This is a genomic window from Paenibacillus wynnii (assembly GCF_000757885.1).
GTDB lineage: Bacteria > Bacillota > Bacilli > Paenibacillales > Paenibacillaceae > Paenibacillus_AQ > Paenibacillus_AQ wynnii.
Genome location: NZ_JQCR01000003.1, coordinates 2,420,877 through 2,478,547, shown reverse-complemented (window position 1 = coordinate 2,478,547; position 57,671 = coordinate 2,420,877). Strand labels below are relative to the sequence as shown.

The following is a 57,671-nucleotide window of genomic DNA, read 5'->3' as shown; positions in this document are numbered from 1 at the left end:
TTCTTCCGCTTGGTACGCACCATATGTAGCGGTTGCTGCTGAGAAGGGAATCATTACTGGACGCAGTGCTTCCCAGTTTGATCCGAATGCAACGATCACTCGTGCTGAAATGGCGACAATGATCTCACGCGCTTTGAAATCTATTAATCCTTCCCTTACATCTGATGCAACAGCAATCAGCAAATTCTCGGACGCTGCTAAGATCAGTGCTTCCCTGAAGGGCGGCGTGGCATTCGCAGCTAGTAATAACCTAGTGATCGGCAACGCTGGTAAATTTGAGCCTAACAAAACAGCTACTCGTGCTGAAGCCGCAGTAATCATCTATCGCACTATGAATTTCAAATAATTATTTATTGAATAGCAGTAAGGTTTAAGTGTGAGCCTCCTCTCATGAAGGTGAGAGGGGGCGCTTTTTTGGGACTAGGATTGAAATATTACAGAATAGCTTGGAGGGAATTTCACTTGTCATCACAAGAATTGGATCTTCGTGACTACTTCCGGATCGTTCAGAAGAGGCTGTGGCTTATTGTCAGCATTGTAGTTGTAATGTGCGCTATTGCCGGGGTATACAGCCTGTATATCAAGAAGCCGGTGTACGAAGCTTCCACAAAAATTATCGTTAACCAGACTCCGACACAGTCAACGGTGGCGCAGCTTGATTTGAATCAAATTAATACTAACATTCAACTAATTAACACCTACAAGGAAATTATTAAGACACCTGCAATACTGGATGTCGTTACGAAGGAATATCCGCAATTCAATGTAACTACCGAAGAACTTATGAAGAAGGTAAATGTCAGCTCCGTAAATAATACGCAGGTGATGACACTTGTCGTTAGAGATAATTCCTATTCACGAGCTGCTGAGATAGTGAACGCCATATCACTGGTGTTCAAGCAGGAGATTCCATCCCTGTTCAATGTGCAGAACGTATCCATACTGAATGAAGCGAAGGTTAATCCACCAATCGCTCCAGGCCCGGTAGAACCCAATGTAGTCCTTAACATGGCTATCGCTTTCATCGTATCCTTGATGATTGGTTTAGGGATTTCCTTCCTGCTGGAATATATGGATGATACCTTGAAGACAGAAGCGGATATTGAGCAATATCTCGGCCTGCCTACATTAGCAATGATTACTAGAGTTGGACAAGATGAATTCACCAAGGGAGCAGGAGCAGAGACACAGGCTCTGCCATCCAGAAGAGCGGGGGAGCTAGAGAATGTCACAGCAGCTAAGTAAACAACGCCAACTGATTACACTGACAAACCCGCGTTCTCCGGTATCAGAAGCCTTCCGCGCACTGCGTACCAATATTGATTTCTCTTCTGTAGATGAGAGAATTCAAGTCATTATGGTGACCTCATCCGGACCTGAGGAAGGGAAATCGACGGTTTCAGGGAATTTAGCTGCCTCTTATGCTCTGAGTGACAAGAAAGTCTTATTGATAGATGCCGACTTACGTAAACCAACAGCACATAAGACATTCACGCTCAGCAACCGTTACGGATTATCGTCTTTGCTGTCTCAGCAAGTTGATATTGAAGATGCTATACAAGATTCTAACGTTCCGAATCTTTCCATAATGACATCAGGGCCTATACCCCCTAATCCGGCAGAAATGATGGCTTCTAATCGAATGACTGCTGTCATTCAGGAGCTGCGTCAAAGGTATGATGTGATTATTATCGATACCCCGCCGCTATTGGCGGTTACAGATGCTCAGATTGTGGCTTCCAAGAGTGACGGTGTCATTATGGTAGTCAGCTACGGCAAGGTTAAGCGGGATATAGCTATTAAGGCAAAAGCTAACCTGGATCGTGTGGGAGCAAGAATGCTTGGTGTGGTTTTGAATAACGTTAAACGTAAGGCCAGTGAAGGGTACTACTATTATTATTATGGCAATTAAGTTCAATGCTTTTTGGCAAAATTGTTATTTTTGGAGGCACCAAAATGACAGCGAAATCTAGAGTGGTCTTATTATTCATCGTTGATCTTTTGATCATATGGTTGAGTTTTGTTAGCTCCTATCTGTTCCGTTTCTTAAATCATATACCTCCAGATTATTTCATTCAAATGATCCAGATGGGTGTCATTTCAACCCTTTCCTTCGGGGGAAGTCTTATTTATTTTGGACTTTATCGGCGGGTGTGGCAGTATGCGAGTATTGGGGAAATTATATCTGTGGTTAAGGCTATTGCGGTGGGAGCAGTACTCTCTTACAGCATAGCCTACCTTTGTCTTCCGGTACGTGTGCCCTTTGGTGTAGAAGTGCGTGCGATGGAGACCATCCTACTATTGGTGGGGGGCGTTCGTTTCTTATGGAGAGTATTACGCACCGAGCGTATCAATTATGAGGATACCAGAACACATACGCTTATTGTTGGAGCAGGGGACTGCGGAACGCTTATTGCCAAGGAAATGATGGGACCTTCTTTTGCACACACCCAACTGATCGGATTTATTGACGACAGCCCAAACAAGTATCATATGTCAATTTTGGGGATTCCCGTGCTGGGTAACCGTTATGGGATCCCGAGCGTGGTTAAGGATAAAGATATTCATGAGATCATTATTGCGATACCTTCCGTCTCCAGAACTGAAATATCCGAGATAGTTAAGCTTTCCAAGACAACAGGGGCCAAGCTGAAGATTATCCCGCCACTGAACGATCTTATAGCAGGCAAAATATCCGTCAAGAAGCTTAGAGATGTAAGTGTAGAGGATTTATTGGGACGTGAACCTGTTGTCGCTGACCTGAACAGTATTCTTGATTACGTCCACCATAAGACAGTACTGGTTACAGGGGCTGGCGGATCTATTGGTTCTGAGCTGTGTCGCCAGATTGCTCCCTTTATGCCGGATAAGCTCCTGCTGCTAGGGCATGGTGAGAATAGTATTTACACGATTGAAATGGAGCTGCGAAAGAGCTTCCCGGATCTAAATATAGTTACAGTTATAGCGGATGTACAAGATCGTACACGTATGATGGACGTATTTCGCTGCAACAAGCCGAATGTGGTCTTTCATGCGGCAGCACACAAACACGTTCCCTTGATGGAGCGAAATCCTGCTGAAGCGATTAAAAATAATGTATTCGGTACCCGCAATGTGGCAGACTGTGCGGATAAGTTCGGGTCTGAAAGATTTGTAATGATCTCTTCAGATAAGGCGGTTAATCCAACCAGTGTGATGGGGGCAACGAAGCGGATTGCGGAGATGTATGTACAATCTCTTAACGATTTAAGTCAAACCAAGTTCTCAGCCGTTCGTTTTGGTAACGTCCTTGGTAGTCGGGGAAGTGTAATCCCGGCGTTCAAGCAACAGATCGCTGCCGGTGGTCCTGTTACCGTTACCCATCCAGAGATGATTCGGTATTTCATGACTATACCTGAGGCGGTACAACTTGTTATTCAGTCTGGTTCATTTGCGAATGGCGGCGAAGTTTTCGTACTGGACATGGGTGAACCGGTAAAGATTCTAACTCTAGCTGAGGATTTAATTACTTTATCCGGCTATGAGCCTTATAAGGACATTGATATTAAGTTCTCCGGTATTCGCGAGGGTGAGAAGCTGTACGAAGAGCTGCTGACCGATGAGGAAAACTTAGGCTCTACACATCATGGCAGGATTTTCATCGGAAGACCCAATGTGATCAGCCAGAACCAGCTGGAGCTTGAATTTAAACGTTTGGAACGTGTGCTTACCGAGGACGGAGAAGCAATACGCGAAGTCATTAATCAGATTGTACCCATGCAGCCCGTCGCTCAAGCAGCAATTAGCTAAATAATTTATACGGGGTGATACATCATGTTCAATAAAAGATGGAAAAGAGTATTGCTGTGGGTTCTATCAGCCATTATTGTACTGGGAGTCGGCGGCTTATTCGCCGCTAACTATGCTGTAGATAAATTGATGAATTCCATGGTTGGAAGTTTCGATGTAGAGTCTGAGAATACTGTGGATAACCAAGTAGAAGGAATAGAGCCTATAGTGCCTACTTCCACTACTGCCCCAACGGCTTCCACAGAAGATGGAAATAATGTTCAGGCTGATTCTAGTCAGGACAAGCCAGAGACTACCGCAACTGCAACGCCAACAACAACTTCTGCCACTGGCGAATCTTCAAATAACGGATATACCGCACAGGTATCTACAGATAAAGCGAAAGAAATTCAAAAAAATGTAACGGTAAAAGAGAAGGCAGATGTTGTCTCTATCGTGTTAAGCCAATTAAGCGTCTCAGATATCAATCACTTGAAAGAACTAGCCAGCGGAGGTTTATCCGTTGACGAGAAGCGAGAAGCACGCTCTATTATTCTGGGTAAAGTTTCAGAGCAACAGTATAACGAGCTGGCGCAAATTGCTAAGAAGTACGGAGTTAGCCAAGGAAAAACACGCGATCAGGTATTAGCAGAAGAAAGCGGGAGTGAATAATTGTGAGAAAAGTGAGATTTCCAGCAGCATTATTAAGTCTATTCTTGTTGATCAGTATGGCGCCCTTAACAGTATCGGCTCCGGCTAATGTGTCCGCATCTAATATAAGTAATAACACTAATAATACAATCAAAGTTCAAAGTATGAATGTGAAGTTGACGTTTGACGGAGTAATTATGGAGCCCCCAGTAGGGCAGTACGTGTTCATTTACAACAATACAACCTACGTTCCATTGCGTTTCGTTTCCTATGCCTTGCAGAAAAGTGTTAGCTGGGATGCCAAGAACCTAAAGGTTACCGTAGCTGAGCCAAGCAGTGCAGAGCTTGTAGTCATTAAGGAATATTTAATGAATGCAACGAACAATAATAGCACTTCTACGGCAACGAAGAACATTATCCTAAATAGTGTGAAAGCGAGCTATGGATTTAACGGTGCGGCTAAGAGTGTACCCGCAGGTCAATCCAGTTATCTCTTGAACGGTTCGTTATATATACCTCTTCGGTTCCTATCGGAGTCTGTAGGAAATGAAATCAGTTGGAATCAGAAATCTATGACGATTACCGCAGAGTCAGCTTCTTATAAAGCTCAGACTGCTGTTGGTGGCAAAGATAACACCACAAATAACAGTAATGGCAAGGACTCTGGTGGAGCAACAGCAACACCTGCCCCGACCACAGGAGCAACTGGCGGTGGTTCTGCAGGAGCTGGAGCAGGAGCCGGTGGAGGAACAGCAAAGGTTTCATATGAATCCATCACCAGTGAGACGGAAGCCAAGCTGAATGCACTTGAATCAGAGAGCAGATCCACCTTGATGGCTACTGCAATTGAGTATTTATCGGCTAAGGACGCTGATAGCAAAGCAAGTATCAAAGCCAGAGGTGTTCAGCAGTTAGCCTCGTTTACTTCCAGCTTCAATAGCATATTGTCCGACTGCGAAGCTAAACTCCAAGCGGGTGGATACGATACTGGAATTATTAGCCAATATAGAGCTGCGTTCGAAGCTAGTCTTCAACAAGGTAAGGCCCAAGTAACGGAATAGCGGCCAGATAACAATCCAAAGCGAGGTTATCCTAATGAGATTAAGAGAATTATTAACAGTGGTAGAAGCCAATATCACGCTTGAAATATCAGGATTAAGTGAAGAGTACGTAACGAAGAAGGACATTCCAGAATTTCGTATGAACTCGGAAGTCAACGGACTTAAGGCCATTGAGAATGGACTCATGATCAAGCTGGCGGAGCCCAAGAAAGTACCTACCTTAGAGGAATTAGGGTATTCCTTTGAGGTTGGGGTGTAACAGTAGTAGTTAATTGTAAAGCAGATATCAATCATCTCTTCTCAAGGGGAGAACAGATGATTGATTCCCTATAGAAAAATAGTACATAAAGGATCAGGTGAGTTTATGGGATCTTACAATTTTGTGAAACAAGCTATTGATTTTACCCTAGCTTTAATCGGGCTACTATTGTTATGGCCTTTTTTCTTAATCATTTCACTATCGGTTAAAATTGACTCCAAAGGGCCAATTTTATTTAAACAAAAGCGGTTAGGAAAGAACAAAACTGAATTTTATATTCTTAAATTTCGAACCATGCGAACCGATACACCTAGTGACATGCCGACTCATCTATTAAAAGATCCGAATCTTTTTATAACAAAAGTAGGTAAATTCCTTAGAAAAACAAGCTTAGATGAGTTGCCGCAGATCATTAATATCTTAAAAGGTGAAATGAGTATCGTTGGCCCCCGCCCGGCCCTGTGGAATCAATATGATCTGATAGCTGAACGAGATAAATACAAGGCTAACGATATTAAGCCTGGATTAACTGGATGGGCTCAAATTAATGGCCGAGATGAACTGAATATAGAAGATAAAGCTAAGTTTGATGGAGAGTATGTTGAAAATATGGGAATAATAATTGATCTTAAATGTTTTTTTGCGACTATTATCAGTGTGATTAAACTGAGTGGAGTTGTAGAGGGAAGTATAGGATATTCAAAGGGACAAGTCTTTGCCATCCAGGATACAGAGGACAGTTTAAGATGAAAGAAATCTTAATTACCGCAAAGAATAGTTATATTGGCAATGCCTTCTCAATTAGCACTTTTAATCGATATTCTTGCGAATTCATTTCGTGTAGAGATAATAATTGGAAAGAAAAGTCCTTTTCTGGCTACGATGTTGTTTTTCATGTTGCTGGAATTGCACATATTAAAGAATCTAAAGCAAATTCTGAGTTATACACAAAAGTTAATCGTGACCTTACCATCGCTCTTGCTCAAAAAGCTAAGGCAGAGGGAGTTAAACAATTTATTTTTCTTAGTTCTATGAGTGTTTATGGAGTTGAGAGTGGTGTTATTAATATGGAATCGGTACCTAATCCTAAAGGGTATTATGGTATTTCAAAGCTTCAGGCAGAAGAGCACATTAAGGAACTTTCAAACGAGAACTTTAGGATTGCAATTGTAAGGCCGCCAATGGTTTACGGAAAGAACTGTAAAGGCAATTATCCCAGGTTAGTTAAGTTGGCTCTAAGATTACCATTTTTCCCAGTATTAAATAATCAGAGAAGTATGATATACATTGATAATCTCTCAGAATTTATAAGTTTGTTAATTGATAATTGTGATGATGGGGTATTCCTTCCTCAAAATGAAGAGTATGTAAGTACAAGTGATATGGTAAAGCTCATAGCTGAATACCATGGGAAAAAAGTTAAAATGACAAAACTATTCAATCCTCTGTTGAGGCTATTTTTTAAAAGAGTTAAATTTATAAATAAAATGTTTGGAAACCTAACCTATGAGAAAAGCTTTTCTAATTATTGTGTGAAGAGCTTTAAAGATTCAATAAGATTAACGGAAGAGGGAAGTTAATCGTGGAAATTTTAATCAGCATTGTTATGCCCGCTTATAATTGTGAAAAATATGTAGTTGAGGCAATAAACTCAGTGTTGTTTCAAACTCACCAGAACTTTGAGTTAATAGTTATTGACGATGGATCTAAGGATAATACTGTTAACCTAATAGAAGAAATGACGAAGATGGATAGTAGAATAAAATTTTATATTAATAAAAATAACCAAGGTGTCGCCGCAACCAGAAGTAGAGGGGTTTCCCTAGCTACAGGAGACTGGATAGCTTATTTAGATAGTGATGATTGTTGGGTAAAAGAAAAACTGGAAAAACAAATTAATTGTTTAAACAAAACAAAGGGGAACTTTCTGTTTACTGGTTCTTCATTTATGAATGAAAACAGTGAACTTTACAAAGGTATTCTTGAAGTTCCGGAAAAAGTTTCTTATAAAGAATTACTAAAACAAAATATTATATCCTGCTCATCAGTATTAATTAAAAAAAAATATATTGAAGAATATAAAATGGAGAAGGATGAAACACATGAAGACTTCGGCTCATGGCTTCGCATTTTAAAAGTAGAACGATACGCTTAAGGAGTTAACGAGCCTCTATTAATTTATAGAATATCTGACAATTCAAAATCTAGTAATAAGATTAAGTCTTTAGGAATGGCATTTAAAACTTATCGTTTTGTTGGCTTGAATTCTATAAAGTCAACATATTATATGTGCTGGTACATAATTCGAGGTATTCGTAAATATAGAAATATAAAGTAAATAAATAAAACCATACAATATAAATAGAGGTTTTAAAGTATTGGGACACAAAAGGGGATCGGTATTGATAATGCTAAAAGTCTTACATGTTGTTTCAACTTTAAGTCGTAGTAGCGGTGTAATGAGTTTCATAATGAGCTACTATAGAAATATTAATAGAAGTAGTATACAATTTGACTTTTTATATTGGGTAGATAGCAACGGAACTTATGCTGAAGAGATAGAAGAATTAGGTGGTAGAGTATATTTTGTTAAAAAGCCTGGTTTCTCAAAAAATTCATTTTTTAGCATATTATCTTTTTTCAAAGATAACTCTGACAAATATAAAATTCTTCATCTTCATGAAGTTTATCTAAATTCTTTGTTTTCAATTCTAGGGCGTAAATATGGTGTTAGACACATCATCTCACATAGTCACACAACTAAATATTCAGATAAGAAAATTAATGCAATTAGAAATAGAATTTTATGCCTACCACTTAAGAAAAATGTCGATGCTTATTTTGCATGCTCTCAAGCAGCTGGTAATTTCTTATATGGGAAAAGATTAATGAAGCAAGGAAAAATTAAGATAATTAATAATGCAGTTGACTCTAAAAAGTTTGAGTTTAATGAAAAAATCAGAACAAAAGTACGCAATAATTTGAAGTTAGATAAAGAGCTAGTTATAGGGCATGTAGGACGCTTTAATAAACAAAAAAATCATGAATTTTTGATTGAAATTTTTTCGGAAGTATTCAAAAAGAATAAGAACAGTATTCTCTTACTTATAGGCATGGGGCCATTGGAGGAAGAGATTAAAGAGAAGGTTAAGCTTTATTCTCTAAGTGATCAGGTTTTGTTTTTGGGGCAAAGAGAAGATGTAAGGGATCTTTTACATGCAATGGATGTCTTTGTCCTACCTTCAATTTTTGAAGGATTGGGGATAGTTTTAATCGAGGCGCAAATGACTGGTTTGCAGTGTTACACTTCAGATATTGTCCCCATTGAAGCGAAAGTAACGGAAAATATAAGCTACTTAAGTTTAAAGTCAGCCGCTTCCGTGTGGGCAGAAAGAATATTGGAAACCAAGAATGATTCAGTAAGAACAAATGAGACGAATAAAATCAGAAATGCTGGGTTTGATATTAGAATTGAAGCGAAAAAATTAGAAAGTTATTACTTAAAGATGAAAAATCTGTAATTACACTCATTATTATCTAAGGAGGAGAGCATGAAAAGGATATTAGTCGTAACCCATTGGTATTACCCTAGAAATGTGCCTAGAGCATTTAGGGCTAAAGAATTAGTACATGAATTAAGAAAAAATGGTTATTTGGTTGATGTCCTTATAGGCGATTATAAGCAGTTTATAAGTAATGAAGAATATAGCGATAAACTGTTGGAGAATAGAGAAGTTAGTAATAATAAAGTTGCGAAATTTTCTAATAATCGCATTCTATCCATGGTTAAAAATATGATTAATTATTTAGTAGGCGATAGGTTCATATTAACCACAGGAACCTACTTATATAACAAAATTGATGTTAAGAAGTACGGTGCAGTAATTTCTATTGGTCTTCCTTTTTATGTTAACTTAATAACCGCTCTCAAGATCAGGAATACTAAATATCATGAATGTGTTACCATCTCTGACTGGAGTGACCCTTTTTATGAAAATAATGATACAAAAGTAGCTTTTTATTTTAAAAATTTACAAAAGATCACTTGTTCAACTTTTGATTACATTACAATTCCTACTGAAGCTGCAACTGCCTATTTTAAAGAATATGCTGCTGATAGTAAAATCAAAGTAATTCCTCAAGGGTTTGATTTTAGTAAAACTAGTATATTAAACTACCAGAAAAATGCGAGGGTGACATTTGCATACGCAGGAATATTTTATAAAGAAATACGCAATCCTGAGAAATTACTAGAAGCTTTATCAAAATTAGATAGAGACTTTGTTTTTGTTTTATATACAATTACGCATGGATCAATTTATACAGATATATTACTAAAGTATAAGGAAATATTAGGAAATCGTTTACAAATACATGGTTTAATCCCTAGAGAGGAATGTATTTCTAAGCTTAGTACAATGGATTTCTTAATTAATATTGAGAATAGTACTTCAAATCAAATACCATCAAAATTGATTGATTATGCTCTGACTAAAAGACCTATCTTATCGTTTAAACAGGATGAAATATCCTTAGAAAAAATAATTTCTTTTATTGATGGGGATTTTACTGGATCATTATATATACCATTAGAAAAATTCGATATTAAAAATGTTGGTAAGCAATTTATTGAATTGGTTGAGGGAAAAGAGGTTTGACCTGTGGGACTTGTGAACAAAAAAAGTAAAAAAACGAAGTATTTTACTTTAAATATGGGTTTGTTTAGGCTCTCCCTAGATTCTCTATATGTTACGGTGTTAAATAATTACCACGAGCAAAGTTATTTACTATCTAGTGGTGTGTTTAATATGGAATTAAATGCAGTGAAATATGTTATCTCGTGGATTATTTACCTAATTGCGGTTATTTTTATTGATAAGAAAATACTAAAAACTAGAGACAGAGGATCTGAAATTATTATATTAGGGTTATTTATTATGAGCTTTGTACCGTCAATTTCATTGTTTGGCCTTGCTAACCTAGACTACGAGTATTTATATAACTTTGTAGTTTTTTGGTCGATGCTTTTGGTGTCATCATATTTGCTTTGTAATATCAAAAAAAGTAAATCATCTACTAATAATCGTTTAGCATTAAATAATAGCTCGAAATACTACATATGGCTAGCAATTATTTATATTTTTTGCTTAGGGGTATTTATAATATCTTGGAGATTTAACGGTTTTAAATTAAATATAACACTAGACTCTATAAAGATTTATGAATTAAGAAGTCAAGCAAAAACTTATAACCTAGGGACAATTGTTGAATATTTCAGAAATAATGCAATGTATATTATTATACCGTTTGCAGGGGTTTATTGTTGGCAAAAGAAAAATTGGATCTTTCTTTTATTTCTAATATACATTCAACTTCACCTATATAGTATAGATAACCAAAAAGCAGCACTATTTATTTTGCCTGCATCTATTTTAGCATATATCTTTTACAGAAAATTCATGGTTGAAATAATACCTTTAATGTTGATTTTAGTAAATATCCTTATCTATATTGAATCAATTATAGGGAAATCGACATTTTTAGTAAGTACTGCTCTTGAGCGGATTTATTATTTACCTGCAATATTGAGTAATTGTTATTTTGAATATTTTAAAGATATGCCTTCCGTAGTACCTTTTGTTAGTGTCTTTGAGAAGATTGGGTTTGTTTCTGACTATCCCTACACATTTGGTGTCCCATACATTTTAGGAGGGCTATATTTTCATAATCCTGCGGTTAGTGCTAATACGGGATTGTTTGGTAGTGCATATTCTTATGGACCACTTGGTATTATTTTTATTCCAGTTACATATGCATTTTTGTTTTATTTGTTGGATAAAGTCACATCAGGATTGGAAATTAAAACTTATATATCTATTTTAATAGTTTTAATTTATGCAATAACTGGTGCTACAATATTTGTTGTTTTAAGTGTATATGGGTATATTATGGCTCTTATTTTACTATCTTTAGTTAACAAAAATAATAAATTCCAAATTCTTTCATCAAGCAAAAGTATTGATTACTTAAAACAATACAATGATTAAGACACACTGCCTTTATAAATTTAATACAGATCATTATGTAAATTATTAAATTTATTAGTAGTGTATATCAAGAAAAGGGTTCGGAGAAAAGTGGGGCGGTCAGAATGAATCGGAGTTTAATAGGGCAGGTACATAAAAAAGTTCCGAAAGATTTTCTTCAAGTGTTTATCTTTGATATATTATCCAAAGTTTTTATGATAGTAATTACAATTATACTAATAAGAATAATGTCACCTTCACAATATGCAGATATAGTAAAATTCACTGCTTTATCCAGCTTTATTTATGGGGTATTCGGCGAAGGGATATCACTTTCATTTATACGTTACTCTACAGAGCAATACTCAAGAACCGGTAAAAGTACAGTTGGACTACATGCAGTGTCCTCTTTACTGATATTTATACTTTCATTTTTAGTTATAACATTGGTTCCTGTTTTGACGGGGATTTATAATACAACTGCTATCGTTGTAATTTATGCATCGTTCTATGGATTTATTTTATCATTAATAAATATGAATCAAGCCTTTTTTCAGTCTCGGGAAATGTATGTTAAATCAGGAATTACAAATAATTTAAGAAATGTTTTCATACTAATATCATTATTATATTTAATGATTATTTTTAAAGAAGTCAAAGCAACTCAAGTATTTCTTGTATATGTTATTTGTGGTTCAATTGCTTTTGTTTTTGGAATTATCCGTATATATAAAGGGACTTTACTGAAAGAAATTTTGTCTAACCGAAGTATTCTAAAATTGATGCTTCAAGATAGTTTTGGAATTGTGATTTATCTAGTAATTTTAAATGTAATTAATCAGATAGATATTGTTATGATTTCAAATATGATGACGGAAAAGGATGTAGCAATGTATGGTATTGCTTTTAAATATTATTCATTGTTACTGACTCTATTACCTTCTATTAAAGCTGTCTTAAGAGTAAGAACTTCAAAGAAGGAATATATAGATGATATTGAGCAACGAAAGAAATTTACATTGATATGGTTGAAAAGAACTTGGAAATTTGTTATTCCATTTTCTGTGTTTGTTATTTTAGCTAGTGATATATTTATGCCAATTATGAACGGAGAGCAGTATGATGAGGCTATAAATACATTTAAAATTTTATGTGTTGGAGTAGGTATTAGCTATATGTTTGCATCAAATACAAGCATAATGATGGCTGCTAAAAAATATAAGACACTTTGTTTACTTGCTATAACATCATTAGGTGTGAATGTTTTGGTCAATTGGATGTTGATTCCTGTCTGGGGTATTAATGGTGCTGCGGTTGCAACAATTCTTACACATATGATAATAAATGTATCGGCTACATTTTTTATCTTTCTGGATAAAGGAGAATCAGTGAAATGATTTCTTACATTAAAATACTGAGGACATTTTTTTTTCGTTCCAATACTATTGTTAAGCGAATTGTCTTAAAAAGGGTATTGGGTAAAACTAATTTAAACGATATGCTTTTTAGTTATGAAATAAAAAGTTATAAAAAAAAAATGCCATTACTAAGAATTGAAAGCTTAATTGATTATAAGATCATATTTAATGAGTCTATCGATTCAAATTTAATGAATTTTACATGTAATAAGTATCTATCGCATCATTTTAATATACTAGGAAGTGGATGGATATCATCAGACTATAAAGCTCAGGTACTTGGAATTGAGGGCGTTAAATATTTAGCTGATCCTGTAAGACCATTTGTTGATATTGTTAAGGCGAGAGTTGACAAGAATTACTCTCCAATTGATTGGCATAGGGATTTAAAATCAGGCTATTTATTTGATGCTGAAAAATCAGCCTCGAAAGTTTCGTCAAATTTGCCTGAAGGCGTAGACCTAAAAATGCCTTGGGAGTTAGCAAGAATGTATCATCTTCCTCAAATGGCCCTCATGGGAATTTCAATGCACGAAAAAAGAGAGACTTTAATAAAAGAATTTAAATTCCAAATTATTGATTTTTGTGAGAGTAATCCCATAGGACAAGGTGTTAACTGGAATTGCACTATGGAAGTAGCGATACGTGTGGTGAATATATTAATAGCCTATGATTTGTTTTTACAAATAGATAATTATAACGTTTTGGACGAAGAATTTAAAATATACATTTCTTCTGAGATAATGAAACATGGAAGATTTATAATACGTAATTTAGAATTAAACTTTGTGACAAATAAAAATGGAAACCATTATTTATCGAATCTTTGTGGGCTATTATTTGTAGCTAGTTATTATAAGAATAAAGAAACAAAAAAATGGTTTAAATTCGCATCTGTAGAGTTTTTAAGTGAGTTTGATAAACAATTCTTAGAAGATGGCGGAAACTATGAATGTTCAACGGTCTATCATCGTTTAAGTGCTGAAATATCAGCTTATTCGATGGCGTTACTAATCAGAAACGGTGTTGAAATTGAGCAGAGGTTCTTGAAGAAGCTTAATTCAGCTGCACATTTTGCTGCCCTCACTAAAAAGCATGATGGTAATATAATTCAAATAGGCGACAATGATAGCGGGCGGTTAATTAAGTTAGATCTCATAGGTGAGTTTTTATCAGTTAAGGATTACGAGGAAAAATACTATAATTTATCAGGTTATAGTGACCTTTATAAAGATAATCAAGTTTTTGATGAAAATGAGTTAAGTGTCAACTCGCTATTAGCAATAGTATATGCAATTACAAAATATAATTATTTAAAAACATTCTATAAAGAATTTCCATTAGATTACAAGATTATGATTGCGTTATTAAACAATAAAACATTAATTTCTGATGAAGCATTTGAATTTACCAAACAACAACCTATTATATCTATTGATGATTTTAATTTATCAACATTGATTAATAAGCAAATTACTAAAATTATATTTCCAGTTGAAAATTTAAATTTGAAGAATTCAACACTGAATTATTCTCCTGATTTTGGATTGGCAGTTTTTGAGCTAGATAATTTCAAGCTTTTTGTTCGGTCCGTGGCAGATCTTGGAATTATGCATAACGCTCATCTTCACAATGACTTCTTACATTTTGAAGTGAGTTATGGATTAGAAAATTACTTTAGTGATCAAGGAAGCTACATATATACCCCTTTGATTAATAGAAGGAATCAATTCAGAAGTGTAAAAGCACACAATATTCCATACCATGGAATAGAAACCAATAATTTAAAAGATTGTTTTAGTGTGAAAGTTAATATAACCGGTAAAATTGTAGAACTTACTAACTGTTCAATAGGAATGATACTATATTTCGCTGATATAGTTCATTACCGAAGAATTGAACTAAATCAAAATGTTATTACAATATTGGATAAAAGTAATAAGCCCTTTTTATACGATTGTAAAGAAGCAGAATATTCATCTTCAGGATATGGAGCCTTATTATCTAAAAGAATTAAAAATACAAAACTTCTCATTGAAAAGAAAATAAATTATCAATGAAAATACTGCCTTTTTTATTTAATTTGGAAAGTCGAGGAACATCAGCATGATATTTCGAAAAAGAGAAAATGCTGAATTGTTAAGAATTATTTTTATGGATACTAATCATACAAATATAATTTATAAACTTCTAATAGTAATAGTGAGAATGCAAGCTAGATACTGCTGTTTTATTAGATATTAAATAAGGAGAATGATTATGTTGAAAAATAAGAAAGTTAATATTATTGGATTAGGGTATATCGGCCTTCCAACGGCACTAATGTTTGCAGCACATGGGGTCGAAGTAGTTGGAACAGATTATAATGAAAAATTGGTGAATACTTTAAAATTAGGTGAAAATGCTTTTGAAGAAGATGGTCTTGAAGAACTGTTTAGACAAGCCTTGTCTAAGGGAATTACATTTTCAACTAAATATGTAACTGCAGATGTATATATTGTAGCGGTACCTACTCCTTATGATAAATCCAGTAAGAAAATTGATGCGAGTTATGTTTTGTCAGCAGTGAAAAGTATTATGGATGTAAGTCCGAAAGGAGCAATAATAGTAATTGAATCAACAGTTTCACCTGGTACGATAAACAAATCCGTTCGTCCTGTTATAGAAGCCAATGGATTTTCGATCGGAAAAGATATTAATTTGGTTCATGCACCAGAAAGAATTATTCCTGGTAATATGATCTACGAGTTGAAACATAACTCACGTACTATTGGGTCAGATGATAATGAAGTAGGAAGATTAATAAAAGATTTGTATAAAGTATTTTGTCAAGGTGATATTGAATTAACCGATATTAGAACTGCTGAAATGACGAAAGTTATTGAAAATACATTTAGAGATATAAATATTGCATTTGCAAATGAATTGACAAAAATTTGTCATTCTGACGAAATGGATGTTTACGAAATAATAAGAATCGCAAATATGCATCCTCGTGTAAATATACTCCAGCCCGGCCCCGGTGTTGGTGGGCATTGTATCTCTGTAGATCCATGGTTCTTGGTAGGAGATTACCCTGGACTTGCTAATATCATATTAGCTGCAAGAAAAATAAATGACTCAATGCCAGAGTATGTGTTAGGTAGAGTTCATGAAATAATGAAAGATAAAGAAATGAAAGACTTATCTAGAGTGGGCTTATATGGATTAACCTATAAAGATAACGTGGATGATGTGCGTGAAAGTCCTACTTTGCAGTTATTAGAAGCAATGGAAAAGCACTTAGCTCCTGCTCTGAAAACGTATGATCCTTATGTCAAGAGAGATATTGTACAAAATCAATATCATGACTTAGATATTTTTTTAGCTGATGTTGATTTTGTTGTAATCATGGTATCTCACAATGAAATTAAAGAAGTTATGGAAAAGTTAAGAGGAAAGGTTATATTAGACACCAAAAATATATGTGATATAGAAGGCGCTTATAAGTTATAATCTCAAATATTATTAATATTTTTATAGGTGAAAAAAATTTCAAGAAATCCAAGTAGCAGGAATATTGTATGAATGAATAAATTAACTTACTGCAATCTCTTTAATTTGTCTATACATAGGTTGCCTTTAATTATAATCTCGATTTCACTCTTAACTTTTATTCTCAATGCAGGAAACTTCCTTTTTCTAACCAATGCCCCCAAGCAAGCAGATATAATAGTCTTACTAAGTGGAGACTCTGGTCGAGTGGATCTTGCAGCTGATTTATTCAAAGCTGCTTATTCTCCCTATGTAATGTTATCCAACGCCGAGGAATCAATTAGCGCTTCCGGGGACATGCTTCAAACCGCCCTTGCCATGGGCGTTCCGCAAGATGCCATCCTAACCGAGAATGCAGCGCTAAGTACTTATGATAATGCCAAGTACACCTTGCCTATAATGAAGGAACACGGTTTCACTTCGGCTATCGTTGTTTCTTCGGATTATCACATGCGGCGGGTAAAGTTTATATTTGATCATGTTTATAAGAAGTCCGGTATCAAGCTGACTTACGTTGCTTCGCATTCGAATTACAACGCCAAACATTGGTGGAGCGATTCATATAGCCGAGAGACCACCTTCAGCGAATATACCAAAATGATCGGCAATGCCTTGGGTTATGATGGACCTGAAGCTAAGAATGCCCTTGATCAAATCAAGGGCTGGTTCTTTTAAATACCCGGCGATAACTCGCCGGGTATTTCTATATCCACCACAAACGCACAATATATTTCCAAATATGATCTATAAGACCTATAATAACAATCCATATTCAGGTATAATTATTTCCTGATATGGATTTTTTGCTCTGTCTATCATTTTATTGAGTAAAAGGTCCTGGGAGAATAGATACATATGGGGGGCGAAGGTTTTGGGTGGAAAGAAGTTTAATATAGTGGCAGTATGGTTCATGTTATTGTCCTTAGTGCTCGCAGGAACGGCCAATGCAGCAACGGTTGTGAAACAGACGACAGTGGTCTTCGTGGATGTGAAGGAAACCTACTGGGCTAATGAAGCTATTGAGAGCATGAGTAGTCAGGGGATCATCTCGGGGAATCCGGACGGAACGTTTAAGCCGGAGGCGCCGATTACCCGTGAACAATTAGCCAAGTTAATTACACTTACTTTTGGTCTGGATGTAGATAGTGCAGCTACGCAGACTTTTTCGGATGTGAATTCGTCATCATGGGCTTATGTATATGTAGAAGCCTCTAAGGATTATCTTACGGGGTACTTTCCTATAAAAGGCAAGCCGTTCTTCGATCCTCAAGCGAATGCTACGAGGGAGGATGTTGCGGTTGCTTTGGTTCGTGCGATGGCACTGGACACTGACAATGTAAATGCGGACTCCATTCTGGGCAATAAATTCTACGACTATGATGAGGTCTCTCCCCAGTTAGCCAATGAGGTGGCTGTGGCGGTTGACAATAAGCTGATTATGGGGTTTCCGGATGGAACCTTTAAGCCAACAAGCCCTATTAATAGAGCATCGGTTGCTACGCTGTTATATCGGGTTCTGAAATCATCCTATACCAGCGCTACCAAGGATGTTCTGTTGGATGTGCAAATGCCGGAGAAGGTTTCCAGCAGTACTCTCCGAATCTCCGGTAAAGCTACATCAGGTGCGAAGGTGTATATCAATAATAAAGAAGTTGAGAACCTCAACGGTTCATTCGCAGAAGCTTACAGCTTGAGCGAGGGAGAACGTGTCTATGAATTCGTGTTCAAGGTTGTGTTGCCGAACGGACGCTCGAAGACTGTTACCAAGAATGTAACTTATCAGACCACAGGTCCTAAGTTGACGGTAACGGCTCCTGATTCAGCCAGCCAACTCAACGTGAAGATCAGCGGTAAAGTTACGGATGACAGTGACACTAACCCAAGTGTTACGATCAATAATAAAGAGGTCTATATCTCCTATAACGGAACCTGGAGTGCAGACCTAACCCTGAAAGAAGGGGTTAATACGATTGTGGTAACTGCGGTTAATAAATACGATAAGCAAGTAGTTGTAGAGAAGCAAATTATAGTCACTTTAGGCGGACCGGAGTTGACTCTGGATCTGGTCCCGGAAACGAGCAGCTCGTCCACCGTTACCCTCACAGGTAAAGCAACGGATAAGAATGACAGCTATCCTAAGATCTATATCAACGATCAGCTTGTTGGCAGTTATGGCAGCTTCAGCAAGACGGTTACCCTGAATGAAGGGGAGAATGTCTTCCGATTTAAGGCTACGAACAGCTTGGGTAAAAGCTCTACAGTAATTACGAAGACGATCACTTTCACCGTTGGAGGACCCGTAATTACTCTGGATATGATTCCCGAAACAAGCAACAGCACAACGATTACACTAAGTGGTAAGGCAACTGATAAGAATGACAGCTATCCTAAGATTTATCTTAACGATCAGCTTGTAGGCAGTTATGGAACCTTTAGCAAGACTGTGACTTTAAAGGAAGGGGAGAACGTATTCACCTTTAAAGCTACCAACAATTTGGGCAAAAGCTCTTCTGTAATTACAAAGACGGTTACCTTCACCGTCGGCGTGCCCGTGCTTACACTTGATAATATTCCCGAGACGAGCAGTAGTTCCACGATTACGATAAGCGGTCAGGCTAGTGATACGAATGACAGCTATCCAAAGATTTATATGAATGATCAACTAGTAGGCAGTTATGGAACCTTCAGCAAAACGGTGACTTTAAAGGAAGGGGAGAACGTATTCACCTTTAAAGCTACGAACAATTTGGGTAAAAGTTCAGCGCTAATAACGAAGACAGTTGTATTCACTGTCGGCGGGCCTGAACTGACTTTAGACTCCATTCCCGAAACGAGCAGCAGCTCCAGAATCACATTAAGCGGTCAAGCTACAGATAGTAATGACAGCAATCCAAAAATTTATATGAATGACCTACTTGTGGGCAGCTACGGTACTTTTAATAAAGAGGTAACCCTAGTAGAAGGGGAGAATATCTTTACATTCAAAGCTCTGAACCGATTAGGCAAAAGCTCTGAGGTCATTACTAAAAAAATCGTCTTTGTGATTGGATCACCTAAATTAGATCTCGATTATATCCCTGAGACAACGAGCAGCAAGCAACTAACATTCACTGGTAGTGCAAGTGATTCCAATGACAGCAATCCAAAGATCTACTTGAATGACAAGCTGGTAGGCAGTTACGGAAGCTTTAACCAATCGGTTACTTTAGTGGAAGGCGATAACTTCTTTGTCTTTAAAGTGACGAACAAATTCGGCAAAGTGACAACTGTGGAGAAAAAGGTAGTATATACCCCGTAATAAGAGAACGCCAAAACTTCTCACAAGATATACCTTACTAACAAAGTTCAAACTTACGAATCCTAAACCATGGAACCCCCATGGTTTTTTTATTTATAATAATTATTATCTGAATTTCATAAAGCGTTCAAAAAATTTGTAAAATGTCCGATTTGCCTGTGATATACTTAACACATTGATTACGTAGGATATGAAAGCGAAAATGATTAGGATGGTGAACTTGCGATGCATATCGTCGTCGTTGGCCTGAATTACCGTACGGCGCCCGTGGCGGTTAGAGAATTGTTCGCTTTTGCGGAGAAGGACTTGCCGGCAGCTCTCCATCAGTTGATGCAGACGAAGAGTGTTCTGGAAGGGGTCATCGTTGCGACCTGCAACCGTACGGAAATTTATGTGGTCGTGGATCGTCTTCATATGTGCGGTTACTTCATACGCAATTTTATGGAGCAATGGTTTGGGGTTAAGAGTGAGCAATTTATGCAGCATATGTATATATATGAAGATGAGCAGGCGATCGCCCATTTATTCCGTGTGACCTGCGGTCTGGATTCCATGGTGATTGGCGAGACGCAGATCCTGGGACAGGTTCGCAGCTCTTTTTTGACCGCACAGGGTGAAGGGGTTACGGGTACTTGGTTCAACCGACTGTTCAAGCAGGCGGTAACGCTCGGTAAGCGTGCGCACAGTGAGACATCCATCGGCGAGAGCGCAGTTTCAGTCAGCTATGCGGCTGTGGAGCTGGGCAAGCGTATATTCGGTATGTTCACGGGTAAAAGAGTGCTGATTCTCGGCGCCGGCAAAATGAGCGAGCTGACGGTTAAGCATCTCTACAGCAGCGGTGCGGCAGAAGTCATTGTGGCTAACCGCACATTGTCCCGTGCAGTAGAATTGGCAGAGAAATTCTCGGGTAAGCCGAGTACGATTGAAGACGCATTGAAGCATCTGGATGAAGTCGATATCGTGATCAGTTCAACGGGAGCTGATGGATATATCCTCTCAGCCCAGAAGGTGGCAGATGGAATGAAACGCCGTCCGAACCGTCCTCTTTTCATGATTGATATTGCAGTTCCGCGTGACATTGATCCTGCAGCAGCTAATTTGCCGGGTGTATTCCTGTATGATATTGATGACTTAGAGGGTATTGTCGAGAGCAATCTGGAGATGCGCCGGAGTGAGGCCGCCAAGATTGAGATTATGATCAATGAAGAAATGGCTGAATTTTATCAATGGCTGAAGACGCTTGGGGTGAGACCTGTCATTCGTGCGCTTCAGGATAAATCGAACACGATTCATGAAGAAACCATGGAGAGTCTGTTCAATAAGCTGCCTGAACTGGACGAGCACCAGCGTAAGGTTATTCGCCGCTTAACCAAAAGCATTGTCAATCAGATGATGCATGATCCGATTAATGTCATCAAGGAGATGTCCGGAGGCAAAAAAGGCAACGAGGCTTTGGATTACTTTTCCAAAATATTCGCACTCCAGGAGCAGTTGGACGCTGGACCGGATGAAAAAACTACCACTTCTGCCTCTAAAAGCTTACAGGCAGGTGACAAAGGGTCAGCCGGCGGCGACTCTATGATGCCAAAAACAACGCTTGCTCCGGCAAGCTTGTTCGGCGGGTGACATTATGGTTTTACTTAACGGAATATACGATGCCGCTTTGATGCTGTATGCCCTGAGCCTGCTGTTTTATTTCTCGGATTGCCTCCGTCGGAGTCCGAGCGGGAAGCGGTTAGGTACGGGGCTTCTTGCCGTTGTGGCTGTGCTTCAGGGTGTTGGCCTCGGTATTCGCTTCGCTCAGGAGGCGGGACTGCCTATTTTTACACCGTATGATTTCCTGTTCTGGTTCTCCTTCAGCATCGTGTTGATCTCTCTTGTTGTGGCGTATAGACGTAAGGGAGAGTTTACGGTTCTTTTGCTGAGTGTAGCGGGTTTTAGTGCTTTTTTGCTGAATCGAGTGTGGCTGACTGCGGTGGATCACAGCTTACAGAGTTGGAGTGCGGTTCACGGCTGGCTGGCGATGCATATTATTCTGGCTAACCTCAGCTTTGCGGCATTAACACTGGGTACGGTATTCGCGATTCTGTATCTCTTCCTCCATAACCGGCTGAAGGGAAAGCAGTGGAATGACCGGCTTCGCCGTCTGCCAAGTCTGGAGACTTTGAACAAATACTCTTATATATCTATATTGGTGGGTACGCCGCTGCTGATGGGGTCGCTAATCGTAGCCGGGATTTCTATTGTTATCGAAGGGCGACTGCCTTTGTTGCAGGATTTAAAAGTATTATCCACGCTTATCGGGCTTGGGATTTACATATGCTATCTTATACTGAAAATTTCGAGTCGGCGGAGCGGAGTGATCATGGCACGTTTTGCGTTAGGCGGTTATGGATTTATTATTCTCAATTTCTTATTGAACTCTTGGTCTGAATTACACCGTTGGAATGGGGAGTGACCCAGATGACCGTTTACTTGCCCATTATGCTGGATTGTCACGGACAACGTTGTGTGGTTATCGGCGGCGGAAGGATTGCTGAGCGTAAAGTGCTGGGATTGCTTGAAGCCGGTGCCTCGGTTACTGTAGTGAGTCCTTCTATTACGGATGGTCTTGCAAAGCTCGCTGAGGAAAGTGCATTGACCTGGTCAAAGCGGGTATATGCTCCCGGAGATATCCGAGGAGCCTTTCTGGTATATGCGGCAAGTAATGATGTTGAGGTGAACAGGAAAGTGGCTGAGGAAGCGCACGCTTACGGCATTCCTGTGAATGTGGCGAGCGAAGCCGAACGGGGGAGCTTTATTACGCCCGGTGTTGTTCGACGTGGGCGGTTAACGGTGGCGGTTTCTACTTCCGGTGCAGGCCCCGGAGCGGCTGCCGAGATCAGAGGATTATTAGAAGAAACCCTCGGTGAGGAATATGGGCCATATTTGGAATTTTTACATCATATGCGTACGGAAATCAAGCAACGGGAGGAATCTCATGAGGTCCGCAGCAGGCTTCTTAGGAAACTTGGCACGTTGGATGTGTTGAATAAGATTAGACAGGGTACCTTTATAGAGTGGAGTCCGGAGGCTGTTGAAGCCTGGATTGCACATCATCGGGAGGAATAGAGATGCGAACGATTATTGTGGGCAGCAGACAAAGCGCGCTGGCATTAACCCAAACCGGGCAGGTCATTGCAGATCTGGAAAAGCTAAGCCGGGAACATGGATTTCCCTTTACATTTGAGGTGCGGAAAATCATTACTAAAGGGGACCGCATCCTCGATGTCACCTTATCCAAAGTCGGCGGAAAAGGGCTGTTCGTCAAGGAGATCGAGCAGGCGATGCTGGATAAGGAAATCGACATGGCGGTGCACAGTATGAAGGATATGCCCTCCGAGCTGCCCGAAGGCCTTATGAATGGTGCGGTACCCAGACGGGCAGATCCACGGGACTGTATCATTTCAGTGGGAGGCGTTAGTCTGGCGGAGCTGCCGCAGGGTGCGCGCGTAGGCACAAGCAGTCTGCGCCGCTCCAGTCAGCTTGCCGCGTTACGGCCTGATCTGGTGATTGAATCGATTCGCGGAAATATTGATTCCCGTCTGCGCAGGCTGGAGAGCGGCGAGTATGACGCCATCCTGCTCGCAGCCGCAGGGCTTGCGCGTATGGGCTGGGAAGACCGTGTAAGTGAGTATTTGGCAACGGAGATTTGCCTGCCCGCCGTAGGTCAAGGTGCGCTGGGAATTGAGTGCCGTGAGGACGACAGCGAGCTTCGGAGCCTGTTGGCTCTCTATAATGATGAGAATACTTCAATAACGGTCAAGGCAGAGCGCACTTTTCTTGGAGTGCTGAACGGTGGATGTCAGGTACCTATCGGGGCCTTTGCGGTATGGAATACCGATGAGAATTCGTCTGATGTGGAGATCGTATCCAGTCAGGGTGTTGTGCGGACTTTATCGTTAACGGGCATGGTGGGAACGCCGGACGGCAAGACGATTTTGAAAGAAACTTGTACGGGTATGGACCCGGTTGCGCTGGGTGAAGAGGTAGCGAAGAAGCTGATCGCCCAAGGAGCAGAGAAGATTTTGGCAGATGTAAGGGGATGAGGGAAATGACGGGGAAAGTATATTTAGTGGGTGCAGGTCCTGGAGATGCGAAGCTGATTACGGTGAAGGGTCTGGATTGCATCAAAAAAGGCGATGTGCTCGTATATGATCGGCTGGCGAGTCCGAGACTCTTGAAATGGATGAAGCCCGGCGGGGAGAAGATCTATGTAGGCAAACGCCCGGATCGGCATACGATGAAGCAGGAGGAGATTAATCAACTTCTTGTGGATCTAGCCCTTCAGGGTAAAACCGTTGTCCGCTTAAAAGGGGGCGACCCTACAATCTTTGGCCGCGTTGGCGAGGAAGCCGGACTTCTGCGGCAGCATGGAATTCCTTATGAGATCGTTCCGGGAATTACCTCTGCCATCAGCGTGCCGGCCTATGCAGGTATTCCTGTTACTCACCGCGATCATACCTCCTCTCTGTCCATCATTACCGGTCATGAGAACCCGGAGAAGCTGGATTACTCCATCAATTGGGAGAAGCTGACGAACGCAACGGGAACCCTTGTATTCCTGATGGGTGTAGCCAAGATTGGTTATATCAGCGGACAGCTAATCAAACATGGACGGCCGCCGGAAACTCCGGTGGCGCTTGTGCGTTGGGGTACTCGGGCGGAGCAGGAGACCTTGATCGGCACGCTTGCCGACATTGAGGCGAAGGTTACCGCCGCTAATTTCCAGCCGCCTGCGGTCATCGTTGTCGGTGATGTGGTGCTCCAGCGTGAGCAGTTAATGTGGGCGGAGACTATGCCGCTGTTCGGTAAGCGTATCGTGGTTACCCGGGCGCGCAGCCAAGCGAGTGAGCTTGTGGATCGAATTGATGATCTGGGCGGAGAACCTTATGAGTTCCCGGTCATTGAGACCGTTATGCCTAGAGATGAAGAGAAGAAGGTGGAGATAGCCGCCGCTCTTACCGTATTAGAGACATACGACTGGGTGTTCTTCACGAGTGTGAACGGAGTGGAGTTCTTCTTCCGCCACTTAACGGAGCTCGGCGTGGATATCCGCGGATTGTTCCATGCGCGGATTGCAGCAGTAGGACCTGCTACCGCTGAGGCATTAGCTGTACGGGGACTGATGACAGAAGAGCTTCCGGCCCGTTTTCAGGCCGAAAGCCTCATTGAGACACTCGGAGCAGAGCTGCTGCCGGGGCAGAAGGTTCTGCTGCCGCGCGGCGACTTGGCCCGTGATTGGTTGCCGGACAAGCTTAAGGAGCTGGGTCTTCTGGTGACAGTAGCGGATACGTACGAAACTGTAGTGACCGGCGAAGACGATGATGAACTGCTTAAGCTGTTGGAGGAAGGCCGCATTCACGCTGTAACCTTCACCAGTTCTTCGACAGTCCACAATTTCCTGGAGATCCTGAGACGGATGGGTCTGGAAGATCCGCTGCCGCTCCTTTCCAATGTCAAAATTGCTTGCATCGGCCCCATTACGGAGAAGACAGCCATCGAGGCGGGACTTACGCCGGGGCTGCTTGCGCCTGAAGCGACAATAGATGGACTTGTAGATGAATTGTGCCGCTGGAACGCGGAGACGAAGCGGATATAGGGTGTTGTTGGGAGTTAGGGTGGATTTAGTTGCAGTTTAGATCGCATTGGTAGCACATTAGATTCTTAGTCACTTTAGTTGCGCATTGGTAGCACATTAGTTACTTTAGTAACTTTAGTCGTACTTTAGTTATTTTAGTTGCACTTTGTACATCTATAATCCACGTTTGGTGGCTAAAACAAACTTTAAATGTATTCGATACATCTATTTTCTCGATTTTGGGGGTAAATCCCTCTGCTGGCACCTTTTAGTTGTAAAAAGTGCAATTAAACCGAACTCAAGGGCTCAACCTGAGGGAATAGATGTATAAAGTGCAGTTATTCCTCCATACCAACAACCAAATAACCAACCGAACATCCAAACAAACAAACATATCGGGTCCACAAGAGGTTAATTCGGCTTCAATTGGACTGCCTGAACTAAATTTCAACGTTTATCTTTAATAAATACTATACATTCGGGAGGAAGCAAAATGAGTTTTCCTATTACACGTCATCGCCGTTTACGGGGTTCTGCGGGCATTCGCGGAATGGTTCGGGAGACGATGCTGCATGTGCTGGATTTTGTACAACCAATCTTTGTAACTTACGGTACAGGTGTGAAGACTGAGATTAGCTCTATGCCCGGTGTGTATCATTTCTCGCTGGACACCCTTAAGGAAGAAGTGGACGAAATCGTTGAACTGGGAATCCCAGCTGTACTGTTATTCGGGATCCCGGAAACTAAGGACGCGGTGGGTTCTTCCGGGTTTGATGAGTTTGGAATTGTGCAAGAGGCTACACGCCTCATCAAGAAATGGTACCCTGAGCTGCTGGTTATTGCAGATACTTGTCTGTGTGAATTTACGGATCATGGACACTGTGGGATGGTACATACGCATACTGTAGATGGAGTTGTACACGGGGATGTGCTTAATGATCCTTCATTGGAACTGCTTACCCGTACGGCTGTATCGCAAGCAAAGGCGGGAGCGGATATCATCGCCCCTTCCAATATGATGGACGGATATGTAGCCGCGATTCGGGCGGGATTGGACGAGGCCGGTTTTGAGCATTTGCCTATTATGGCTTACTCTGTAAAATACGCTTCGGCCTTCTACGGCCCATTCCGCGAGGCTGCCGATTCTGCACCGCAATTCGGTGATCGGAAAACCTATCAGATGGACCCTGCCAATCTGCGGGAAGCAATCCGTGAAGCGGAGTCGGATGTGCTTGAGGGCGCGGATATGCTGATGGTCAAACCGGCGCTCGCTTACCTCGATGTCATTCGGACGATCCGAGATAACTTCGATCTTCCCCTAGTTGCTTACAACGTCAGCGGCGAATATTCCATGGTGAAGGCGGCTGCGAAGCAAGGCTGGATCGATGAGAAAAGAATTGTGCTGGAAATGCTGACCGGTATGAAGCGTGCGGGCGCGGATATTATTATTACTTACTTCTCGAAGGATGCTGCCCGTTGGCTGCGTGATTAATAAGAACAGAATAGGAGTGATTAAAGATGACCATAGAACGTGTTGCTCGACGGGAAGAGGCTTCCCGGAACGCTTTTGAAGAGGCAAAACAGTATATTCCCGGCGGTGTGAACAGCCCTGTTCGGGCGTTCAAATCAGTGGGCTTGACGCCGATTTATGTAGACCGGGGCGAAGGTTCGCGGATCTACGATATCGATGGTAATACCTTTATCGACTATGTCTGTTCATGGGGACCGCTTATTATGGGCCATGCACATCCGGATGTAGTTAAGGCACTGCAGGAGACAGCGGTAAAAGGGACAAGCTTCGGTGCGCCAACGCTTATGGAAACAGAGATGGCTAAGACCGTCGTTGCCCGTGTTCCTTCAGTGGATATCGTGCGCATGGTGAATTCCGGTACGGAAGCAACGATGAGCGCAATCCGCTTAGCACGGGGCTTCACGGGCCGCAGTAAAATTTTGAAATTCGAAGGATCATATCATGGTCATGCGGACAGCCTACTGATTAAGGCCGGTTCCGGTGTGGCAACACTGGGATTGCCTGACAGTCCGGGGGTTCCCGAAGGTGTGGCTATGAACACAATTACCGTACCTTATAACGATCTCGAAGCCGTTAAGGTGGCCTTCGAACGCTACGGCAATGAAATTGCAGCGATTATCGTTGAGCCGATTGCGGGGAACATGGGTGTCGTACCGCCGCAGCCGGGGTTCTTGGAGGGATTGCGTAAGGTTACTACGGGATATGGCGCCTTGCTTATATTTGACGAGGTGATGACGGGTTTCCGTGTCGGATTCAGCAGCGCACAAGGACTGTTCGGAATAACTCCGGATCTTACCTGCTTCGGCAAAGTCATCGGTGGTGGGCTGCCGGTGGGTGCTTATGGCGGACGCAGAGATATTATGGAAAAAATGGCTCCTTCGGGGCCGATCTACCAGGCCGGAACACTTAGCGGCAATCCGCTTGCCATGGCTGCCGGTCTGACCACACTCAAGCTGCTCACTTCTGAAGTCTACGATCGATTGGAAAGTTTGGGAAGCCGTCTAGAGCAAGGGCTGAAGCGGAACGCGCTAGATGTCGGAATCCCTTTAACCATTAACCGTGTAGGCTCCATGGTATGTCCTTTTTTCACAGAGGGACCTGTTACTAATTATGATACGGCTAAGGCAAGCAATCTGGATACTTTCCGCCGGTATTTCGGAGAAATGCTGGGTCAGGGAATTAGTGTGCCTCCTTCTCAGTTTGAGGGCATGTTTGTATCGGCTGCGCATAGTGAACAGGACATCGATGATACGATTGAAGGGCATTATCGTGCCCTGAGGTCCTTATGATGAGCTTGGAAGGCGCAGGCGGCGGACGCTGGACAAGACGCGGGGAGTGGCTGGAGGCTACTCCTGGAAAAGTTATCACCGGAGCGGAAGATAAAGAAGCTGCGATAGATAAGTGGCTGCTGGAAACGGTGCGTATGCCCGAGAAGCTGCATGTACGCCTACGACGAGAGGGCGGGATTCAGTGGAAGGGTGATCGGCTGCGTTTGGCTCTGTTTCCCGAGAAGGAAGCGGGTATCGAACCCATCTGGGAAGAGGTACAAGTCCTGCATGAGGATGACTTTTGCCTAGTGGTTCATAAACCAGCGGGAGTCGCAGTTCATCCTGATGGAAGTGGTAAGGGAGTAACGTTGGATCATTTGGTTGCGGCGCATTATGCTTCAACGGGGGAATCCATTGCAGTACGTCATATCCATCGGTTGGACAAGGATACTACGGGACCTGTTCTTTATGCTAAGAATGAGTTCGCACAGCTTGTTCTCGATGAAGAGATGCGTGAGAAGACCATTTCACGGTTGTATGTCGCCATCGTAAAAGGGAAAGTATCACCGGGACTCAAGGTTATCGATCAGCCGATAGGCCGTGACCGTCATCATGCCGCTCGCCGAAGAGTGTCCCCTGGAGGGCAGCAGGCGCTCACACGAATCGTGGGACGGGAACCGTTGAACGAGGCTACTCTGCTGCATGTCCAGTTGGAAACCGGGCGGACTCACCAAATCCGCGTCCATCTGAGCCATGCGGGTCATCCTTTGATAGGGGATGAATTGTATGGGGAGGGTGGAGCCGGAACCGGGATCGGGACGAACAAGCCGGAATTTGGCCGCCAAGCACTGCATGGCGAATCCCTCACCTTCAGGCATCCTTGGAGTGGAGAAAAGCTGGAAATTATCGATCCGCTACCGGACGATATGGAACGGTTGCGTGACCAGTTGAGCGGAAAATCACACTCTTGAGTTAATTTTTACAGCGAAGTGATTATTACTGTATTACTTAAAAGGATCAAAAGTTCAGCCGAGGCTGCTTTTGGTCCTTTTTGTCGTGCGGATATATCCACGGGGCAACTTATGCTGAAAAGTCGTAATCAAAAGCACAAATACATTTCATTCAGTGATTATAACTGCCTGGCTACATTAACTGCAGAAATTCCAGTTAAATGTGTATTTCAATTGTTCGTTTTATTATCTTGTTGACTGAAATAAACAAATGAACAAATTATAATTGAAATCATAAAATTATGTAAAAGTTTTATGTGCATATGACAAATAAATATGTTGACATTTTAACCATATAAATGTAATTTGTAATTGAAACTTCGCTAATGAAAGGTACCTCAATCTATTCAGCATAGATGGGGTACTCTTCTTTCGTAGAATAGTTCAAGGGGAATTAACCTTAAGGAGGATTGTTTATGAGTCATAGTGCTACGCAACCAAAACTTAGCGAAAAGGAAATAGTGAGTATTATCAAGCGGGCATTTGGGGAGAAAGCCCTCATCACAACGCTTGAAGAGTTGAAGGGTGGATTCTTTAATACTGCCTACCGGATCAGTATTAATAAAGATATGGATTACATTCTTAAGGTTGCACCATCGCCAGAAACAAAGGTACTCCGCTTTGAGGAGAACATCTTAGAAACAGAAGTACTGGTTATGGAGCTTATGTCTTCCCACGGAATTCCCGTTCCCAAGGTTCACTTCTTCGATCAGTCCAAGGAAATCCTTCCTTGTGAATATTTCATAATGGAAATGATAGAAGGTGTGTCCATGCTGGAGCTTAGACCAAATTTGACGGAAGAAGAACACAAGCGGATCGACAGGGAAATCGGTACGTTTGCCAGAAAAATCAATGAGATCAAAGGGGAACGGTTCGGGCATATCCACAAGCATGACAAACAGACTTTTTCATGGAGAGAGGCCTTTGATAAAAGGATCTGTGACATTTTGAAGGATGGGATAGAGCTGAACGTTACACTGCAGGTGGGCTATAACGAAATCTACGACCTGCTCGAAAGTAATTATTCTTCTCTAGACTTGGTAATCGAACCCCGCCTCATTCACTATGATTTGTGGGATGGAAACGTCATTATCAATGACCGAATGGAAATAGTCGGAGTTATAGATTGGGAAAGAGCTTTTTGGGGTGATCCGCTTATCGAATTCAATTTTAATAACCTGGCTTATAAAGACGCTTTCAATGAAGGGTATGGACTGGAAATGCTCGGTACATCCGAAGAAAAGAGCAGAAGGCTGCTATATGATATTTATTATTTCCTGATCAACGCCATTGAAGTGACGAACAGACAATATGTCAACAAGGACCAGGAAAAGTGGGCGTGCGATCATCTGAAAGAATGCTTGGCGAAATTGCGTCAGAATAATGACCATTTGGATGTGACGGGATGAATTCGATTACTGGGTGCGAGCGAACTTATAATCAATGTGTACAAAAAAGGAGCTAACCACGGAAGTGGTGAGAGCTCCTTTTTGTATGCCACTAATTTATATTAACTAAGTCGACTGCTGCTTGTGCCGAGGGTTGGTCATTAATCCAGATTCAACTGACCTGTAGTATTTCTGAACACAGGTGTTGTTCTAACATGAGTGACTTGAGGTGGTTTATGAGGATTCTGTACCCTGGATAATAACATTTCAGCGGCCATGATTCCCATATCATCCCGATAAATACGAACAGTTGTTAAATGGGGTTCAACGATCTGTGACTCTGGAGAGTCGTCGAATCCGCAAATCATAATATCGTCAGGAATGTTGATGTTCTTAGCTTTTAAGATCCTCATTACGCTAATGGCGATGAAATCATTGGCACATACAAAGGCGGCCGGGTATGAATCCATTTCAAGTAGTCTTTGTTCGAGCCACCTTGGGTCTGAGAAGAATTTGTCATTTTCCAGAATGTTGTATGAGCTGTCGATCGGTAATTGCGCAGTGGTTAAAGCTTTGTTAAAACCCACCCATCTCTCATTAAAGCTCTTACAGTGGTTATAATCACCGACAAAACCTAGCGTAGAACAGCCGTGCTCGATCAATTTATGAGTCATAAAATAAGTGCTGTGTTCATTCTCCATCAATATTAAATCCGAATTCAGTTCTGGATAGAATATTTCAGCCGAAGCATCAATGAAGATGGTAGGGATGTCCAGTGCATTAATAAAATCTGTATATTTCTTGTTGAATAACTCGATACATACGATTCCGTCCACTTTGCTTTTATCGAAATTTAGAGGAAGAATGAGTGCTTCAATTTCCGTTTCCCGAACGATGTGAATGGATAAATTGTAGCCTTCCGAGCTGATTTTTTTCTCTAATCCACTAAGTAATGATGTACCAAAGTGGGAGCTGTTAGGCATGTTAGAGGTGATTAATGCGATGTTGCCAGGGTTTTTAGGAATGCTGGATTCCTGTTCAACAAGCGCGAATTGTTTGTAGTTCAGCTCGATAGCTCTTTTTATGACTTTATTGCGCGTATCAGAAGGTACCGTATGGCTTCCATTTAACGCTTTGGACACGGTATTTCTGGATAGCCCTAATGAATCAGCGATATATTGAATGGTTACTTTTTCTTTCTGCATTCGAAATAACTCCTTTGGTGATCCTAAGTATTCACAGTCACTGTCATGTAGATAGTAGATTATGCTAAATGTATACCAAATGTAATTAATTATCAACTTAAAAGTTACAAATGAACAATTATTCAGAAAAACGTGCGATGTATACGAAATAGAAAAATATCATATGAACTTGTCAATAAACCAGTTATTTTCAAGTGTAAACAGTAAACAAATGAACAATTAATGTAAAAGATTAGTATTAGGCATTATTGCCCGATATATCTATCACAGATATAATTATAACGCTTACATCGACAAAATACAATTAAATACAACAATAATATAAACAAATGTAACGTTAAATAGTTTACAGTATTGTTCATATAAACAATTAATTTTGCAAAAAGTATTGACTTATATTTCAGTTGATTGTAAATTGAATGAGCGGAAGGAAACACTTTATGAGAACCCTTTCACAAAGAAAATGTTTGTTTTGATGATTGTAAATTGTGCAAATGTAAATTTAATGACTAGATAGGGGGCTAAATCTTGCAACACTCCATCGAACTAGATAAAAAAACGAGGAGAACAACTGACTTCAAAAGGAAACTGGAATTTGTAAAAAGTAATATTTTTTTGTACGGGCTGATTGCACCGGCTTTCATTCTTACTCTGCTGTTCAAATACGTACCTATGTACGGTGTAATCATCGCTTTTAAGGATTTTAGTTACAGCAAGGGGATACTGGGAAGTGATTGGGTAGGATTTAAGTATTTCGAGAAGTTTTTGAATGCTCCTAACTTTGAACTCATTTTTATGAACACGTTGAAATTAAGTGCCTACGGACTCCTTCTTGGGTTCCCAATTCCGATATTGCTCGCATTGATGTTGAATCAGGTGCGCAGAGAGGGCGTTAAGAAAAACGTTCAGTTGATCCTCTACGCTCCGAACTTTATATCGGTTGTTGTTATTGTGGGTATGGCTTTTGTCTTCTTGTCCCCCATAGGGCCAGTGAATCAAATCATTACGTGGGCCACAGGACATCCGATCGTATTTATGTCAGACCCGGATTATTTCAGGTCAATTTACGTATTATCGGGGATTTGGCAGGGAGCAGGCTGGGCATCGATTATCTATGTCGCGGCATTAGCCGGTGTTGACCCTGAGCTGCACAACGCTGCAACCATAGACGGAGCTAACCTGCTGAAAAGAATATGGCATATTGATTTGCCGACCATTAAACCAGTTATGGCTATTGTATTTATCCTTTCTGCGGGCGGGATTATGGCGATTGGATTTGAAAAAGCATTCCTGATGCAGACAGCCATGAACTTACCAACCTCTGAAATTTTACCTACTTACGTATACAAAGTGGGGTTGAAAGCAGGAGATTATTCCTACTCTGCCGCTATTGGTCTATTCAATTCCATCATCAATATTATCTTGCTGGTCTTTGTGAATTTCGTCGTTAAGAAATTGAACGAAGGAGAAGGCCTTTATTAGAAGAAAGGAGTCGCACAATGAATATTAAGCCTACCCGTATGGACAAGGTCGTGTTAACGATCAACTATGTACTGTTATATCTCGCCGTGTTAGTTATCTTAGTTCCTCTCGTTTATGTCGTAATTGCATCGTTCATGGAACCGACGGCTCTATTGAATAAAGGGATTTCGTTCAATCTTTCGGACTACAGCCTTGAGGGATACAAGCTGATCCTTTCGAATGAGGCGATGCTTCGCGGATTTGTGAATGCTGTTTTTTACTCATCGGCTTTCGCATTTCTTACCGTGGCTGTCTCGATCTTCGCAGGCTATTCGCTCTCCGTGGATGAGTTTGTTGGGAAGAAATTCTTTATGACTGTATTTGTCTTCACTATGTTTTTTGGTGGGGGGTTGATACCTACCTTTCTGGTCATCAAGCAACTGGGCATGCTCAACACGGTATGGGCAATTATAGTCCCCGGAGCGGTGAGTGTATGGAATATTATTTTGGCGAGAACCTTCTTTAAAGGAATTCCTAGGGAATTGAACGAGGCCGCAAAAGTAGACGGTGCATCGGAGATGTTAATCTTCTTCCGGATCGTGCTGCCGCTGTCCAAACCCATCATATTCGTTCTGGCCTTGTACGCTTTCGTGGGCCAATGGAACTCCTATTTTGACGCGATGATTTATTTGGATAATGTGAAGTTGTATCCTCTGCAACTGGTGCTCAGATCTATACTGGTTCAGAATCAGATCGACCCGGGGATGATTACAGATCGGACGGCTATGGCTGAAATGAAGCGATTATCTGAAATTATCAAATACGCCTCAATAGTTATTTCCAGTCTGCCTTTGATTGTGATGTATCCGTTCTTCCAAAAGTATTTCGAAAAGGGTGTCATGGTAGGTTCGCTTAAATCGTGACCCAACCATCATTATAGATTTATAAATCAAGGAGGGGTTATTTTGAAAGGGTATAAAAAAACAGCAGCAATTCTTTCTTTAGGGGCAATATTGGCGGTATCTGGTTGCGGTGGTAATAACGGTGCCAATGATTCGACTGCAACGAACAATGGTTCTAACAAGAGCTCCGATTCTAAACCAAGTCTGAAGTTTATGACCCAAAGCAACGTTCTGGCACCCGCCGATCCCAATGAAAAGCTGGTATTTAAGCGCTTGGAGGAGACAACTGGAATACACATTGACTGGACTAATTATACCAATGACATATTCGCCGAGAAAAGAAACCTGGCACTTGCTACGGGAGAACTTCCCGATGCCATCTTTGACGCAGGATTAACGGATTATGATCTTTTGAAGCTGGCTAAAGACGGCACGATCATACCGTTGGATGATATTGTTGAGAATCAAATGCCGAATTTCAAAAAGGTGCTTGAGCAGGTGCCTCAATATAAAGCGATGATTACAGCTCCAGATGGACATATTTATTCGCTACCTTGGATTGAAGAGCTGGGTGCAGGTAAAGAAAGTATCCACTCTGTTAACAACATCCCTTGGATCAATGTGGAATGGCTCAAGAAGCTTAATCTTGAAATGCCAACCACAACGGAAGAATTGAAGAAAGTATTGATTGCCTTCAAGACCCAAGATCCAAATGGTAACGGTAAAGCGGATGAGATTCCGGTTTCGTTCATTAATGCTAACGGCGGCAACGAAGACATTGGATTCCTATTTGGCTCCTTTGGACCGGGGATGAACTGGGATTTGACGCTTGTAAGTGATGATGGCAAAGTTTCGTTTGCAGCTTCCCAAGATGGATATAAAGAGGGCGTTAAATATTTTAACGAATTGTACAAAGAAGGGTTAATCGATGTTGAGTACATCACTCAGGACTGGAACACTTTTATTGCCAAAGGTAAAGAGAATCTATATGGGCTCTACTTCACTTGGGATAAAGCAAACGTATCGGGAATGAATGATACCTATGAACCAATGCCTGCACTTGCCGGACCGGACGGGACGAAAAATGTTGTCAGATCGAACGGAATGGGTTTTGACAGAGGAAGAATGGTTGTAACTAAAGATAACAAAAATCTCGAAGCTACTGCTAAATGGATGGATCAACTCTACGATCCGCTTCAATCGGTACAAAATAACTGGGGAACGTACGGGGATGATGCACAGCAAAATATCTTTGAATTCGATGAAGCGGCTAACATGCTGAAGCATTTGCCATTGGAAGGAACGGCCCCGGGTGAATTGAGATCGAAGACCAGCGTTGGGGGTCCGCTCGCGATTCTGGATACTTATTATGGCAAGGTAACAACAATGCCTGATGATGCAGCTTGGAGATTGGATATCCTAAAGACTACCTATGTACCGGATATGAAAGCTAGCAATATTTACCCACGAGTATTCTTCTCTTTGGAAGATTTGGACCGGATCTCCGCCATCGAAGCTGATTTGTTTCCGTATGTATTAATGAAGCGTGCGGAATGGACCGAGAACGGGAACGTAGAGCAAGATTGGGCTGCTTATCTCAAAGAATTAGATCGTCTTGGTTTACAGGAATGGCTGAAAATCAAACAAGATGGCTATGAGAGAAATGCAGCTAGCGAATAAAGGGTAATCATTCAATCGCCGGAGGATGCTCCAATATTGGATCATTCTTCGGCGTTACTATTTCATGGGAGTGACAGAGATGATAGATCATACTAGTAGAGAGAAATACCGGGCGCAGTTTCACTTTACGCCACCGGAGAAATGGATGAATGATCCAAATGGAATGGTATATTTTGAAGGTGAATATCACTTGTTCTATCAACATCATCCGGAAGGCACCACTTGGGGACCCATGCACTGGGGGCATGCCATCAGTACGGACTTGGTTCACTGGGAGCATCGCCCGATTGCATTGGAACCCGACGAGAACGGCCAGATTTTCTCAGGAAGCGCAGTAGTAGATTGGGAGGATACCAGTGGATTTTTTGGTGGGAAGCCGGGTCTAGTAGCTATCTTTACGCATGCTGATGCGTATCCGGAGACGGGGCGTCCAAGACAGCGGCAAAGTCTAGCCTACAGTCAAGACAAAGGCAGAACATGGACGGTATATGGGGGGAACCCTGTGCTTAGCAATGAGCAAATTACTGATTTCCGTGACCCCAAAGTATTCTGGTATGCTTCTAAGAAAGAATGGGTTATGGTGCTTGCGGCGGGTGATCGTGTTCATTTTTATACGTCTCCCAATTTAATAGAATGGACATTTCAAAGTGAATTTGGCGCTGTGGAAGGCTCTCATGATGGGGTATGGGAATGTCCTGATTTGATTGAGCTTCCAGTGGACGGCAGTGTGGACCAGACCCAATGGGTTCTGATTGTTAGTATCGGTGATGATCCGCAGTTCGCGGAAGGGTCGAGAACCCAATATTTTATTGGAAGCTTTGATGGCAGTGTGTTCATAAATGAAGCATCCCCTGATACTGTAATATGGCTGGATCATGGGCGAGATAATTATGCGGGTGTGACTTGGTCGGATGTTCAAGCAACGGATAATAGCAAGCTGTTTATAGGCTGGATGAGCAACTGGAAATATGCAAATCTCACTCCGACTATAAGTTGGAGAAGTGCGATGACGCTGCCCCGCACACTTCATTTGAAGACCGGAACAGCTGGGGTCAGATTGGTGCAGGAGCCGATTTCCGAGCTGCGGATGCTGCGGATGGAAGGGTTAAGCTGGAATGATGCAACCATCTGTTCAGGTCAAAATCTACTATCCGGCCTTGACTATGAGTACTATGAGATTGAATGTGAGATCGATTTGGGTGATGCGGAAGAAGTGGGCTTCAAGCTTCGGAAATCATCGCATGAGGTAACGATTGTCGGTTATAACACTATATCTCAGACTTTGTTTGTTGACCGCACCCATTCGGGAGAATCCGGGTTCCACGAGGCGTTCCCATGTAAGCATGGGGTACAGATGGACACTAAGAATGGACACTTAAAACTTCATGTCTTTGTAGATCATTCTTCTATAGAAGTGTTTGCTATGGATGGAGAGATCGTGATCACAGATCAAATTTTTCCGGACCCATCTAGTACAGGTATGGAGATGTATGCAAAAGGGGGAGAAGCCAAGGTAGTATCACTCTCGCTTCACCCGTTGAAGTCCATTTATTCGCTGGCTGCAATATCAGGCTAAATATAAGAGATGAGAACACCTCCAGCTGTTACATAGTGGAGGTTTTTTTAAGAGAGGTGGAACTGAGAATGCGTATTGGTGCTATTGAAGCGGGCGGTACTAAATTCGTCTGCGGAATCGGAAATGAACACGGAGAAATTATGGATCGTATTCATTTTCCAACAGAACAGCCTGAACCGACCTTGGAAAAGGTCATTGCTTATTTTCAAGCCAAAAAAGTGGATAGTATCGGCATTGGAGCTTTTGGACCTATAGATATAGATCGTTCTAGTCCCAATTACGGATATGTGACAACGACACCGAAGCCAGGTTGGGCAGGGTTTGATTTTGTAGGGACGCTTAAGAACTTATTTCCTGTACCCTTCGAATGGGATACGGACGTTAATGCAGCAGCTCTTGGTGAAGCTACTTGGGGAGCGGCCAAAGGACTGGATAGCTGCGTATACTATACCATTGGGACTGGAGTCGGCGTTGGCGTCTATGCGGAAGGTAAATTAATTCATGGACTCATGCATCCTGAAGGCGGTCATGTCTTGACAAGACGGCATCCGGACGATCATTTCGCTGGAGTTTGCCCCTATCATGGCGATTGCTTAGAAGGTATGGCTGCGGGACCCGCACTGGAAGCACGATGGAAGGCCAAAGGATACGAGCTTCCCAGAGACCATCAGGCATGGGCAATTGAAGCTTTTTATATTGCACAGGCAGTAACAGGTATGATTTTGACGGTCTCGCCGAAAAAAATTATCCTGGGTGGAGGTGTTATGAAACAAATCCAGTTATTCCCGTATGTCCGTGAAGAAGTCAGAAGGAATTTGAACGGGTATGTGGGTGCTAAAGAGATTATTTCTGATATCGATCATTATATTGTCCCTCCAGGATTAGGGGATAACGCGGGACTCTGCGGTGCACTGGCGCTTGGGGTAAAGGCACTCCATAACGCTTAACCTCATCTCTTCCGCACCGTGGAGCTTAAATCACCATCGTTGTGATAACTGGAGTCAAATTTGTCATGTGTCCCTTTTTTATGCATATACATGAGTGGAGTAATAGTTTGGGCTCATGCTCTGGGCTTGTCTCAGGGTTAGATTATGCCAAGAAGGAGGACATTTCCCGTGTTTGACCAGTCCCACGGCTTGCGGTTTGATATTTATGAACGCATTCATCTGTCGGAAGAGCTTCCGGGAATCGCTGAACTGGAAGAGGTTGAACTTCTCCCGGAAATCCAGGTAATTCAGCGGGAGGACCGGGCAGAGCTGTATGGACAGCTGCTGCTGACGGGCCTTTACCGGAGTGAAGAAGATAGGATAGAGAGGCTTGAACACGCCATTCCTGTTGAGATTACGGTTCCGCTGACCCGGGTCAGCTCGCTTGAAGACATAGGGGTGGAAATTGAGAATTTCGATATTGATCTCCTTACGATGCGCAGTGTGAATATAACAGGTGTACTTTCGCTACGCGGGATCGGCGGTACAGAAGCTGTACCTGTATGGCAGCAGGAGGAATACACAGTTGCTTATACTCCGGAAGATGGGGAACGCGTTGCTGCCGAACCTATAGATACTCATGAACGCGAGGGTGATGCCCTGTATGAGAATTCTCTCTGGACGTTTGGTGAGGGGACCTTTGATGAACCTGTCGAAGACCATAATCCTAGTGTAGAAGCTGTTGACCTTCAGGTGACGACGACTCCCGTTATCCCGGAACAGAGCAGAGAAAATGAACTCATTGTTCATACGCACAGTTTAAATGAGGACCCAAGCGGAATACAGCCGAATATAAGAGATTACTGGAAAAAGACAGAAGCCTGGAATCTAGGTGCATCCTTCAATGAACGTAAGGACAGTACCGTTGCAGATGAAGTTGAGGTAGCTACTATAGATGTCTATGAAGCGGACAATATCTCTATGGAGGAGAATGTTCATCATGAGGCTCCTTCCCAAGTAGAAGATGCATCCGACTTCACTCCTATAGCGGAAAATGACTTTATAGAGGCAGCCGAATCAATTCCTGTTCCTGTTCCGGTTCCGGAAGAAAAAGCAGATCTCAAAATAGCCTTGGGAAGCAAGAAGGAACCGAAGGCGGAAGACAAGGAACCGATTACTTTCTCAACGCTCTTGAACTCCAGCCGCGACCGTAAGATCCAGGAAAATCTTCATGTCGAGGAAGTGACTACTGCCGCAGCGGTAGCCTCTCCGGATTCCGGAAATGACAAGGAATGGAAAAACAGATTTATCGGCGGCCAAGAAAGCGCAAATCTGTTCCGTAAGGTCCGTCTCTGTATTGTCCAGCGGGAGGAAACACTCGACACGATTGCCGATAAGTATCAGCTAAGCGCACGGGAGCTGATCATGTATAATCGGTTATCGGGTCAAAACGTGGAGGAAGGTCAAGTCTTGTATATTCCTTAATGGATTCGTACCCAGGTTGACTTAAGCTTGACTCTAAAGGTATTATGGAGTAAGCAATACTAGTCAAAGACTGGGAATGGGAAGAGTAGGCAGTCAGCCCTTCAGAGAGCGGAATTATTAGTAGCTGTGAAATTCCGCAGGATGCATGTCAGCCGAAGTCGCCCTGGAGTCGCCTGTCTGAATCTGTCATCCTATTCATGAATGACAGGGTAGGATATGGCCGGTCGCAGCCGTTACCCTGCATGAGTGTCGCGCTATGCCGCTGGAACCTTAAGGAACCATGAGCGGAGTTTTATTCTTTATTGGCGCGAAACAAAGGTGGTACCGCGAAAGAATGGCCTTTCGTCCTTTGAGACGAGGGCCTTTTTGTGTTTTTTAGAGTATCTTTTTCCACGAAATATGAGAAAGTGACGGAGGTATCAGAGAATGGCTGACCAAGACAACTTAACCTCGGCAGAATTGCCGAACCTGCAAGATACGACGGAAGATCAAACCGTAGCCAATGAGTCGAAAAGTGATATGCCGACTACATACGACCCTAAAGCGGCGGAACAGAAGTGGTATTCGTATTGGACCGAGGGCGGATACTTCCGTGCGGGCCAGCGACCGGATGCACAGCCTTACAGTATTGTAATCCCGCCTCCAAATGTAACCGGAATGCTCCACATCGGACATGCGCTGGATTTCACTTTACAGGATATCCTGATTCGTACGAAGCGGATGCAGGGCTTTGATACCTTATGGCTGCCGGGAACAGACCATGCGGGTATCGCCACACAAACAAAGGTAGAGCAGAAGCTACGCCAACAGGGCATATCCCGGCATGATCTGGGACGTGAGAAATTCCTGGACCAGGTGTGGGAATGGAAGGAACAATACGCAGAAACCATCCATGAGCAGTGGGCCAAGATGGGCCTTTCACTGGACTACTCACGCGAGCGTTTTACCCTTGATGATGGCTTGTCCAAAGCGGTACGCGAGGTGTTCGTGAAGCTCTATAAAAAAGGCCTGATTTACCGCGGCAAACGCATTATTAACTGGGACCCTGCTGCCCGTACGGCATTGTCTGATATTGAGGTTGAATATAAAGAAGTTAACGGACACTTGTATCACCTTCGTTACCCGCTGAAAGACGGAAGCGGCTATATTACCGTAGCAACAACACGTCCGGAGACCATGCTGGGTGATACCGCAGTAGCTGTACATCCGGAGGACGACCGCTACAAGGATCTGATCGGCAAAACTTTGATCCTGCCTATTATCGGCCGTGAAATTCCGATTATTGCCGATGATTATGTAGATAAGGAATTTGGCAGCGGCGCCGTTAAGATTACACCGGCTCATGATCCAAATGACTTTGAAATGGGCCTTCGGCATAACCTTCCACAGATCAATGTGATGGATGAGAGCGGTACGATGAATGAGGAAGCGGGACCTTACCAAGGCCAAGACCGCAGTGAATGCCGTAAAGCCATCACGGCTGATCTTAAAGAGCAGGGTGTTCTGATCTCTATTGAAGATCATGTACATCAGGTAGGTCATAGCGAACGCTCAGGTGCTGTTGTTGAGCCTTATCTGTCAACACAATGGTTCGTAAAAATGAAGCCGTTGGCTGAAGTGGCAATCGATGCTCAGAAGGATGGTAAAGGCGTTAATTTTGTTCCGGATCGCTTTGAGAAAATCTACTTGAATTGGATTGAGAATGTACGCGACTGGTGTATTTCCCGCCAGCTGTGGTGGGGCCACCGAATCCCTGCTTGGTACTCAGAATCTACGGGTGAGCTTGTAGTTGCCCATGATGAAGAGGAAGCACGGAGAATCAGCGGTCTGGATGATTTGAAGCAGGACGAGGATGTACTGGATACGTGGTTCAGCTCGGCGCTTTGGCCGTTTTCAACCCTTGGCTGGCCGGACGAGAGCAGCAAGGACTTCGAACGTTTTTATCCGAATAATGTACTTGTTACGGGCTACGACATCATTTACTTCTGGGTTGCCCGTATGATCTTTACAGCTATGGAGTTCACGGGAGAGAAGCCGTTTGCTGATGTGTTGATGCACGGTCTGGTACGCGATTCCGAAGGGCTGAAAATGTCCAAATCGCTGGGCAACGGCGTTGATCCGCTGGAAGTTATCGAGAAATACGGTGCGGATGCTATGCGTTATATGATTTCCACCAGTAGCACTGCAGGTCAGGACCTTCGTTTCCGCTGGGAGCGGGTGGAGCAGGCGCGGAATTTTGCCAACAAGATCTGGAATGCTTCACGCTTTGCCCTTATGAATCTTGAAGGGGTAACCTTTGAAGATATCGACATTACAGGGGAGCTTAGCACGGCTGATCGTTGGATTTTACACCGTCTGAACGAAACTTCCCGTGATATTACGCGTCTAATGGATTCGTACGAGTTCGGAGAGATTGGCCGCCAGCTGTACAACTTTATCTGGGACGATTTATGCGACTGGTACATTGAATTTGCGAAGCTTTCACTATATGGCACTAACCCTGCAGCCAAGGCCAAGACTCAATCCGTCCTTGCATACACCCTTGACCGGACGCTGCGCTTGATTCACCCGTTCATGCCGTTCATCTCCGAAGAGATTTGGCAGCATTTGCCGCATAACGGTGAGACTATTACACTGGCAGCTTGGCCTGAGTACGACACTGCACTGGAGAACACTGAAGCTGTGGCGGAAATGAACCTATTGATGGACGTGATCCGAGCCGTTCGGAATATCCGTGCAGAAGTGAATGTTCCAATGAGTAAGAAGGTTGAGTTGATCGTTAAGGCCAGCAATGCTGAAACCTTGAGCATCATCAACCGCAATGACAATTACATCAGCCGATTCTGTAATACTTCTTCGTTCGAGGCAGGCTTGAATCCAGAAACACCGGATAAGGTAATGTCTGCTGTGGTTACGGGTGCGGAGTTACTTCTGCCGTTGTCCGGTCTGATTGATATTGAACAAGAAATTGCCCGTCTGGAAAAAGAAGTGCAAACCCTGAACAATGAGGTTGAGCGCGTGGAGAAAAAGCTGGGCAATCAAGGCTTCGTTGCCAAGGCGCCGGCTAAAGTCATCGAAGAGGAACGGGCTAAGCAAGCCGATTACTCCGCCAAACGGGAAAAGGTGCTTGCCCGTATTGCAGAGCTGAGAGGATAAGGGATATGGGAGATATACTCGGGGGCAGTGGATCTGCCCCTTTAGGGACCTATACAGAGGCTGTCGACTGGATTAACAGCCTCATTCCATTCGGAATTCGTCCAGGATTGGAACGGATCGAGAAGCTTATGGAAAAGCTGGAGAATCCGCAGCGCAGACTGAAGTTCATTCATGTTGCTGGGACGAACGGGAAAGGTTCGACCTGTGCTTTTTTAACAAGTGTGTTAATTCAAAGCGGGTACTCGGTGGGTACATTCACATCACCGTATATTACTAAATTTACGAACCGTTTTCAGTATAACGGTGAGGATATCCCTGAGGAAACACTGACCAAACTGTCTAATATCCTGCATCCCCTGGTGAATGAAATGGCTGAGTCTGAGCTAGGCTCTCCTACGATGTTTGAAGTAGCGACAGCACTTGCTATCCTCTACTATTCACAGGAGTGTTATCCAGATGTTGTCGTATGGGAGACAGGGCTTGGGGGAAGGCTTGATGTAACGAATATCGTATTCCCGATCGTGTCGGTGATTACAAATGTGGGCTATGACCATACGGATGTCCTTGGCGATACGCTGGAGCAGATTGCATCGGAAAAAGCCGGGATCATTAAGCCCGGTGTTCCTGTAATCAGTTGTGTTACTCAACCGGAAGCGGTGGCGGTTCTTAAGGAAAAAGCATCAGCATGCAGAACCAGTCTGTATCTTGCCGATGAAGATTTTAACTATGAAATTACCGGAATTGAGAACGGCCTGCAGTCCTTTACTTTCAAAGGACCGTTTCGGTCACTGGATATAGACATTGCAATGAAAGGCGTGCATCAATGTACCAATGCAGCCGGAGCAATGATGGTTCTTGAAGTGTTGCGGCAATACCTGGCTTTTATGCTGGACGACGAAGATGTTCTTAAGGGATTTCGCGATACTTTTTGGGCCGGTAGGCTGGAAGAGATAAGCTCTTCCCCGCGGATCGTACTGGATGGAGCGCATAATCCCGAGGGTGCAGAAAGTCTGGCGAAGAGCCTGCCTATCTTCTATAAATACAGCAAATTAAATTTGCTGATGGGCATGCTGTCAAACAAGCATCATGAATCCTACCTAGAGCATATACTACCTATAGTGGATACGCTCATCCTGACCGAACCGGATTTCCGGAAGAAAATGGACGCGGATAACCTGCATGAAATCGTGGAAAGTCTGCGGGGAAAATATGCCAAAGAGCATTTGGAAATTATAGTAGAACGTGATTGGGGCAAAGCGCTGCAACTGCTGAAGACGATAACAGCTGAGGACGACCTTGCCGTCGTTTCCGGTACGCTGTATTTAATCGCCGATGTGCGCAGCACACTTTTGCAGCAACCCGATTCTGAAAAAGGCTGGTGACAACTGTTGGATACTACTGAACGTGTTCATTTTATAGGGATCGGCGGTTACGGGATGAGCGCGATTGCCCGAGTAATGCTGGAGATGGGATATACCGTCACAGGCTCGGATGTAGCTGCTCAGGAACTAACGGAGAAGTTAATTGCTAAAGGTGCAAAAGTATATATCGGACATACCGCGGAGCAGGTTAAGGGAGCAGATTTGGTGGTCTACTCTACTGCTTTGTCCAATGATAATGTGGAATGGGTGGAAGCGGAGCGGTTGAATATTCCGATTATCCACCGTTCCCAAATGCTTGCACGTCTGCTTAACCAGCGCAAGGGTGTTGCTGTTGCAGGTGCTCACGGAAAGACAACCACCTCATCGATGATTGCTCTGGTGATGGAGGATTGCGGTGTTGATCCTACCTACATTATCGGTGGAGAAATTATGAATGTAGGTACGAATGCAAAGGCAGGACAAGGGGAGTTTGTAGTCGCTGAAGCTGATGAGAGTGATGGCTCATTCCTTCAATATCATCCTTGGCTCGGAATCGTTACCAATATTGAAGCGGATCACCTTGAGAATTACGGCGGTGATTTCAATAGACTCAAGGCAGCATACGTACAGTTCATGAATCATCTTGCTGAAGATGGAACTGCCATCGTATGTGTGGATGATGAGAATGTAATCTCTCTCTTGCCTGAGGTGAAAGGTAAAGTGATTTCTTACGGAATTCACTCCAAGACCGCTGATTATGTGGCTACCGACATCGTGCTCGGAGACCGCCAGGTCTCATTTACCATGACCGGATATGGAGAGGTTCTTGGACAGATTGAATTGTCTGTTCCCGGGCAGCATAACCTGTACAATGCCATGGCGACGGTAATCGCTTGTCTGAAAGCAGATATTCCTTTTGCAGCTATCGCTGCAGCAATTGTGAAATTTAACGGCGCCAAACGTCGTTTTCAAGTACTCGGTGAAGTGAATGAAATTCTAGTGATCGATGATTATGCTCATCATCCTACAGAAATACAGGCGACCATCAGCGCGGCAAAAGCAACCGGCAAACGTATTATTGCCGTGTTCCAGCCTCAACGCTATACGCGTACCTTCTTCCTGCTGGATGCATTCAGCCGTGCCTTTGCGGAGGCGGATGAGGTGATTATCACTGATATCTATTCACCTGCGGGAGAGAAGCAGATCGAAGGAGTTACTTCTGCGAAGCTGGTAGAACTGATTATTCAGAACAGCAATGCAGGGGCACGTCATTTGCCATGCAAAGAGGAAGTTGTGGCCGATCTTCAGGATCGTGTCGCTCCAGGAGACCTCGTAATAACCATGGGTGCGGGTGATATTTGGAAGGTAAGTCATGCCTTGGCTGATTATTTAAAGACTCGATAGAAATACACATATGCTTGTGTCATATTAAGCGTATTCCCTTCTGCAATGTAGAAGGGAATACGCTTTTTTTATGATTTTTTAAGTTGGTGAATGTGTCGTTTTTAGGAAAAATTTATATTAATGATTCTTTTCTCCCATGAATCGACATAACTTTAGCGAAATATAGGTTACTATTGATCTGCATCTAAAGTTTCATTAGTGAACGAAAATGCAAATCGTCCTGCTTTTTTACATGTAAATGCAATAAATCAGGATCTTATATAAAGTAACAAGGAGCTAAAGTCATGCGTAAGAGAATGTTGTTTCTGTCTGCTAAGAATCTTCAGACAGAAGATTTAGAAAGAGAAATTAGACAAAGAGGTATCCTTGGAATCCTGCTGGAGAGATTTAATATTGATCTTTTAACCTATGGTAATGGTGATTTGGAATATTCAACGCATTGCGGGCCTGCTCTTGTGATACACAGAGTCAGGAAGGGTATGAACGGAACCATTAAGGAACTCTGCCAATCTAATGAATACTCTCATGTTTTTATATCACATAGTTTATTAGGGAATTGCATTAATCTTATAAAACATATCCTGCCAGATGCCACGATAATTACGGATGCCTATCGTTCTGATAGCGATCAGCCGGTTAAGATTACGTTTAAGAATATGGCTATACATCATAAGCTTAATGCTGCCCGGGCTCGTTGGAATGAGCAGAGGCTAATGAATAAAACCGGCCTCCTCCTAGCGGTTTCGGAATGGGATGCACTTTTGTTCAAGGCATTGTCTTTCAAGAATGCCCCTAAGGTGCATGTGCTGCCCCATTTCATAGATATGAACCAATACAATGATACGGAGCCGACATCCAAGGAGAACATGATCGTTCTTCACTGGAACATGAATACGACTCAGGGTAAAAATGCATTCCAGAAGTTTTATCATACGATTTATCCTTCAGTGAAAGTTAAGGTTCCCGATGTTCAATGTTTTATTGTCGGCAGTGAGGTGAGTGCCGAGGTAAGAAGACTGGTTAAGGAAGACGAATCGGTTGTAATCACCGGGCCGCTAGCGGATCCGGGTAGATACATACGTCGTGCTAAAGCCTTCATAGCCCCTCTTCAAGAGGGTTGCGGATCCCGTTCAAAGATTTTGGAGTCGTGGGCCCTAAAAACGCCAGTAGTAACAAGCTATCAAGGCTCTGAGAGGTTAATTTGCCAGAATAACCGCAATATTTTGCTGGCGCATAATACAATTGAGTTTGCCGAAAAAGTGGTTAGGTTGTTGGAAGATCCTAAGTTGGGTTCTATAATAGCCGATCGTGCGCATCAAACCCTTCTGAATCATTACGAAGCTAACAGTGTTAAGGCGAAGGTCTTCAGTTTAATATAAATTTGCTAAATAGGAGAGATACTCCATGCCCAATTACTATTTCAAGGAAATATGGACACCTCTGAAATTATTCGGGATCCATTTCTTCCGAGATGACGAGGGTCGTTATTGGATTAAGGTCTGGTCTCATCCACGCAGGCTTTTAACAAAAGATTGATTCTGTGCAGGACGACTCACAGTAATCTCGCTCTATAAATTTGGTCAATATCATCAGCATAGCCCTCTATTGTCTATCATATATTTTCTTATAGATGAGACAAGGTGAGGTGTGCGAATTGAGTAATGGACGAATGACCTTTCGGTTTGATGTGGAGAAGGCTAAGTCGGATCTGGAAGAACGCTGGACGGGCAGTGGACTGAGCAAAAACAAGGAGTATGTTCCGTTGGATCGGCCAATAGAAGTTCCACAGGAACCATATGACCTTTATTCAAATTCGGAGGCCCCTATGCAACCTCCAATTCTCTCAATAAATGAACAAGTTTGGAACAGCAGTATCTATGAAGATACGCCAGATGAAATTTATAGCGGAGCCTACCATTCCCGTAAACCTTTTTACGGGTGGAAATTCGTAGCTTCAGTTGCTGCAGCTATCGGCATAGGATTACTATTTGGATATGTAGCGTTGTCCTTTTTTCGCGGCGGAGATCTGCCTAATATATCTGTTAATGGAGCTTTTAATCAAATGGTTACAGGCGGGCAGAACACAGGTGACGCCTTAGAACCTGCTGGGACTGGTACTTCCGGGTTACCGATTATGGGTGAGGATAGCGTGGGTACGCTTCCAGCAATACCGGTACAAATTGCCGGGCAAAGCTACTATCTGCTGCAATACGGAGTATTCAGTACATCGCAGGGAGCATCCAAGGCTGAGCAGGAGCTGCTGACGGCAGGCTTGGCAGCAGGGTTGGACCCTTCTGACGGGAACCGGGTATATGCGGGTATATCGCCTGATCGCGAGCAAGCGAAACTTCTGAGCAACGGACTGAAAGCTCAAGGTATTGAATTGTACGTGAGGGAAGTAACCATTCCGGCTACAGAACAGCTTACCTTTGGCGGAACAGCGGAGTCAGTGAACAATTATTTTGCGATTAGCAATAGAATCCTTGAGAAATTGAGTTCGTTATCAGCGACACTGTTGAGCAACGGTACAACAGCCTCAATCGATGATGTCAGTAGTATTCATATGGAGTGGACGGAAGCTGTAAAGTCGCTGGAGAGCGGCTTACCTAAGACAGCGTTTCAGATTATAGCCGCCCAAGAGAAAACCGTGAATCAGGGGATCTCAGCTCTTAATGAGTATGGGAAAAATAAATCGGACGGCCTGCTCTGGGAGGTTCAGGCTGCGATGATGAGTTTCCTCTCCGGACAAAAGGAATTGCTTGCTTCATTAAATTGAGAGCATAGACCTATTTAACTATATGGTATGTGAAAATAATCCGGCACGGTAATGGTAATCATTACCGTGCCGGATTTTGCGTTTGTGTTGAACTCCGTTTCACCGTATAATAATATGGGTGTCAAAAAATGGCGAGGGAAGACGGACATGAAGAAGAAAAATGTAGGAACACTGCTGTTATTTCTAATTCTGGGCTGGCTGGCCGGAGCGTGGATCGCCAAGCTGTTGCAGCCCGTAAAGACTCTTTCCTTTCTTACACAATCGACCATGCTCAAATGGTCGCCACAAGCGGATTTGGACATCATAACTTACGACATCACTATTCAATTGAAATTGTGTCTGCTCAGTCTGATCGGTATTATTACCGCCGTATGGCTGTACCGCAGGCTGTAACTAGGGAAGGGACGTTTGCAACGTGGACGATGAGAACTCACGCCTCCTTATTCTTGCCTCGGGTTCACCCCGCCGGAAGGAGCTTTTATCGATGCTGGGCATCCCCTTTGCGGTGGTGACCAGTGAAGCCGATGAAAGTACTCCGCCGGACTGGACACCGGAGAGAGTTGTACGGTCGCTGGCCCTGCGTAAGGCAGAGGCTGTGATAGATGCAAGCAATCAACGGGATACCATAATTATAGGCAGTGATACGATTGTGGAGCTGGAAGGTCGGATTCTCGGCAAACCGGTGGACAAGCAGGATAGCAAGGCAATGCTCACCGCTCTGCAAGGCAGAAGCCATCAGGTGTATACTGGAGTAGCCTGTATCGGGCTGCCTGAAGGTAAGGTACTGGTTGATCACCGAGTAACTACTGTGACGATGAGGGCGTTAAGCCCTGAAGAGATTGATGCTTATGTGGAAACGGGAGAGCCGGCGGACAAGGCAGGTTCATATGCCATACAAGGACTCGGATCTACCCTGGTGGAGAAGATTGATGGCTGCTACTTCAATGTAGTTGGACTTCCTCTTTCACTGCTTGGAGGTATGTTATCCGAATTCGGTATACATGTTTTGGTACAGCCGGGAGAGTAAAGGGAAGAGGGATCTGGATGGAGTCGCAAACATTAATGCTGCGGGACCTCCCCCATGAAGAACGACCACGAGAGCGCATGATGCAATATGGGGCAGAATCATTGAGTCAAGCGGAGCTGTTGGCTATTCTGCTTCGCACAGGAACACGCCGGGAATCCGCGATTGGTATTGCACAGCGTATGCTTTCTCAGGTAGGCGGTTTACGTCAACTGGCAGATCTCAGCATCAAGGAATTGACTTTGATCAAAGGGATCGGACCTGCCAAGGCCATCCAACTGAAAGCGGGCATTGAACTTGGAAGACGAATGTCCAACTCAAGGCTGAACCAGCTTGTGACCATTCGCAGCCCATATGATGCGGCTGATATATTAACAGAACAGCTCCGTTATTTGCAAAAAGAGCATTTTGTCTGTTTATTTCTAAATACCAAGAATCATGTTATTGCCCAAGAGACGCTGTCGATGGGCAGTCTTAATGCTTCTATTGTTCATCCGCGTGAGGTTTTCAGAGCAGCCATTAAGTGTAGCAGTGCTTCTATTATATGTGCACACAACCATCCAAGCGGTGATCCTACGCCGAGTCCGGAAGATATATCTCTGACCTCAAGATTAGTGCAGGCGGGTGAGATTGTAGGGATCGATGTATTGGATCATTTGATTATTGGAGACAGCAGTTTTGTAAGTATGAAGGAAAAGGGATTAATGGGATAGGCAACGCATAGATTGATTTAGGAAAGGGAGATTACAGCATGTTTGGTGGTTTTACGAAAGACTTAGGAATTGACTTGGGGACAGCAAATACGCTTGTCTATGTTCGCGGTAAGGGGATTGTTGTAAGAGAACCTTCCGTGGTGGCCATAAATACGGATACAAAAACGATTGAAGCTGTAGGCGAATCCGCCAAAAAAATGATTGGTCGGACACCGGGTAACATCCGTGCAATTCGTCCAATGAAGGATGGCGTAATTGCTGATTTTGATACAACTGCTACGATGATTAAGTACTTTATCCGTCAGGCTCAAAAGCAGCGTTCCATCTTTCAGCGTCACCCTAATGTAATGGTGTGCGTTCCTTCCGGAATTACTGCGGTAGAGCAGCGTGCTGTTGAGGATGCTACGAAACAAGCAGGAGCTCGTGAAGCTTACATCATTGAGGAGCCTTTCGCGGCTGCTATCGGTGCAGATTTACCGGTATGGGAACCAACGGGCAGCATGGTTGTTGATATCGGCGGAGGAACTACAGAAGTAGCCGTTATCTCACTTGGAGGTATTGTTACAAGCCGTTCCGTACGCGTGGCAGGTGATGAAATGGATGAAGCTATCATCCAGTACATCAAACGTCAATATAATCTTATGATCGGGGAACGCACCTCTGAGCAGCTTAAGCTGGATCTGGGCTCTGCACTTTCTCTTGAAAAAGCTGAAACCATGGAGATTCGGGGACGTGACCTTGTAACAGGTCTTCCGAAGACACTAACCATCACTTCTGATGAGGTTTGTGAAGCACTCTCTGATACAGTTAATGCTATTATTGAAGCGGTTAAGGTTACCTTGGAGAAATGTCCGCCCGAGCTTGCAGCAGATATCATGGACCGTGGTATTGTATTAACTGGCGGCGGTGCCCTGCTTCGCAATTTGGATAAGCTGTTAGCCCGTGAGACCGGAATGCCGGTGATCGTCGCTGAGAATCCTTTGGATTGTGTAGCTATCGGTACAGGCAAGGCGCTTGAGAATATTCATTTGTTCAAAAGCCGCAGCAACTCAACTTTTCGTTCCAAACGTTAAGACCTAACCTGTCCTACTTTAGAACGCAACCCCTGTTGTGGGAGAAAAATGTTTGTTAGAGGGTGTTGAAAGTGTTTAAGCTATTTAACAATAAACGGCTGTTCATCTTATTGATAACACTGGTGCTATTTATTGTAGTGATGGGCTTTAGCTTAGGCGCAAGAAAGGCATTGTCTTGGCCTGAGAACTTTCTCCGGGACACAACAGGTTTCGTGCAAAGTCTAATCTACAAGCCCGCTGGTTATATAGCGGGCTTCTTTGAAGATATCGGAAATTTGCATGATCTTGCCGAGGAGAATGAACGGCTCAAAATTACAGTTGCCCAGTTTACACGAGAACAGGCCCAGTACAATTTTGTCCAGGCGACAAATGAAGATTTAATGGAGCAGCTTAATTTTACGAAGGCGCAAAAACTGATGTATAAGTACGACTACCACATCGCTCAGGTAATCAGTCTCAATACGGAACCTAATAACAGCACGCTTGTGATCAACCTTGGATCCAAAAACGGTGTGAAGCCCAATATGTCTGTCATATCCGTAGAGGGATTGGTTGGAGTGATTAGTGAAGTTAGCAACTTCACCTCAACCGTCAAGTTGATGACTATGCTGGACATTAACGACCCCAATTCACAGCCGGCAATTGCTGCAACGGCCCGGACCAAAGAGAACCAGACCTTCGGGATGATCGAAAGCTATGATCCGAAGACGAAGATGCTGAGCATGAATAAGATTGCTCCAAACGATCCCATAAGTAAAGATGATGTGATCGTATCCTCGGGAATCGGCGGTTTGTATCCTCGTGCTTTAATGATCGGTACGGTTGAAAGTGTGGGCGTGGGACAATTTGGACTGACACGAACGGCGATTATTAAGCCTGCTGCGGAATTTCAGGATTGGAAACAATTAATTGTCGTTTTCCGATCGGAGGCGACAGAGTAGTGAGTATGCGAAGATCCGTACTTATCCTAATCTTATTTCTGCTGTTTGTCCTGGAAGGAACGCTTCTGCCATGGATTATTCCGGATGTTTGGCAAATGCGGATCATTCCTAATCTAGTTTTGGTAGTGGTACTATTTGTAACGATTTATCATCATAGACATACGGCTCTCGTTCTGGGTCTTTCCTTCGGAATGCTGCATGATATTGTATTTTATGGACGAATCCTAGGTGCACACTCCTTTACTATGGGTTTGTCGGCTTATCTGATCGGACTTATTTTTCAAGCTCCACGTGCGCCTCTGCCGCTCATGATGACGGTAATTCTGCTAGGCAGTCTTTTGGACAATAGTATGCTGTTCGGGATTTATAGTGTATTTAATTTGAATCAGCAGCCTTACAACTGGGCCTTATTGCATTATATGCTGCCTACGATGCTCTTTCATTTTGCTATCGCCTTAATCCTCTATATTCCGGTGCGACGACAGCTATTGCTATTGAAAAATGAGACGCGCAAGGAAGAAACTACATGATCAGGCCCATTTTCTTCCGCAGGAAAGCAGGAACTTGAGGTCCTCGGCACGAATGAATGAGGATAGGGGGACACGCAGATGACAGTGAAATCCAAACATGTAAGGATTAAGGGCGTAAAAGACGGCCTGGTATTCCTGCTAGACGATAAATGTCCCTTTGAAGATCTTCTGAGTGAGCTTCGATTCAAGTTGGAACATAGCCATCAAAATATTTTGACTGGACCTGTTGTTCATGTTGATGTCAAGATGGGAACTCGTTTGGTGACGGATGAAGATAAGGAAGCAGTGCTAAGCATTCTAAAGGCTCAAGGTAATCTGCTGATTCGTTCGGTGGATACGCTGGAAGCTCCGAAGAGTGAGGTGGATACTTCATTATTTCTAGTGAGCGGGATGATTCGATCCGGCCAAGTGCTGCATCACAAGGGTGACTTGTTGTTACTCGGTGATGTAAATCCGGGAGGGACTATAACCTGCACGGGTGATATTTATATACTTGGAGCGCTCAGAGGTATGGCTCACGCGGGAGTAGAGGGAAATGAAGGTGCTGTTATAGCAGCCTCTATGATGTCACCTACCCAACTGCGCATAGCCGAAATTATAAGCCGCCCTCCGGATGAGTGGGGAACACGAGAGAGCAATATGGAGTTCGCGTACCTACAGAACGGGGCTATGCAGATCGACAAGATTCATAATATATTCAAGGTTCGTCAGGATTTAAATGTGTTTAAAGGGGTGTAGCCTCCATGGGAGAAGCGATTGTCGTGACCTCGGGCAAAGGCGGAGTTGGCAAAACGACCACAACAGCCAATATTGGGACCGCGCTTGCGTTGCAGGGCAAAAAAGTATGTCTCGTTGATACGGATATCGGATTGCGTAATTTGGATGTTGTTATGGGGCTTGAGAATCGGATTATTTACGATCTTGTAGATGTGGCGGAAGGAAGATGCCGCTTGAACCAAGCGCTTGTGAAAGATAAGCGCTTCGATGAACTCTACATGCTGCCCGCTGCACAGACAAAGGATAAGACATCTGTTACTCCTGAGCAGGTCAGAGATATTATTCTTGAACTGAAGAAGGAATATGAGTATATTCTGATTGATTGTCCGGCAGGAATTGAGCATGGCTTTCGCAATGCGATAGCTGGTGCGGATAAAGCTATCGTTGTGACAACTCCAGAGAACGCCGCTGTCCGCGATGCTGACCGTATTATCGGTCTGTTGGAACAATCTCATGTAGAATCTCCAAAGCTGATTGTTAACCGGATCCGCCAGAACCTGGTCAAATCGGGGGATATGCTGGATATCGAGGATATATTACAGGTGCTGAACATTGACCTCATCGGTATCGTTCCTGATGATGAGATGGTAATCAGAGCTGCGAATAGCGGAGAGCCGACCGTAATGAATCCCGACTCGCCTGCAGCTATTGCTTACCGCAATATTGCCAGACGGATTCTGGGCGATTCAGTACCGCTGATGCAGCTCAACCGGAAGCCGGGCGCTTTTAAGAAATTCAAGAAGTTTTTCGGTATCACCTAATAAAGCAACACAACAAGAGAGGTGTCCCCAAAGTCTTTAAAAGGCTTTGGGGCGCCTCTTTGTTTTGTTTCGTAAAGCTTATAAGCGCCCCCACCTTTAGGTTTTTGTTCAGAACGGCATCGGTAGTTCCGAGGGCTTGTTCTAAAGAGACTTCTCTGCTTCATAAAATGAAGTAAAACAAGCCCTCGGAGGGATGAATATGGATGAGAAGTCAACTAACAAAGATCGCCGTAAGGAGCGGATCCGCAATTTAATAGATGAGACATCGGGACAGCACACCGTATCATCGATATTTGGGAAATCGGATTTGAGCAGAGAAATGAACGAACCCGATCCTGAAGTGATGTGGAAGGAAAATCGGAAGATTTGGGAGGATGGCAACAGGGAAAGACCCCGTTTTGTCAGCGGTTTACTGCGACGTATTGTGGTCTGCATTCTTATATTTGGATTGGTGTGGGGGATCTTCACCGTCCAGAATCCCTGGACGCTTAAGGCTCAGGATTTCATCGCCGATTCTTTGAGTAATGAGATGGACTTTGAAGCGGCCCGAGTGTGGTACGAGCAGTATTTCAAAGGTGCTCCTGCATTCATTCCTATCTTCGGGAGAGAAGATGAAGCGGCTCAAAAGGCCGTAGTTCTTCATGGGCTAAGTGCGCCGGTGTCCGGAAGCATTGTTCAACCCTTTGCCACCAGCCTTAAAGGTGTGGAAATTATGCCCGCAGTCGATTCAAGCGACAATGTGATGGTGAAGAGTGTTGATATGGGCCGTGTCCTCTCCGTATCCAGAGAACTGGAAGGAGGTATCCGGATTAGGATCCGGCATACCGAGAATATCACGGCGGAATACGGCCACCTTAACGGTACAAAGCTGGAAGTGGATGACTGGGTGCAAAGCGGTGATACTGTGGGCTGGCTGCTGCAGCAGGAATCCACCTCATTACCAACCCTCTTTTTTGCAGTTATGAGAGATACGACCTATGTTGACCCGACAGAAGTGATTTCATTTGATTAGGATCGCTGGTATTCACTTTTCACTTCATCCTTTGTTTGTAATCGTTATGTTGCTCTCTGTTGTAACAGGACAGTTTTTAGAGCTCCTCACGTTATTCACAATTGTGCTGATACATGAATTAGGACATGTCTGTGCAGCTGTTCTGACCGGGGTTACTGTGAAAAGCGTACAACTCCTCCCGTTCGGTGGAGTGGCTGTTATTGAAGATCACGGCAAGCTGAGCGCCTATCATGAAATAGGGATTGCTCTGGCTGGACCGCTGCAGAATGGATTGATGATCTTGTGTGCCTTTGTTCTCCAAAGAGCAGGTTATGAGAATAACGCATTTTTAACCTACTTTATCGGCGCTAATATGATGATTGCCCTTTTTAATTTATTGCCGATTCTTCCGTTAGACGGAGGTAAAGTGATGCAAGCTGTGATCACTCTGCTTATCCCCTATTATTCAGCACTATTGTGGTGCGGGAGAGTGAGTATTGCTGCAAGTGTACTGGTTATCGTATATGCGCTTCTGCCTTTGGGTACAACTGGCGGTGTGAGGCTTAACGTATTAATGATTGGGGCTTTTCTTATCTATTCCAATATTACAGATCATCGTAACTTGCCGTATCGTTTCGTAGCATTTCTCATGAATAGGGGTGCTGTTTATGATCGGTATATGCGTACGGGAGCTTCTGCCCGTCCGATTGTTGCACTTTCTGCGAAACCTTTGGATGACATATTGCGTCTATTTAAACGTAACCAATATCATTTTATATACGTTTTGAACCGTGAGGGGAATGTCGTGGCTGTGGTGCCTGAACAGCGTCTGGTATCTTCTTATTTTAGAATCTAACTTAGGGAATCAACGCATACAAGAATAAAAGATCGTAACCAGAGGTGAAGCCATGAAACAAATGATCGTTCACTGCACGCAGCATATGACCCGGATGGCTCTTCTGGAGGATGGAAAGCTAGTGGAATATGCAGCGGAACGCGATCAGCAGCAAGGACTGGTCGGCAGTTACTACAAAGGCCGTGTCATAAATGTTCTACCGGGCATGCAGGCTGCTTTTGTCGATATTGGGCAAAAGAAGAATGCCTTTTTATATGTTGATGATGTACTCCACCCCCATTTAGATAGGCAGCCAACGGTAAAACCCTCTATAGAGGAATTGCTGCAGCCGGGTCAGGATATTATTGTTCAGGTTAGAAAAGAGCCCAGCGGAGGCAAGGGGGCAAGAGTGACAACCCATTACACGCTCCCTGGCCGCTGGATGGTATATATGCCTTTCGCAGAATATGTGGGTGTCTCCAAAAAAATCGGACGTGAATCGGAGCGTAATCGGCTGAAAGGAATCGGAGAACGGCTGCGCAGGAATGAAGAAGGCCTTATTATGCGTACCGTTTCCGAGGACGAGCCCCCTGAAGCTGTAGAAGGTGACCTCACCTTTTTGCGTGCACAGTGGGAGACTATTACTAAACGTGCAGCAGCATCGACTGCTCCCGCTCTGCTCCACAGTGATCTAAGTATTGTACAGAGGTTTATACGGGATGCCTTTAACCCTCATCAGGATGAATTGATGATTGATTCTCACAAGGCTGTCATAGAAGCTGAATTCTTTCTGAATGACATGGCTCCTGACGGCTATAGACCTGTGGTTTTTTACAATCGACAGGAGTCTATTTTCACAGCATATAGGGTACAAGAGCAGCTGAATAGAAGCTTCGGACGTAAGATTATCTTGGAGGGCGGAGCAACGCTTATTTGGGACGAAGCGGAGGCTCTTACGGTTATTGATGTGAACACGGCACAATATACCGGGGGAGGTTCCCTAGAAGAGACCGTGACTCGGACGAACTTGCTGGCAGCCGAACAAATCGGTCGTCTGATCCGGTTAAGGGATACCGGTGGGATTATTATTATTGATTTTATTGATATGGAACAGGAAGAACATCGGAAGATGGTGACTGACCGTCTGGAGTCAGTGATTACCAGGGATCGTACCAAGACTCATATTTTGGGTTGGACAAGGCTTGGGCTGTTGGAGATGACTCGCAAAAAAGCCCGTCACGATTCAGCCGGCTTTACACCCG

50 protein-coding genes and 1 other annotated feature (2 of these 51 cut by a window edge) are annotated in these 57,671 nt (G+C 43.2%); of the genes, 49 read left to right on the top strand and 1 reads right to left on the bottom strand.

Annotated elements, in window-relative coordinates; all coding sequences use genetic code 11:
- The 27 genes from PWYN_RS26900 to PWYN_RS26770 all read left to right on the top strand — a co-directional run.
- Positions 1–346, top strand: the 3' end of a protein-coding gene (locus PWYN_RS26900; RefSeq protein WP_036658379.1) for an S-layer homology domain-containing protein. It extends 1,664 nt beyond the left edge of the window; the window shows 346 of its 2,010 coding nt (coding positions 1,665–2,010); its start codon lies beyond the left edge, outside the window; its stop codon occupies positions 344–346.
- Positions 347–462: 116 nt separating this feature from the next.
- A complete protein-coding gene (locus tag PWYN_RS26895) occupies positions 463–1,245 on the top strand; it encodes a YveK family protein (protein WP_036659244.1) in 783 nt (260 codons plus the stop codon).
- Entirely contained in the window at positions 1,226–1,912 is a 687-nt protein-coding gene (locus PWYN_RS26890; protein ID WP_036658377.1) for a CpsD/CapB family tyrosine-protein kinase, read from the top strand. Before PWYN_RS26895 ends, PWYN_RS26890 begins: the two co-directional genes overlap by 20 nt.
- Before the next feature lie 44 nt (positions 1,913–1,956).
- On the top strand, positions 1,957–3,789 hold the full coding sequence (locus tag PWYN_RS26885) for a polysaccharide biosynthesis protein (RefSeq protein WP_036658375.1): 1,833 nt from the start codon (positions 1,957–1,959) through the stop codon (positions 3,787–3,789).
- A gap of 24 nt (positions 3,790–3,813) precedes the next feature.
- Positions 3,814–4,440: a hypothetical protein gene (locus PWYN_RS26880; protein WP_036658373.1), complete on the top strand. Its 627-nt coding sequence runs from the start codon at positions 3,814–3,816 to the stop codon at positions 4,438–4,440.
- Between the two features lie 2 nt (positions 4,441–4,442).
- Positions 4,443–5,480, top strand: a complete 1,038-nt coding sequence (locus PWYN_RS26875; RefSeq protein ID WP_036658370.1) for a copper amine oxidase N-terminal domain-containing protein — start codon at positions 4,443–4,445, stop codon at positions 5,478–5,480.
- 34 nt (positions 5,481–5,514) lie between these two features.
- Positions 5,515–5,739 carry a hypothetical protein gene (locus PWYN_RS26870; protein ID WP_157261267.1) on the top strand — a complete coding sequence of 75 codons (225 nt, stop codon included), beginning with the start codon at positions 5,515–5,517 and terminating at the stop codon, positions 5,737–5,739.
- A gap of 105 nt (positions 5,740–5,844) precedes the next feature.
- Positions 5,845–6,489: a sugar transferase gene (locus PWYN_RS26865; protein WP_036659242.1), complete on the top strand. Its 645-nt coding sequence runs from the start codon at positions 5,845–5,847 to the stop codon at positions 6,487–6,489.
- Positions 6,486–7,319: an NAD-dependent epimerase/dehydratase family protein gene (locus tag PWYN_RS26860; RefSeq protein ID WP_036658366.1), complete on the top strand. Its 834-nt coding sequence runs from the start codon at positions 6,486–6,488 to the stop codon at positions 7,317–7,319. The genes PWYN_RS26865 and PWYN_RS26860 overlap by 4 nt, the downstream gene beginning before the upstream one ends.
- A 2-nt stretch (positions 7,320–7,321) precedes the next feature.
- On the top strand, positions 7,322–7,894 hold the full coding sequence (locus tag PWYN_RS26855; RefSeq protein ID WP_205622797.1) for a glycosyltransferase family 2 protein: 573 nt from the start codon (positions 7,322–7,324) through the stop codon (positions 7,892–7,894).
- Between the two features lie 253 nt (positions 7,895–8,147).
- On the top strand, positions 8,148–9,260 hold the full coding sequence (locus tag PWYN_RS26850; protein ID WP_036658364.1) for a glycosyltransferase family 1 protein: 1,113 nt from the start codon (positions 8,148–8,150) through the stop codon (positions 9,258–9,260).
- Between the two features lie 30 nt (positions 9,261–9,290).
- Positions 9,291–10,397: a glycosyltransferase family protein gene (locus PWYN_RS26845; RefSeq protein WP_036658362.1), complete on the top strand. Its 1,107-nt coding sequence runs from the start codon at positions 9,291–9,293 to the stop codon at positions 10,395–10,397.
- A 3-nt stretch (positions 10,398–10,400) separates the two neighbouring features.
- The gene (locus PWYN_RS26840; RefSeq protein WP_036658361.1) at positions 10,401–11,786 is read left to right on the top strand and encodes an oligosaccharide repeat unit polymerase; all 1,386 of its coding nucleotides are present in this window, start codon (positions 10,401–10,403) and stop codon (positions 11,784–11,786) included.
- A 104-nt stretch (positions 11,787–11,890) separates the two neighbouring features.
- Positions 11,891–13,162, top strand: coding sequence for an oligosaccharide flippase family protein (locus PWYN_RS26835; RefSeq protein WP_036658359.1), 1,272 nt, complete (start codon positions 11,891–11,893; stop codon positions 13,160–13,162).
- On the top strand, positions 13,159–15,243 hold the full coding sequence (locus tag PWYN_RS26830) for a heparinase II/III family protein (RefSeq protein ID WP_036658355.1): 2,085 nt from the start codon (positions 13,159–13,161) through the stop codon (positions 15,241–15,243). The genes PWYN_RS26835 and PWYN_RS26830 overlap by 4 nt, the downstream gene beginning before the upstream one ends.
- A 199-nt stretch (positions 15,244–15,442) precedes the next feature.
- Entirely contained in the window at positions 15,443–16,678 is a 1,236-nt protein-coding gene (locus PWYN_RS26825; protein WP_036658353.1) for a nucleotide sugar dehydrogenase, read from the top strand.
- A gap of 72 nt (positions 16,679–16,750) precedes the next feature.
- Positions 16,751–17,392 carry a YdcF family protein gene (locus PWYN_RS26820; RefSeq protein ID WP_084146953.1) on the top strand — a complete coding sequence of 214 codons (642 nt, stop codon included), beginning with the start codon at positions 16,751–16,753 and terminating at the stop codon, positions 17,390–17,392.
- 196 nt (positions 17,393–17,588) lie between these two features.
- Entirely contained in the window at positions 17,589–20,015 is a 2,427-nt protein-coding gene (locus PWYN_RS28395) for an S-layer homology domain-containing protein (protein WP_052088437.1), read from the top strand.
- A 225-nt stretch (positions 20,016–20,240) separates the two neighbouring features.
- Positions 20,241–21,641: a glutamyl-tRNA reductase gene (gene hemA / locus PWYN_RS26810; RefSeq protein ID WP_036658351.1), complete on the top strand. Its 1,401-nt coding sequence runs from the start codon at positions 20,241–20,243 to the stop codon at positions 21,639–21,641.
- 4 nt (positions 21,642–21,645) lie between these two features.
- Positions 21,646–22,473 (top strand): cytochrome c biogenesis protein CcsA, encoded by an 828-nt coding sequence (gene ccsA, locus PWYN_RS26805; protein ID WP_036658349.1) that lies wholly within the window; start codon positions 21,646–21,648, stop codon positions 22,471–22,473.
- Positions 22,474–22,478: 5 nt separating this feature from the next.
- Positions 22,479–23,126: a precorrin-2 dehydrogenase/sirohydrochlorin ferrochelatase family protein gene (locus PWYN_RS26800; RefSeq protein WP_036658347.1), complete on the top strand. Its 648-nt coding sequence runs from the start codon at positions 22,479–22,481 to the stop codon at positions 23,124–23,126.
- A 2-nt stretch (positions 23,127–23,128) separates the two neighbouring features.
- Positions 23,129–24,103, top strand: coding sequence for a hydroxymethylbilane synthase (gene hemC, locus PWYN_RS26795; RefSeq protein ID WP_036658345.1), 975 nt, complete (start codon positions 23,129–23,131; stop codon positions 24,101–24,103).
- Positions 24,104–24,108: 5 nt separating this feature from the next.
- A complete protein-coding gene (gene cobA / locus PWYN_RS26790) occupies positions 24,109–25,656 on the top strand; it encodes a uroporphyrinogen-III C-methyltransferase (protein ID WP_036658342.1) in 1,548 nt (515 codons plus the stop codon).
- A gap of 472 nt (positions 25,657–26,128) precedes the next feature.
- On the top strand, positions 26,129–27,127 hold the full coding sequence (gene hemB, locus PWYN_RS26785; protein ID WP_036658340.1) for a porphobilinogen synthase: 999 nt from the start codon (positions 26,129–26,131) through the stop codon (positions 27,125–27,127).
- A gap of 26 nt (positions 27,128–27,153) precedes the next feature.
- Positions 27,154–28,455: a glutamate-1-semialdehyde 2,1-aminomutase gene (hemL, locus tag PWYN_RS26780; protein ID WP_036658338.1), complete on the top strand. Its 1,302-nt coding sequence runs from the start codon at positions 27,154–27,156 to the stop codon at positions 28,453–28,455.
- The gene (locus PWYN_RS26775; protein ID WP_420805807.1) at positions 28,452–29,405 is read left to right on the top strand and encodes an RluA family pseudouridine synthase; all 954 of its coding nucleotides are present in this window, start codon (positions 28,452–28,454) and stop codon (positions 29,403–29,405) included. Before hemL ends, PWYN_RS26775 begins: the two co-directional genes overlap by 4 nt.
- A 455-nt stretch (positions 29,406–29,860) precedes the next feature.
- Positions 29,861–30,853: an aminoglycoside phosphotransferase family protein gene (locus PWYN_RS26770; protein WP_036658333.1), complete on the top strand. Its 993-nt coding sequence runs from the start codon at positions 29,861–29,863 to the stop codon at positions 30,851–30,853.
- A gap of 140 nt (positions 30,854–30,993) precedes the next feature.
- On the opposite strand, the gene PWYN_RS26765 is transcribed toward PWYN_RS26770, so the two are convergent.
- Positions 30,994–32,037, bottom strand: coding sequence for a LacI family DNA-binding transcriptional regulator (locus PWYN_RS26765; protein WP_036658331.1), 1,044 nt, complete (start codon positions 32,035–32,037; stop codon positions 30,994–30,996).
- 588 nt (positions 32,038–32,625) lie between these two features.
- On the opposite strand from PWYN_RS26765, the gene PWYN_RS26760 reads away from it, so the two are divergent.
- The 22 genes from PWYN_RS26760 to PWYN_RS26655 form a co-directional block, all read left to right on the top strand.
- The gene (locus PWYN_RS26760; RefSeq protein ID WP_420805831.1) at positions 32,626–33,519 is read left to right on the top strand and encodes an ABC transporter permease; all 894 of its coding nucleotides are present in this window, start codon (positions 32,626–32,628) and stop codon (positions 33,517–33,519) included.
- Between the two features lie 17 nt (positions 33,520–33,536).
- On the top strand, positions 33,537–34,421 hold the full coding sequence (locus tag PWYN_RS26755) for a carbohydrate ABC transporter permease (protein ID WP_036658327.1): 885 nt from the start codon (positions 33,537–33,539) through the stop codon (positions 34,419–34,421).
- Between the two features lie 42 nt (positions 34,422–34,463).
- Positions 34,464–36,080 carry an ABC transporter substrate-binding protein gene (locus PWYN_RS26750; RefSeq protein WP_036658325.1) on the top strand — a complete coding sequence of 539 codons (1,617 nt, stop codon included), beginning with the start codon at positions 34,464–34,466 and terminating at the stop codon, positions 36,078–36,080.
- Between the two features lie 79 nt (positions 36,081–36,159).
- Positions 36,160–37,656, top strand: a complete 1,497-nt coding sequence (locus tag PWYN_RS26745) for a glycoside hydrolase family 32 protein (protein ID WP_036658323.1) — start codon at positions 36,160–36,162, stop codon at positions 37,654–37,656.
- Positions 37,657–37,724: 68 nt separating this feature from the next.
- Entirely contained in the window at positions 37,725–38,603 is an 879-nt protein-coding gene (locus PWYN_RS26740; RefSeq protein WP_036658321.1) for an ROK family protein, read from the top strand.
- Positions 38,604–38,771: 168 nt separating this feature from the next.
- Positions 38,772–40,067 (top strand): LysM peptidoglycan-binding domain-containing protein, encoded by a 1,296-nt coding sequence (locus PWYN_RS26735; RefSeq protein WP_052088434.1) that lies wholly within the window; start codon positions 38,772–38,774, stop codon positions 40,065–40,067.
- 63 nt (positions 40,068–40,130) lie between these two features.
- Positions 40,131–40,420: a binding site (T-box leader), on the top strand.
- A gap of 166 nt (positions 40,421–40,586) precedes the next feature.
- Complete coding sequence (locus tag PWYN_RS26730; protein ID WP_052088562.1) at positions 40,587–43,223, top strand: valine--tRNA ligase; 2,637 nt, start codon at positions 40,587–40,589, stop codon at positions 43,221–43,223.
- Between the two features lie 5 nt (positions 43,224–43,228).
- A complete protein-coding gene (locus tag PWYN_RS26725) occupies positions 43,229–44,605 on the top strand; it encodes a bifunctional folylpolyglutamate synthase/dihydrofolate synthase (protein WP_036658316.1) in 1,377 nt (458 codons plus the stop codon).
- Between the two features lie 6 nt (positions 44,606–44,611).
- A complete protein-coding gene (murC, locus tag PWYN_RS26720) occupies positions 44,612–45,988 on the top strand; it encodes a UDP-N-acetylmuramate--L-alanine ligase (RefSeq protein ID WP_036658313.1) in 1,377 nt (458 codons plus the stop codon).
- A gap of 284 nt (positions 45,989–46,272) precedes the next feature.
- Complete coding sequence (locus tag PWYN_RS26715; protein WP_036658311.1) at positions 46,273–47,367, top strand: glycosyltransferase family 4 protein; 1,095 nt, start codon at positions 46,273–46,275, stop codon at positions 47,365–47,367.
- A 275-nt stretch (positions 47,368–47,642) separates the two neighbouring features.
- Entirely contained in the window at positions 47,643–48,764 is a 1,122-nt protein-coding gene (locus PWYN_RS26710; protein ID WP_052088432.1) for an SPOR domain-containing protein, read from the top strand.
- Between the two features lie 147 nt (positions 48,765–48,911).
- Positions 48,912–49,157, top strand: coding sequence for a DUF4321 domain-containing protein (locus PWYN_RS26705; RefSeq protein WP_036658309.1), 246 nt, complete (start codon positions 48,912–48,914; stop codon positions 49,155–49,157).
- A 22-nt stretch (positions 49,158–49,179) separates the two neighbouring features.
- Positions 49,180–49,791: a Maf family protein gene (locus tag PWYN_RS26700; RefSeq protein ID WP_036658307.1), complete on the top strand. Its 612-nt coding sequence runs from the start codon at positions 49,180–49,182 to the stop codon at positions 49,789–49,791.
- 17 nt (positions 49,792–49,808) lie between these two features.
- Positions 49,809–50,501: a RadC family protein gene (gene radC / locus PWYN_RS26695; protein ID WP_036658304.1), complete on the top strand. Its 693-nt coding sequence runs from the start codon at positions 49,809–49,811 to the stop codon at positions 50,499–50,501.
- A 38-nt stretch (positions 50,502–50,539) separates the two neighbouring features.
- A complete protein-coding gene (locus PWYN_RS26690; protein ID WP_036658302.1) occupies positions 50,540–51,574 on the top strand; it encodes a rod shape-determining protein in 1,035 nt (344 codons plus the stop codon).
- Positions 51,575–51,636: 62 nt separating this feature from the next.
- Entirely contained in the window at positions 51,637–52,515 is an 879-nt protein-coding gene (mreC, locus tag PWYN_RS26685) for a rod shape-determining protein MreC (protein WP_036658300.1), read from the top strand.
- Entirely contained in the window at positions 52,515–53,045 is a 531-nt protein-coding gene (mreD, locus tag PWYN_RS26680; protein ID WP_036658298.1) for a rod shape-determining protein MreD, read from the top strand. The genes mreC and mreD overlap by 1 nt, the downstream gene beginning before the upstream one ends.
- A 78-nt stretch (positions 53,046–53,123) precedes the next feature.
- Positions 53,124–53,783 carry a septum site-determining protein MinC gene (gene minC / locus PWYN_RS26675; RefSeq protein WP_036658296.1) on the top strand — a complete coding sequence of 220 codons (660 nt, stop codon included), beginning with the start codon at positions 53,124–53,126 and terminating at the stop codon, positions 53,781–53,783.
- Between the two features lie 5 nt (positions 53,784–53,788).
- Positions 53,789–54,583 (top strand): septum site-determining protein MinD, encoded by a 795-nt coding sequence (minD, locus tag PWYN_RS26670; protein WP_036658294.1) that lies wholly within the window; start codon positions 53,789–53,791, stop codon positions 54,581–54,583.
- Between the two features lie 199 nt (positions 54,584–54,782).
- On the top strand, positions 54,783–55,595 hold the full coding sequence (locus PWYN_RS26665) for a M23 family metallopeptidase (protein ID WP_036658292.1): 813 nt from the start codon (positions 54,783–54,785) through the stop codon (positions 55,593–55,595).
- Complete coding sequence (locus PWYN_RS26660) at positions 55,588–56,430, top strand: M50 family metallopeptidase (RefSeq protein WP_036658290.1); 843 nt, start codon at positions 55,588–55,590, stop codon at positions 56,428–56,430. Before PWYN_RS26665 ends, PWYN_RS26660 begins: the two co-directional genes overlap by 8 nt.
- A 52-nt stretch (positions 56,431–56,482) precedes the next feature.
- Positions 56,483–57,671: the 5' portion of an Rne/Rng family ribonuclease gene (locus PWYN_RS26655; RefSeq protein WP_036658288.1), read on the top strand. Its footprint extends 56 nt past the window's final position; 1,189 of the gene's 1,245 nt are visible here — the first part of the coding sequence; it begins with the start codon at positions 56,483–56,485; the stop codon falls past the right edge of the window.

Bases quoted from the DNA above. Each gene is read 5' to 3' on its own strand.
- PWYN_RS26730 (WP_052088562.1), top strand. From the start codon at position 40,587: ATGCCGACTACATACGACCCTAAAGCGGCGGAACAGAAGTGGTATTCG.
- ccsA (WP_036658349.1), top strand. From the start codon at position 21,646: ATGGTTTTACTTAACGGAATATACGATGCCGCTTTGATGCTGTATGCC.
- hemC (WP_036658345.1), top strand. From the start codon at position 23,129: ATGCGAACGATTATTGTGGGCAGCAGACAAAGCGCGCTGGCATTAACC.
- PWYN_RS26865 (WP_036659242.1), top strand. From the start codon at position 5,845: ATGGGATCTTACAATTTTGTGAAACAAGCTATTGATTTTACCCTAGCT.
- PWYN_RS26880 (WP_036658373.1), top strand. From the start codon at position 3,814: ATGTTCAATAAAAGATGGAAAAGAGTATTGCTGTGGGTTCTATCAGCC.
- hemA (WP_036658351.1), top strand. From the start codon at position 20,241: ATGCATATCGTCGTCGTTGGCCTGAATTACCGTACGGCGCCCGTGGCG.
- hemL (WP_036658338.1), top strand. From the start codon at position 27,154: ATGACCATAGAACGTGTTGCTCGACGGGAAGAGGCTTCCCGGAACGCT.
- PWYN_RS26740 (WP_036658321.1), top strand. From the start codon at position 37,725: ATGCGTATTGGTGCTATTGAAGCGGGCGGTACTAAATTCGTCTGCGGA.
- radC (WP_036658304.1), top strand. From the start codon at position 49,809: ATGGAGTCGCAAACATTAATGCTGCGGGACCTCCCCCATGAAGAACGA.
- PWYN_RS26800 (WP_036658347.1), top strand. From the start codon at position 22,479: ATGACCGTTTACTTGCCCATTATGCTGGATTGTCACGGACAACGTTGT.
- hemB (WP_036658340.1), top strand. From the start codon at position 26,129: ATGAGTTTTCCTATTACACGTCATCGCCGTTTACGGGGTTCTGCGGGC.
- PWYN_RS26825 (WP_036658353.1), top strand. From the start codon at position 15,443: ATGTTGAAAAATAAGAAAGTTAATATTATTGGATTAGGGTATATCGGC.
- PWYN_RS26775 (WP_420805807.1), top strand. From the start codon at position 28,452: ATGATGAGCTTGGAAGGCGCAGGCGGCGGACGCTGGACAAGACGCGGG.
- PWYN_RS26705 (WP_036658309.1), top strand. From the start codon at position 48,912: ATGAAGAAGAAAAATGTAGGAACACTGCTGTTATTTCTAATTCTGGGC.
- PWYN_RS26765 (WP_036658331.1), bottom strand. From the start codon at position 32,037: ATGCAGAAAGAAAAAGTAACCATTCAATATATCGCTGATTCATTAGGG.
- minC (WP_036658296.1), top strand. From the start codon at position 53,124: ATGACAGTGAAATCCAAACATGTAAGGATTAAGGGCGTAAAAGACGGC.
- PWYN_RS26835 (WP_036658359.1), top strand. From the start codon at position 11,891: ATGAATCGGAGTTTAATAGGGCAGGTACATAAAAAAGTTCCGAAAGAT.
- PWYN_RS26745 (WP_036658323.1), top strand. From the start codon at position 36,160: ATGATAGATCATACTAGTAGAGAGAAATACCGGGCGCAGTTTCACTTT.
- PWYN_RS26770 (WP_036658333.1), top strand. From the start codon at position 29,861: ATGAGTCATAGTGCTACGCAACCAAAACTTAGCGAAAAGGAAATAGTG.
- PWYN_RS26830 (WP_036658355.1), top strand. From the start codon at position 13,159: ATGATTTCTTACATTAAAATACTGAGGACATTTTTTTTTCGTTCCAAT.
- PWYN_RS26850 (WP_036658364.1), top strand. From the start codon at position 8,148: ATGCTAAAAGTCTTACATGTTGTTTCAACTTTAAGTCGTAGTAGCGGT.
- cobA (WP_036658342.1), top strand. From the start codon at position 24,109: ATGACGGGGAAAGTATATTTAGTGGGTGCAGGTCCTGGAGATGCGAAG.
- minD (WP_036658294.1), top strand. From the start codon at position 53,789: ATGGGAGAAGCGATTGTCGTGACCTCGGGCAAAGGCGGAGTTGGCAAA.
- PWYN_RS26885 (WP_036658375.1), top strand. From the start codon at position 1,957: ATGACAGCGAAATCTAGAGTGGTCTTATTATTCATCGTTGATCTTTTG.
- PWYN_RS26665 (WP_036658292.1), top strand. From the start codon at position 54,783: ATGGATGAGAAGTCAACTAACAAAGATCGCCGTAAGGAGCGGATCCGC.
- PWYN_RS26755 (WP_036658327.1), top strand. From the start codon at position 33,537: ATGAATATTAAGCCTACCCGTATGGACAAGGTCGTGTTAACGATCAAC.
- PWYN_RS26890 (WP_036658377.1), top strand. From the start codon at position 1,226: ATGTCACAGCAGCTAAGTAAACAACGCCAACTGATTACACTGACAAAC.
- PWYN_RS26725 (WP_036658316.1), top strand. From the start codon at position 43,229: ATGGGAGATATACTCGGGGGCAGTGGATCTGCCCCTTTAGGGACCTAT.
- PWYN_RS26860 (WP_036658366.1), top strand. From the start codon at position 6,486: ATGAAAGAAATCTTAATTACCGCAAAGAATAGTTATATTGGCAATGCC.
- PWYN_RS26845 (WP_036658362.1), top strand. From the start codon at position 9,291: ATGAAAAGGATATTAGTCGTAACCCATTGGTATTACCCTAGAAATGTG.
- PWYN_RS26690 (WP_036658302.1), top strand. From the start codon at position 50,540: ATGTTTGGTGGTTTTACGAAAGACTTAGGAATTGACTTGGGGACAGCA.
- PWYN_RS26715 (WP_036658311.1), top strand. From the start codon at position 46,273: ATGCGTAAGAGAATGTTGTTTCTGTCTGCTAAGAATCTTCAGACAGAA.
- PWYN_RS26870 (WP_157261267.1), top strand. From the start codon at position 5,515: ATGAGATTAAGAGAATTATTAACAGTGGTAGAAGCCAATATCACGCTT.
- PWYN_RS26820 (WP_084146953.1), top strand. From the start codon at position 16,751: ATGAATAAATTAACTTACTGCAATCTCTTTAATTTGTCTATACATAGG.